Source organism: Micromonospora sonneratiae, from assembly GCF_042679305.1.
Classification (GTDB): domain Bacteria; phylum Actinomycetota; class Actinomycetes; order Mycobacteriales; family Micromonosporaceae; genus Micromonospora_H; species Micromonospora_H sonneratiae.
Map to the genome: position 1 here is coordinate 1 of NZ_JBHTMP010000003.1, position 56977 is coordinate 56977.

Annotated in this window: 52 protein-coding genes and 2 tRNA genes (1 of these 54 cut by a window edge); 36 read left to right on the forward strand and 18 right to left on the reverse strand. The window is 67.9% G+C overall.

Annotated features, from left to right (window positions below; translation table 11 throughout):
• Positions 1–97 precede the first annotated feature (97 nt).
• On the forward strand, positions 98–613 hold the full coding sequence (locus tag ACFQ4H_RS03035; protein WP_377566678.1) for a hypothetical protein: 516 nt from the start codon (positions 98–100) through the stop codon (positions 611–613).
• 188 nt (positions 614–801) lie between these two features.
• On the opposite strand, the gene ACFQ4H_RS03040 is transcribed toward ACFQ4H_RS03035, so the two are convergent.
• Positions 802–1764, reverse strand: a complete 963-nt coding sequence (locus ACFQ4H_RS03040; protein ID WP_377566680.1) for an ArsR/SmtB family transcription factor — start codon at positions 1762–1764, stop codon at positions 802–804.
• A 58-nt stretch (positions 1765–1822) separates the two neighbouring features.
• Here ACFQ4H_RS03040 and ACFQ4H_RS03045 point away from each other — a divergent pair, with 58 nt between their 5' ends.
• The 3 genes from ACFQ4H_RS03045 to ACFQ4H_RS03055 all read left to right on the forward strand — a co-directional run bounded on the left by ACFQ4H_RS03045 (position 1823) and on the right by ACFQ4H_RS03055 (position 5046).
• Complete coding sequence (locus ACFQ4H_RS03045; RefSeq protein WP_377566682.1) at positions 1823–3124, forward strand: MFS transporter; 1302 nt, start codon at positions 1823–1825, stop codon at positions 3122–3124.
• Positions 3125–3274: 150 nt separating this feature from the next.
• Positions 3275–3838 carry a DinB family protein gene (locus tag ACFQ4H_RS03050; protein WP_377566684.1) on the forward strand — a complete coding sequence of 188 codons (564 nt, stop codon included), beginning with the start codon at positions 3275–3277 and terminating at the stop codon, positions 3836–3838.
• Positions 3839–4251: 413 nt separating this feature from the next.
• Positions 4252–5046 (forward strand): inositol monophosphatase family protein, encoded by a 795-nt coding sequence (locus ACFQ4H_RS03055; RefSeq protein WP_377566686.1) that lies wholly within the window; start codon positions 4252–4254, stop codon positions 5044–5046.
• Between the two features lie 70 nt (positions 5047–5116).
• Here ACFQ4H_RS03055 and ACFQ4H_RS03060 read toward each other — a convergent pair whose 3' ends face one another.
• Both ACFQ4H_RS03060 and ACFQ4H_RS03065 read right to left on the reverse strand, forming a co-directional pair.
• Positions 5117–5503: a VOC family protein gene (locus ACFQ4H_RS03060; RefSeq protein WP_377566688.1), complete on the reverse strand. Its 387-nt coding sequence runs from the start codon at positions 5501–5503 to the stop codon at positions 5117–5119.
• Entirely contained in the window at positions 5503–5826 is a 324-nt protein-coding gene (locus ACFQ4H_RS03065; RefSeq protein ID WP_377566690.1) for an ArsR/SmtB family transcription factor, read from the reverse strand. Before ACFQ4H_RS03065 ends, ACFQ4H_RS03060 begins: the two co-directional genes overlap by 1 nt.
• 133 nt (positions 5827–5959) lie before the next feature.
• On the opposite strand from ACFQ4H_RS03065, the gene ACFQ4H_RS03070 reads away from it, so the two are divergent.
• Positions 5960–6148: a hypothetical protein gene (locus tag ACFQ4H_RS03070; protein WP_377566692.1), complete on the forward strand. Its 189-nt coding sequence runs from the start codon at positions 5960–5962 to the stop codon at positions 6146–6148.
• Here the strand turns inward: ACFQ4H_RS03070 and ACFQ4H_RS03075 are convergent.
• The 5 genes from ACFQ4H_RS03075 to ACFQ4H_RS03095 form a co-directional block, all read right to left on the reverse strand.
• Entirely contained in the window at positions 6108–6536 is a 429-nt protein-coding gene (locus tag ACFQ4H_RS03075; RefSeq protein ID WP_377567033.1) for a DUF885 family protein, read from the reverse strand. The genes ACFQ4H_RS03070 and ACFQ4H_RS03075 overlap by 41 nt on opposite strands.
• A 223-nt stretch (positions 6537–6759) precedes the next feature.
• Positions 6760–7287 (reverse strand): hypothetical protein, encoded by a 528-nt coding sequence (locus tag ACFQ4H_RS03080; protein WP_377566694.1) that lies wholly within the window; start codon positions 7285–7287, stop codon positions 6760–6762.
• A 151-nt stretch (positions 7288–7438) separates the two neighbouring features.
• On the reverse strand, positions 7439–7885 hold the full coding sequence (locus tag ACFQ4H_RS03085) for an NUDIX hydrolase (protein ID WP_377566696.1): 447 nt from the start codon (positions 7883–7885) through the stop codon (positions 7439–7441).
• Entirely contained in the window at positions 7882–8712 is an 831-nt protein-coding gene (locus tag ACFQ4H_RS03090) for a hypothetical protein (protein WP_377566698.1), read from the reverse strand. Before ACFQ4H_RS03090 ends, ACFQ4H_RS03085 begins: the two co-directional genes overlap by 4 nt.
• On the reverse strand, positions 8690–9484 hold the full coding sequence (locus ACFQ4H_RS03095; protein WP_377566700.1) for a GntR family transcriptional regulator: 795 nt from the start codon (positions 9482–9484) through the stop codon (positions 8690–8692). The genes ACFQ4H_RS03090 and ACFQ4H_RS03095 overlap by 23 nt, the downstream gene beginning before the upstream one ends.
• A gap of 279 nt (positions 9485–9763) precedes the next feature.
• Here ACFQ4H_RS03095 and ACFQ4H_RS03100 point away from each other — a divergent pair, with 279 nt between their 5' ends.
• A complete protein-coding gene (locus tag ACFQ4H_RS03100; RefSeq protein WP_377566702.1) occupies positions 9764–10384 on the forward strand; it encodes an N-acetyltransferase in 621 nt (206 codons plus the stop codon).
• Entirely contained in the window at positions 10381–10986 is a 606-nt protein-coding gene (locus ACFQ4H_RS03105; protein ID WP_377566704.1) for an N-acetyltransferase, read from the forward strand. Before ACFQ4H_RS03100 ends, ACFQ4H_RS03105 begins: the two co-directional genes overlap by 4 nt.
• Positions 10987–11132: 146 nt before the next feature.
• On the opposite strand, the gene ACFQ4H_RS03110 is transcribed toward ACFQ4H_RS03105, so the two are convergent.
• Both ACFQ4H_RS03110 and ACFQ4H_RS03115 read right to left on the reverse strand, forming a co-directional pair.
• Positions 11133–11747, reverse strand: coding sequence for an FMN reductase (locus ACFQ4H_RS03110; RefSeq protein ID WP_377566706.1), 615 nt, complete (start codon positions 11745–11747; stop codon positions 11133–11135).
• Positions 11744–12856 carry an LLM class flavin-dependent oxidoreductase gene (locus ACFQ4H_RS03115; protein WP_377566708.1) on the reverse strand — a complete coding sequence of 371 codons (1113 nt, stop codon included), beginning with the start codon at positions 12854–12856 and terminating at the stop codon, positions 11744–11746. Before ACFQ4H_RS03115 ends, ACFQ4H_RS03110 begins: the two co-directional genes overlap by 4 nt.
• A gap of 220 nt (positions 12857–13076) precedes the next feature.
• Between ACFQ4H_RS03115 and ACFQ4H_RS03120 the strand changes: the two genes are divergently transcribed.
• The 16 genes from ACFQ4H_RS03120 (at position 13077) to ACFQ4H_RS03195 (ending at position 31240) form a co-directional block, all read left to right on the forward strand.
• On the forward strand, positions 13077–13877 hold the full coding sequence (locus tag ACFQ4H_RS03120) for an ABC transporter permease (RefSeq protein ID WP_377566710.1): 801 nt from the start codon (positions 13077–13079) through the stop codon (positions 13875–13877).
• A gap of 99 nt (positions 13878–13976) precedes the next feature.
• Positions 13977–14786, forward strand: a complete 810-nt coding sequence (locus ACFQ4H_RS03125; protein ID WP_377566713.1) for an ABC transporter permease — start codon at positions 13977–13979, stop codon at positions 14784–14786.
• A 390-nt stretch (positions 14787–15176) separates the two neighbouring features.
• Positions 15177–16142, forward strand: a complete 966-nt coding sequence (locus ACFQ4H_RS03130; protein ID WP_377566715.1) for a hypothetical protein — start codon at positions 15177–15179, stop codon at positions 16140–16142.
• A gap of 246 nt (positions 16143–16388) precedes the next feature.
• Positions 16389–17567, forward strand: coding sequence for an ROK family protein (locus tag ACFQ4H_RS03135; protein ID WP_377566717.1), 1179 nt, complete (start codon positions 16389–16391; stop codon positions 17565–17567).
• A 25-nt stretch (positions 17568–17592) separates the two neighbouring features.
• Complete coding sequence (locus ACFQ4H_RS03140; RefSeq protein ID WP_377567035.1) at positions 17593–19104, forward strand: sugar ABC transporter ATP-binding protein; 1512 nt, start codon at positions 17593–17595, stop codon at positions 19102–19104.
• A 23-nt stretch (positions 19105–19127) separates the two neighbouring features.
• Positions 19128–20168 (forward strand): ABC transporter permease, encoded by a 1041-nt coding sequence (locus tag ACFQ4H_RS03145; RefSeq protein WP_377567037.1) that lies wholly within the window; start codon positions 19128–19130, stop codon positions 20166–20168.
• A gap of 96 nt (positions 20169–20264) precedes the next feature.
• A complete protein-coding gene (locus ACFQ4H_RS03150) occupies positions 20265–21314 on the forward strand; it encodes a substrate-binding domain-containing protein (RefSeq protein WP_377566719.1) in 1050 nt (349 codons plus the stop codon).
• A 20-nt stretch (positions 21315–21334) separates the two neighbouring features.
• On the forward strand, positions 21335–22555 hold the full coding sequence (locus tag ACFQ4H_RS03155; RefSeq protein WP_377566721.1) for a Gfo/Idh/MocA family protein: 1221 nt from the start codon (positions 21335–21337) through the stop codon (positions 22553–22555).
• A gap of 373 nt (positions 22556–22928) precedes the next feature.
• Positions 22929–24104: an inositol-3-phosphate synthase gene (locus ACFQ4H_RS03160; protein WP_377566723.1), complete on the forward strand. Its 1176-nt coding sequence runs from the start codon at positions 22929–22931 to the stop codon at positions 24102–24104.
• Positions 24097–25104: an SCO3242 family prenyltransferase gene (locus tag ACFQ4H_RS03165; RefSeq protein WP_377566725.1), complete on the forward strand. Its 1008-nt coding sequence runs from the start codon at positions 24097–24099 to the stop codon at positions 25102–25104. The genes ACFQ4H_RS03160 and ACFQ4H_RS03165 overlap by 8 nt, the downstream gene beginning before the upstream one ends.
• A 102-nt stretch (positions 25105–25206) precedes the next feature.
• The gene (locus tag ACFQ4H_RS03170) at positions 25207–26103 is read left to right on the forward strand and encodes a sugar phosphate isomerase/epimerase family protein (RefSeq protein ID WP_377566727.1); all 897 of its coding nucleotides are present in this window, start codon (positions 25207–25209) and stop codon (positions 26101–26103) included.
• Complete coding sequence (locus ACFQ4H_RS03175; RefSeq protein ID WP_377566729.1) at positions 26103–26726, forward strand: EboA domain-containing protein; 624 nt, start codon at positions 26103–26105, stop codon at positions 26724–26726. Before ACFQ4H_RS03170 ends, ACFQ4H_RS03175 begins: the two co-directional genes overlap by 1 nt.
• Positions 26726–27592, forward strand: coding sequence for a TatD family hydrolase (locus tag ACFQ4H_RS03180; protein WP_377566731.1), 867 nt, complete (start codon positions 26726–26728; stop codon positions 27590–27592). Before ACFQ4H_RS03175 ends, ACFQ4H_RS03180 begins: the two co-directional genes overlap by 1 nt.
• On the forward strand, positions 27592–28785 hold the full coding sequence (gene eboE / locus ACFQ4H_RS03185; RefSeq protein WP_377566733.1) for a metabolite traffic protein EboE: 1194 nt from the start codon (positions 27592–27594) through the stop codon (positions 28783–28785). The genes ACFQ4H_RS03180 and eboE overlap by 1 nt, the downstream gene beginning before the upstream one ends.
• On the forward strand, positions 28782–30173 hold the full coding sequence (locus tag ACFQ4H_RS03190; RefSeq protein WP_377566735.1) for an alkaline phosphatase family protein: 1392 nt from the start codon (positions 28782–28784) through the stop codon (positions 30171–30173). The genes eboE and ACFQ4H_RS03190 overlap by 4 nt, the downstream gene beginning before the upstream one ends.
• The gene (locus tag ACFQ4H_RS03195; protein WP_377566737.1) at positions 30170–31240 is read left to right on the forward strand and encodes a polyprenyl synthetase family protein; all 1071 of its coding nucleotides are present in this window, start codon (positions 30170–30172) and stop codon (positions 31238–31240) included. The genes ACFQ4H_RS03190 and ACFQ4H_RS03195 overlap by 4 nt, the downstream gene beginning before the upstream one ends.
• A gap of 221 nt (positions 31241–31461) precedes the next feature.
• Here ACFQ4H_RS03195 and ACFQ4H_RS03200 read toward each other — a convergent pair whose 3' ends face one another.
• The gene (locus tag ACFQ4H_RS03200; protein WP_377566739.1) at positions 31462–32127 is read right to left on the reverse strand and encodes a SanA/YdcF family protein; all 666 of its coding nucleotides are present in this window, start codon (positions 32125–32127) and stop codon (positions 31462–31464) included.
• 573 nt (positions 32128–32700) lie between these two features.
• On the opposite strand from ACFQ4H_RS03200, the gene ACFQ4H_RS03205 reads away from it, so the two are divergent.
• From ACFQ4H_RS03205 to ACFQ4H_RS03225, 5 genes are all read left to right on the forward strand, one after another.
• Complete coding sequence (locus ACFQ4H_RS03205; protein WP_377566740.1) at positions 32701–34899, forward strand: glycoside hydrolase domain-containing protein; 2199 nt, start codon at positions 32701–32703, stop codon at positions 34897–34899.
• An 8-nt stretch (positions 34900–34907) separates the two neighbouring features.
• Positions 34908–35570: a hypothetical protein gene (locus ACFQ4H_RS03210; protein ID WP_377566742.1), complete on the forward strand. Its 663-nt coding sequence runs from the start codon at positions 34908–34910 to the stop codon at positions 35568–35570.
• Between the two features lie 520 nt (positions 35571–36090).
• A complete protein-coding gene (locus tag ACFQ4H_RS03215) occupies positions 36091–38928 on the forward strand; it encodes a PQQ-dependent sugar dehydrogenase (RefSeq protein ID WP_377566744.1) in 2838 nt (945 codons plus the stop codon).
• Positions 38929–39006: 78 nt separating this feature from the next.
• Positions 39007–40752 (forward strand): ThuA domain-containing protein, encoded by a 1746-nt coding sequence (locus tag ACFQ4H_RS03220; RefSeq protein ID WP_377566746.1) that lies wholly within the window; start codon positions 39007–39009, stop codon positions 40750–40752.
• A gap of 82 nt (positions 40753–40834) precedes the next feature.
• Positions 40835–41842, forward strand: a complete 1008-nt coding sequence (locus ACFQ4H_RS03225; protein ID WP_377566748.1) for a sugar phosphate isomerase/epimerase family protein — start codon at positions 40835–40837, stop codon at positions 41840–41842.
• Between the two features lie 239 nt (positions 41843–42081).
• Here ACFQ4H_RS03225 and ACFQ4H_RS03230 read toward each other — a convergent pair whose 3' ends face one another.
• A complete protein-coding gene (locus tag ACFQ4H_RS03230; protein ID WP_377566750.1) occupies positions 42082–42402 on the reverse strand; it encodes a hypothetical protein in 321 nt (106 codons plus the stop codon).
• Between the two features lie 261 nt (positions 42403–42663).
• Here ACFQ4H_RS03230 and ACFQ4H_RS03235 point away from each other — a divergent pair.
• The 3 genes from ACFQ4H_RS03235 to ACFQ4H_RS03245 all read left to right on the forward strand — a co-directional run bounded on the left by ACFQ4H_RS03235 (position 42664) and on the right by ACFQ4H_RS03245 (position 45327).
• Positions 42664–42736 (forward strand) — tRNA-Asn (locus tag ACFQ4H_RS03235).
• 308 nt (positions 42737–43044) lie between these two features.
• On the forward strand, positions 43045–45168 hold the full coding sequence (locus tag ACFQ4H_RS03240) for an MMPL family transporter (protein ID WP_377566752.1): 2124 nt from the start codon (positions 43045–43047) through the stop codon (positions 45166–45168).
• Between the two features lie 85 nt (positions 45169–45253).
• Positions 45254–45327 (forward strand) — tRNA-Ile (locus ACFQ4H_RS03245).
• Between the two features lie 130 nt (positions 45328–45457).
• Here ACFQ4H_RS03245 and ACFQ4H_RS03250 read toward each other — a convergent pair.
• Entirely contained in the window at positions 45458–45925 is a 468-nt protein-coding gene (locus ACFQ4H_RS03250) for an SAM-dependent methyltransferase (RefSeq protein WP_377566754.1), read from the reverse strand.
• A 654-nt stretch (positions 45926–46579) separates the two neighbouring features.
• Between ACFQ4H_RS03250 and rox the strand changes: the two genes are divergently transcribed.
• A complete protein-coding gene (gene rox / locus ACFQ4H_RS03255) occupies positions 46580–48022 on the forward strand; it encodes a rifampin monooxygenase (protein WP_377567039.1) in 1443 nt (480 codons plus the stop codon).
• 121 nt (positions 48023–48143) lie between these two features.
• On the opposite strand, the gene ACFQ4H_RS03260 is transcribed toward rox, so the two are convergent.
• A complete protein-coding gene (locus ACFQ4H_RS03260) occupies positions 48144–49247 on the reverse strand; it encodes a GNAT family N-acetyltransferase (RefSeq protein ID WP_377566756.1) in 1104 nt (367 codons plus the stop codon).
• Positions 49248–49303: 56 nt separating this feature from the next.
• Between ACFQ4H_RS03260 and ACFQ4H_RS03265 the strand changes: the two genes are divergently transcribed.
• Positions 49304–49753 carry a MarR family winged helix-turn-helix transcriptional regulator gene (locus ACFQ4H_RS03265; protein ID WP_377566758.1) on the forward strand — a complete coding sequence of 150 codons (450 nt, stop codon included), beginning with the start codon at positions 49304–49306 and terminating at the stop codon, positions 49751–49753.
• Between the two features lie 105 nt (positions 49754–49858).
• Here ACFQ4H_RS03265 and pdxR read toward each other — a convergent pair whose 3' ends face one another.
• A complete protein-coding gene (gene pdxR / locus ACFQ4H_RS03270) occupies positions 49859–51223 on the reverse strand; it encodes a MocR-like pyridoxine biosynthesis transcription factor PdxR (RefSeq protein ID WP_377566760.1) in 1365 nt (454 codons plus the stop codon).
• 55 nt (positions 51224–51278) lie between these two features.
• On the opposite strand from pdxR, the gene ACFQ4H_RS03275 reads away from it, so the two are divergent.
• A complete protein-coding gene (locus tag ACFQ4H_RS03275; protein ID WP_377566762.1) occupies positions 51279–52235 on the forward strand; it encodes a DMT family transporter in 957 nt (318 codons plus the stop codon).
• A gap of 198 nt (positions 52236–52433) precedes the next feature.
• On the opposite strand, the gene ACFQ4H_RS03280 is transcribed toward ACFQ4H_RS03275, so the two are convergent.
• Complete coding sequence (locus ACFQ4H_RS03280) at positions 52434–52997, reverse strand: TetR/AcrR family transcriptional regulator (protein WP_377566764.1); 564 nt, start codon at positions 52995–52997, stop codon at positions 52434–52436.
• Between the two features lie 114 nt (positions 52998–53111).
• Between ACFQ4H_RS03280 and ACFQ4H_RS03285 the strand changes: the two genes are divergently transcribed.
• Complete coding sequence (locus ACFQ4H_RS03285) at positions 53112–53897, forward strand: SDR family NAD(P)-dependent oxidoreductase (protein WP_377566766.1); 786 nt, start codon at positions 53112–53114, stop codon at positions 53895–53897.
• A gap of 506 nt (positions 53898–54403) precedes the next feature.
• Here the strand turns inward: ACFQ4H_RS03285 and ACFQ4H_RS03290 are convergent.
• Both ACFQ4H_RS03290 and ACFQ4H_RS03295 read right to left on the reverse strand, forming a co-directional pair.
• Positions 54404–55804, reverse strand: coding sequence for a hypothetical protein (locus ACFQ4H_RS03290; RefSeq protein WP_377566768.1), 1401 nt, complete (start codon positions 55802–55804; stop codon positions 54404–54406).
• A gap of 557 nt (positions 55805–56361) precedes the next feature.
• Positions 56362–56784 (reverse strand): VOC family protein, encoded by a 423-nt coding sequence (locus ACFQ4H_RS03295; RefSeq protein WP_377566770.1) that lies wholly within the window; start codon positions 56782–56784, stop codon positions 56362–56364.
• A gap of 138 nt (positions 56785–56922) precedes the next feature.
• Here ACFQ4H_RS03295 and ACFQ4H_RS03300 point away from each other — a divergent pair, with 138 nt between their 5' ends.
• Positions 56923–56977 carry the 5' portion of a helix-turn-helix transcriptional regulator gene (locus ACFQ4H_RS03300; protein WP_377566772.1) on the forward strand. 914 nt of this gene lie beyond the right edge of the window, so only the first 55 of its 969 coding nucleotides appear in the window; it begins with the start codon at positions 56923–56925; its stop codon lies off the right edge, out of view.

Sequence of the window (56977 nt, forward strand, 5' to 3'; positions counted from 1 at the left end):
ACCACCTCCCACAGCCTCAAGCGCTGGGAGACAGCCTGCCTTACGGATCCTCAGAACCGACGGATTACACGATCAACGTTCAAAGACGAGGCACTAGATGCAGAGGATAATGCGGGGTGGGCTACTGGCCGCCTTCGCGGCGCTCGTCGTGGTGTTCGGCCTCTCCGTGCCTGTTCAGGCGCACGACACAAAGGGCTGGACAACGATCAAGGAGCAGCCGAGCAACCTAACGATCCAAGCGGGTGAGCGCGCCAATGTTCCCTCGTCGGCTGCAGCCTCTGGCCTCGATGGCAACGCTAGCGGAGACATCTCGCTGAACGGATCGAAGTGCGCCACAGTGTGGACCAGTAACCGTGCAGGGTCGATCTATGTTTGCTGGACTTGGTATCTCAGCTCGGACGGAGTCAATTACTACGGAAGCTTCTGGGGAACGTTCTACGACCATGCCATCGATGACAGGTGGGTAATTCTCCAGGCCAAGTGGTACGGCAGGGATTGGACCCCCCTCCGCACTGCCCAGAACGGGGGCAACTTCAGTGGTGATTACAGCGGTCTCAGGAACCTAACCTTCCGGGCGTGTCTGACTGGTGGGTACTGCGGAGCCGCAGCGTAGGTTGGTTGTAACGGTCGTACGAGCCGGGACGAGGCTGGCCGTCCTGGCTCGTCGACGGGCTTTCGGAATCCGCCAGAGCTGCGCCCCCTGGATTCCGAGGTGCTCCGCATTACCCGCGCTCACCCCGACCACACCATCGATGCCCAGATCCGGGGCGATGTCTGACCGTGCCGGATCCGCTTGGCCCGTCAGCAGGATGAGGCGCTGGCCACGAGTGCCCGGGCCGTATTCGTCCACCAGTAGAGAACTTCCCGGCCCGACCGGCGCTTCTGGAGCAGACCGGCCTCTCTCAGCACACGCAGGTGACCACCGACCGTACCGAGCGGCAGCCCGGTCACAGCGACCAGCGCCACGGTGCTGACCGGCTCGGCCGAATGCACCAGAATCCTGCTTCGCGCGTTCCCGAGCAGGCGGCGTAGCGGATCCGGTGTGCTGATAGCCGCCTCGGTGAAGATCCCTGTCACCGGATAGACAATCCCGAAGCGGTCGGGCAGCCTCCAGGAGACCCAGCCTCCCCGGCAGTGAGCCGCGAAGAACATCAGCTTTCCGCCTCGTACGTCGCACGGTGGATAGGGTTGCTCCTGGACCTGCAACCGGCCGTCGCCGAGCCAGCGCATGCCCGGCCGCATGGCGTTGATGACCCCGGACCATCCGTCCCTGCCCAGGCGGGAGATCCGGGACACCACATCGGCACGCAGCACCGATTGTCGGCGCGGCCAGTCCGCCTCGATCGTGTAGTGCCAGACCCAGCGCAACAGAGCGGCCGTCCGGCTCGCTAACCCCGTACGGCGGAGTAGTTCCGGGGCCAGCGGGGAACGTACGCGGGCCAGATCCTCGCGGATCCGCTCGTCCGGCAGCGACTCCAGCACCGCGAGTTCATCGTCCAGCGTCATGTTCGGACGGGCAGGCGGCACCGTCAGGTAGTCGGCCATCCAGGAGGACGAGATCGCGTGCGCCACGATGGCCGCAGTTACCGGGTCACCGTCGAGATATCCGTGGAAGGCATCGACATGCTGGTCCCGCCAGACCCGGTGCCACGGAAGTGGCTGACCCCGGCGCAGGATATTGAGCGCCCCCAACGTCTCAGTGAGCTGTGAAGTGCCGAAGCGCGCCTGCGCCATCACTTCGGCGTCGACCAGGAGCACAGCCACGTTTCGCCTCCAGTCGAAACTTTGGGGTGGCACCGCAGGATGCCACAAGCTTCTGGCCATGCAGAGCGACACCCAGCCAAGCGCCCGAACGCCCGTGGGCGCGCGGAACTTCACGGCTTTGTGGGCCGGGGCCGCAGCCACCAATCTGGCAGACGGCATCGTCAAGCTGACCCTGCCCCTGGTGGCTGTCTCGGTGACGGATTCCCCTGCACTGATCGCCGGTATCACCCTGGCCAACACCCTGCCCTGGCTGTTGTTCTCGCTGCCAGCTGGCGTACTCGCCGACAGAGTTGACCGCCGGCACCTGATCATGACGATGGTCGCCGCGCGCGCCCTGGTCCTCGCCATGCTTGCGGGGGGCATCCTTGCGGACATGCTGCCGCTGGCCGGCCTGTACGCAGGGGCGCTGCTCCTCGGCACCGCCGAGGTGTTCGCCGACACGACTCGGATGTCGGTCGTGCCGATGGTCGTGCCCCGCAGTCGTATGGAATCCGCGTTCGCGAAGCTGACGGCGACCGAGACGGTGGCCAACGAGTTCATCGGGCCGCCCCTGGGTGGTCTGCTGGCCGCCATCGGACTGGCCGTCGCGCTCGGGGTCGGCGGTGTGGGCTACGCGGGCGCGCTGCTCGCCCTGGCGATCATGACTGGCCACTACCGCAGCAACCGTCACCCCAGACCGGCGACGAGCAAGCCCGGACTCCGTACTGACATTTGGGAGGGCGTTCAGTACGTGTGGCGGGAGCGCGTTCTGCGGACCCTGCTGTTGGTGGCCGGCGCGGCGAGTGGATGCTGGACGGCCTGGATGGCGGTCATCGTCGTCTATGCGGTCGCGCCCGGACCGATGGACCTGAGTCGGTCGGAGTACGGACTGCTGATGGGTGCCCTGGGAGTGGGCGGCGTCGTGGGAGCCTCCACCGCGCCCGCGCTCACCCGCAGGCTGGGACGGCACGTCGTCCTTGCCACGTCGATGGCTTGTTTCGTCGTGCTGCTGGCAGCGCCAGCGATCTTCTCGTCCCCCTGGCTGATCGCGGTCACGGCCTTCCTGGGTGGTGCCGGCACCGGCGCCTGGAACGTCGTATACAGCTCCCTGCGCGCGCTGGTCGTGCCCGACGAGATGATGGGGCGCTACAGCGGGGTCAGCCGCCTGACCAGCTGGGGATCGATGCCGCTGGGAGCCCTGGTCGCCGGCCTCACCGCAGAGCTGATCAGCGTGAGAGCGGTCTTCTGGGGTGGAGCAACGGTTTGCGTTCTGGTGCTCGCGGTGACGTTACGGACAGCTACATCGCCCGAGTTTCGACGGCTGGAGGCGTATGCGACCGCCTCCCACGAACCTGAGCCAGCCCAGCCGCACCAGTCCTGAACTGCCGTGTCACCCGGCGAGGCGACGGCAGAAGAGTTGGCCAGTTCATTGAAGCGTGTCCCGGAACGACGGCCAGTGCCGGGAGCCTCGGCTGGTCATCGCCTGAATACTCGCTTGCATGTGGGGCCACTGCTCAGCATCGTGAGCACAATGAGTGACGTACTACCCGAGCGGTGGAGCCAGGCCAGTGTCTACCCCGACATGTGGGCGGACCCCGACGAGGATCCCCGGAACAGTGACGGAGTCAGCCCGGACGGTGAGCTGGCGACGCTGCACGACTTTCTGGCGAACTATCGACTGACCCTGAAGATGAAGTGTGAGGGATTGGACCCGGAGCAGATGGCTCGTCGGTCGGTACCTCCGTCGACCATGTCGTTACTCGGACTGCTCCGCCACCTGGCCGAGGTGGAACGGGACTGGCGTAACTGGATCCGGCCGGACGGCCCAGCGCCGAAGCTGTACGGAGCGAGGGATGCCGACTTCGCGGGAGCCGTCGCTGAGCAGGCGGTGGTCGACAGCGCATACGCCGATCTCGCTCGCGAGCAGGCTGCCACCGATGAAGCATTGGCCGAGCACCCGGATCTGGGGGAGCGGGTGGGGAAGGACGGCATCGCCGTCCGCGAGCTCTGGGTCCACCGCATCGAGGAGTACGCCCGACACTGCGGGCACGCCGATCTGTTACGCGAATGCATCGACGGCCGGGTCGGGCAGTAGCGCAGTTTGCGTAGCGTCCTGATCGATAGCTCCGTACGCGAAACCTGGGTGCTACCGGCAGAGCCAGAGTCCGTCTCCCTCGTGACGGACGACGTCTCCATCCGGCTGCCGGACGAAAACCGCCGCGCCCTCGATCCATACATGCTCGCCAACGTGCAGGTACAGAGGACGCGGAAGCTCCACCGCCCAGTCGCCAGCCTCAACCATGGTTGCGATTGTCATCCTGACCACCGGTACGGGTTCGGTTCGGATGACTCCTGTTGAGTCATCGCCTCGACCGAGCTGTATCTGCACGAGCCGAGACTACCGAGCCCTGGGACGACTGCCGCCTGCACAAGCTGGCGCGGGCAAGGTGATGGCCCGCCTCGGATCTCGCCGTCTTGGATACCTGCTCGGCGGTTATCGTGTGTGCCATGTCGATCAGTGATCGGGATCTGGTTATCGAAGCGGCCGAAGCCGGGGCTGCTGTCGTGCGCTCCCACTACGGGACGGCACTGACTCGGTTCGACAAGTCCGGAGGGGACTTCGCCACGACGGCCGACATCGAATCCGAGCAGGCCATTCTCGATGTCCTGCGCGCCGCCAGGCCGGACGACGTCGTGATGGGAGAGGAAAGCGGGCGTACGGGAACCGGCGGGAACGGACGCGAGTGGCTGGTCGACCCGTTGTGCGGGACGCTGAACTACGCCGTACGCAACATGCTGGTTGCGGTCAACGTGGCTCTGCGAACCGGAACGCAGGTTGTGGCGGCAGCCTCGGCGGACCCGTTCGCCGATGAGGTGTTCTGGACCGACGGTGCTGGCGCGTACGTGCGTCATGGCGGCGTGGACACGCGACTCACCCCGTCGGCAGAGTCGAGCCTGGTGGACGTCAACCTCGATCCGCCGTTCCCCAACGAGCGAGTTTTCCGGGCCACCCGGCTACTTGCCGACCAAGGGTTCATCGAGCGGTTCCGCCCGCGTGTCGTTTCCACCACCCTGGCGGTGGCCTGGGTCGCCGCCGGCCGGCGGGCCGCGTACCTAACCGATGGCCACCTCCAGGACAGCGTCCATTTCGCGGCCGGCATCGCGCTCTGCCAGGCGGCCGGCTGTGTGGTCACCGGAATCGACGGTCAGCCTCTGCACACCGGTGCGGGCGGCCTTGTCGTAGCCGCCGACGAGCAAACGCACACCGCCCTGCTGACCCTCGTCAGGGACCAGCAGGGCTGACCGATTAACCCTGCTTCGGTGGTGTGTTCCCAGTCCCGTCGCTGACGATCTGCGCCGATGAGTTGGCTGGTCAGGCGGCCTGTGCGATCTGGATCAGGTTGCCGCAGGTGTCGTCGAAGATCGCCGTGGTGACCGTACCCATCTGTAGCGGCTCCTGGGTGAACCGCACGCCCAGGCCGCGCAGTCGTTCGAATTCGGCCTGGACGTCCTCGACGGCGAAGGAGGTGTACGGGATGCCGTCGTTGACCAGTGCCTCCTTGAACGGCTTGGCTGCGGGGTGTCCGTCCGGTTCGAGTACCAACTCGCAGCCGTTCTGATCGTCGGGGGAGACGACCGTGAGCCAGCGTGCCTCGCCGAGCGGAATCTCCGTCTTCTTCACGAAGCCGAGTACCTCGGTGTAGAACCGCAGTGCCTCGTCCTGGTTGTGGACCATGACGCTGGTGACGTTGATGCGCATCAATTCTCCTTCGTTTCGCGGTTGCGCCATCGATCGGTGAGGCGCTCCAGCGGGCTGGTGTCGATGTAGTGGAACTTGTAACGGCCCTCGCGGTGGCTGGTGACCAGGCCCGCCCCGATCAGCACCTCCAGATGCTGGGAGATCGCCTGCCGGGACGAACCGAGCTGGTGCTTCATGGTCAGCCGGGAGCAGATCTCGAACAGCGTCTGGCCGTCGCGTTCCGCCAGTTCGTCGAGGATCTTCCGACGGGTCGGGTCAGCCAGGGCTTTGAACACGTCCCCCTCCCTGACGGTGTCCTGCTCGGCTTCGTCGGTGTCGCCCACCCCCCGATGATAGGCAAGTCGTGACTTGCCTATCAAGGCCGGCGCGCGGCGCGATCGGCAGCAGAAGAGCATGCCGAACTGGCAGCCGCAAAACCGTATGCAGTCGGCTGACGACATTGCTATGTTGCCGCCGATGGCGAGGCGAAGGTACGTAGCGAGGGGCGTTGACGGCGGCTACCGGATCTGGGACAACCGGGCGCGCCGGTGGTGGGGCGACCTCTATGAGCTCTGCCCAGACGAGTTGCTCAATGAGCTGAACGGTGCCCGTGACTATGCCAAGATCACGGCGCTGCTCCGGAAGCACCGAGCTCAGAAGCGGTAACGCCGTGCAGCAGGCTACCGCTGCTCACTGCGGCAGAAGCGGATGCCGGTGGTGGGCGGTCGTTCTGGAGGGTGGCTGTCAACTGATCCAAGCCCAGCGCACCCAGCTCCAGCGCCTGGCGATGGAATGCGCGCCGGTCGCCGGGAGGAAAGGACGATCGGCCTGCCAGCCACACACGCTCACCCACCTTGTAGGCCAGCGCCTGCCCTGGCCGACCCAGGTAACGCGCGAGATCGGCGGACGCGTACGGCCCCTGGCGACAGCGGTCCCGCAGCAGCTCCAGCGCAGCCCCCGTCGTCCACAATGCTCCGTCCCCGAACGGCATCGGCAGTCGCAGGTGCAGGCCGATGTCGAGCACAACCCGGGCCGCCCGCAGGAGCGTACTGATGGCCTGCCTTGATGATTACGGCTATCTCGATCGGTCGCTCCTCATTGGTGTAGACCACCCGTAGTTGCCGTAGCGTGGACATGTTCTCGGGGAGTCGCAAAGCGATGAACTCTTCGACCGTCGCCAAGCGAGTGCTTACTTCGAGTTACCTTCGCTCGCCGGGTGCCGACGCAACGAGAACCGAACAACCGGCGCACGCTACAGAAGAGGAGTTCCGCGCGGTTCAGCCGCGGCTGGCGTGCAGGTACACGATGACCATGTCGGGTGCGTCGAGGTTGAACAGGACCGATCGGTACGTGCCGTCGGCGGTCGGTTGTTCCTCTTTGATGCCGGAGACGGTCTTGGCGGTTTCGGGGTCCCACAGGTTGCCGCCGCCGACGTTGTGGTTCGCGTCGACTGCCCGAAGCCCAGGTACGGGAGCCGCCGTGAACTTCGCCGCAGCGATGAAGGCGTCGAGCGCAGTATTGGGCATGCGAAACTTCGCCGAAAGCAGGGTGTCCAGGCCGTTGCTGTAAGCGGCGCCCAGCAGCACGGTGCCGGGAGGCAGGGTCACGTGAGCGACGGCTTCCACCTCAGCAGCGCTGGCGACCTGCGGACTGGACCACATCGGGAACAAATCGATTTCGTTGGTGCTGGCTGTCAGTGCGACCCCACCGCACGTGATCAGCGACAGCACCAGGCTGATGCACGCAAGTACGAATGCAGCGGTGCCGCGTCGATTGCGGGTTGTTCGGGCAGCGGTCTCGATCATGGCCGACACAATAAGATGCGCACGCTCGTCGGCTAGAAGTGGACGGCAAACGGTCGTTGACTAGCGAGCATCCTTATCGACCGGGTCGGTGTGCGGAAATGTTGCCGCTCTACCGGTCGCATGCTGGTGGACTGATCCGGCCGGGTCCCGATCAACCCGCGAATTTGTCACCTTCCAGGAGACGTACGCCGTCGTGGTGCCGGATGGCCGGCGTCGGGTCGTCCCGTAGGGCGTCAAGGATGCGAGCCGCGAAGGTTTCGTTCATTTCGGCAGTGACACGGTCGGTGGTCCACCAGTCGACGGCGGCCGACTCTTCCGTCGGGTGCGGTGTGCCGGTGACGAGTTGGGCGCGGAAGACCAGGGCAACAACGCCCATCTTCATGTTCTTGTAGACACCGGTGAGCCGGACGGGCTCGACCGTGACCCCGGTTTCTTCCTGGACCTCACGGCAGACCCCGTCTTCGATCGACTCGTCCAGTTCCAAGATCCCGCCCGGTATCTGCCAGGCGCCGTTGTCCCGACGCTGGATGACGAGTACCCGTCCGTGTTCATCTGGGATGACGGCGGCCACGCTGACGGAATGACGGGGTTGACTCACGAGTGCTCCTCAAAGACGCAAAGTGCGGCGGTGGCATCGTCGTGACGCTTGTACCGAGGGTGTTTGGCTCCCACAGGATCGCTGGTTTCGACTTGGCGGAGGTATCGAATCAGCTCGTGGGGTCCTTTCTCGGTCAGTGCGTCCAGTAACTGCCACCATTCCATTAGGCTGTATTTCTCGACTATGCATGAAACACCGTCGGTGAGGAGGGCGGCTCGGCGGATTCGAGCAGGTCCGAGCAGGTCAAGGGTGCCAGTGACGGCTCGATGGGCGGCTTCCGGATTGGCAGCAGCGATCCAGTAACCGTGCGGTTGGTTCGTGAGTTCGTACTTACCGCGTACGGATCGACCGGCTAGTTGCTCGATCCCATGGGTGGCAAGTGCTTCCCGTCTGAGTCCGGCTACAGCTGTTGCGAAGCGTTCATCGGTCAGGGCAGTTACGGCGTTACCGCCCTGGTCAACGACGAGGGTGCAGTCGGCGAGTAGTAGATAGTCCATCTGCCCGGCGTTAGCCCGAATCAGGCAGACGGTGGCGGCCGGTGTGGCCGGGTTGTCAAGATCGCAACGATTTCCGTGATCGCCGCGTACCCGCTCGATTGCTTGGGCCAGCATGTCGGGGAGTTCTGTGTTCGGGCACTCTTCGGCAACCTCGGCGAGGCGTCGGGTCAGCCGTTGGACGTACCAAGCAGGGCTATGGATGCAGCCGCAGTCGATGCCTTCTGGTGCCGTGACGCCGTCAAAAACACCGACCAGGGAGCCGACGTGTAGAGCGGCGTCCTCATTGGCTGGGCGTTCCGGCGCGGGCTCACTGGCGATCTGGACTTGCATTGCGTTCCTTGGGAGCTGGTTGATCGTCCCACCCGTATCGAAGGGTCCACAGGTGGCCAGGCATGACATGGATGCAGACCTCGATGGGCCGGTCCTCGGCGGTGTACGCGACGTGCCAGATCTCGAAGACGGGCTGTGCAGCGTCCAGTTCAAGGATGCGCTGCTCATCGTTGTTCGGCATCCTGACCGTGACATCCTCGGTGAAGCGGACCGGTCCGTGGCCAAGCTCAGCCAGGCGACCGTAGGAACCACCTGTCCCCGCGTTGGGCTCCATCAGGGCTGCGCAACCTTTGGTGATCGACCAGGGAAGGTAGGAGTCTGCTACCTGTGTGGGCTCGTCGTTCGCGTAGAGCACGCGGCTGCGTAGTAGTGACGGCTCGCCTTTGCGTAGGCCGAGGGCTTCGGCGACGGCGGGTGGAGTGCTGGTCTTGCCGATGTGCCGGTACTCGGTGCGTGAGTTGAGGTTGAGCTTCGACGCCTCGACCTCGCCAGCGCCGGTGCCTTCCTGTCGTGCAGCGTAGCGAGCCTGGGCATCGCGGTGGATGCGTGGCAGGGAGCGAACGACCGTTCCGGTTCCGCGACGGACCTTCACGTCGCCAGAGGACCGAAGTAGTCCGATGGCTTTGTTCACGGTGACGCGAGAGACGCCCAACTCCTTCGCAAGCTGGTCTTCGCTGGGCAGCAGGGAGCCCGCCGGATAGGTGCCATCCTTGATCCGGCTGCGAAGAAGGTCGCCGATCTGCACGTACTGCGATCTGGGCGTCTCGATCATTGCGTCTGCCGCTTCCCGTGTTCGTGGGACGTATCTCCGGCAGCGTACCGGTCACCGGCTTCCTGCGACTCAGTTGAGACGGGCGCAACGTGAGACGTATTACGTCTTGCATGTCTGCTGAACAGCTCTTACTCTGACGTAAGACGTATTACGTCTCCTCTTGGAAGGGGTGCTGCAACTGGCTTCCCGCCGATCAGCGGACTGCCATCCGTTGCCCTGCGCCGTACCGCATTGCCTGCTGCCCGTTGTTTCTTGGTCACTCGGAGGACACCGCTTCTGATGTCTGCTTCTACATCCATGGTCGAGTTCCGTACTGCCACGATGGACGACGCTGAGCGGGTCAATGGTCTGCTCACGGATGCGTTTCTGGACGGGCCGGTCGCTGCCTGGTTGGTCGGCTGGGAGCGGGAGCGGCGTGCCGTGTTGTACGGGTATCTGGGTCTTCAGGTCGAGCGTGCGGTGCAGTTCGGGACGGTGTACGTCACCGCTGATCTGTCGGCTGTGGCGTGTTGGCTTCCACATGCGGCTGGTCGTGCCTGTCCGCCGCCGAGTTATCCGGTCCGGTTGATGGGGGTCTGTGACGGGTGGGCGGACCGGTTCTTCACCCTGGAGGACAGTTTCGCCGCGCATCATCTGCCGGTGCCGCACCAGCACCTCACCTACCTTGCGGTCGCACCTGGTCAGGAGACGCAGGGCGGCAAGCTGCTTGACCACTGCCACACGATCTTCGACGACGCCGGTGTGGTCACCTACGTCGAGGCCGTCAACCCGGAGAACCGGAAACTGTACGAGGCCCACGGCTACCAGGCCAGCGACCCGATCCAACTGCCGGAACTCGGCCCACACTGGTGGCCCATGACCCGCACCCCCACCACCTGCACAGACGGCGGGCGGGCGTGAACCGGCAGCGGACCATCCGACGCGCCCGCTACGTCGAGGCCACGATCGTCGCCAAACTCATCGCCGCGACCAGCCACGACCTTCCGATCGCCGCCTGGCTCGTGCCCGACGCCCGGCAGCGGCCGGTCGTCCTGACCGACGTGGCCCGGATCTGGGTCGAACACGCCCTGTTCTACGGCGAGATCGACATCGCCGTCGACGCCAACAGCGGCATCACCGGGGCCGCGGTCTGGTTCCACCGCTACGGGCACGTTCCCGCCCCGACCGCCTACCAGCAACGCCTCACCGCCGCCTGCCGTGAACACACCGACCGGTTCACCCACCTCGGAGCAACCCTGACCGCCGAGCCACCAGACCTGCCCTGCCAACAACTGGCCTTCCTCGCCACCACAGACCAGACCGACGACGAAACCACCGAGCGGCTACTCACCCATCACAATGCCCGGCTCGACGCGCACGAAAGTCCCGCCCACACCTTCGCCTTCGGCGACCGAGACCGGGAACTACTCAGCCGCCACGGCTACCAGCCCGGCCAACCCATCGACCTGCCGGGCCAACACGCCATCGTCCCCATGCGCCGAGCAGCCCAACCCCGAACCTGACCCCGGCACGGCCCGCCATCCACCCGAACGGCAGGCCGCCGAGCAGCCGCACAACCGACGACTTCCCGCAAACACACGTCGGCCGGCTGCACGGTGCGGCGGGGGCGTAGCCTCCACGCCCCCGCCGCACCCCCGAGCGTCGGAACCTACTCGTTGGACAGCAACTCTTCGAAGGTCGCCGACAGCGCGAACGGGTCGGCGGGCGCAACCGGCTCCCGTCGTTCCATCTCCTCGGCGAGCTCCCGGCCCGCCCGGTTGATCCGACCGCGAAGTTCGCCCTCGGCGCTGTCAGCTGCCCAGTCGTCGGTGGCGGCGAACACCGACGTCGGCACGACCACCGACCGGAGATAGGTGAACATCGGACGTACCGCATGTTCGAGGGCCAACGAGTGCCGGGCGGTTCCGCCGGTTGCGCCGAGCAGTACCGGTCGGCCGGTCAGGGCACGGTCCGGCAGGACGTCGAAGAACGACTTGAACAGACCGCTGTACGACGCGTTGAAGATCGGCGTGACGGCGATCAGTCCGGCTGCGCCGGCCACCGCGTCGATCGCCCGCTTCAGCGAGGCCGACGGGAAGCCGGTCAGGGTGTGGTTGACCACGTCATGGGCGTGGTCGCGTAGCTCGATCACCTCGATGTCGAGCCGTACGCCCAGCTTGTCCAACCCGTCACGGGTCGCTGCGGTCAACTGGTCGGCCAGCAGGCGCGTCGACGACGGCTGGCTGAGGCCGGCCGAGACCACGGCCAGGGTGCGCTGCTTCATCGCGCAGCCCCCGCCGGGGAGTCGGTCACGCCCGCTGCGTCCCGGGCCGCCTTCATGGAGGCGTGCGTCGGTGCCTCCGGGACGTGGGCCGGCCGCTTCGCCGCAAATTCCCGGCGCAGCACCGGCATGACCTCTTCGCCGAGGAGATCCAGCTGCTCGAGTACGGTCTTCAGCGGCAGTCCGGCGTGGTCCATCAGGAACAGTTGCCGCTGGTAGTCGCCGACGTATTCGCGGAACGTCAGGGTCCGGTCGATCACCTGCTGCGGGCTGCCCACGGTCAGCGGGGTCTGTTCGGTGAACTCCTCCAGGGACGGGCCGTGCCCGTACACCGGGGCGTTGTCGAAGTACGGCCGGAACTCCCGTACGGCGTCCTGGGAGTTGCGGCGCATGAACACCTGGCCGCCGAGGCCGACGATGGCCTGGTCCTCCGAGCCGTGGCCGTAGTGCGCGAACCGCTGCCGGTAGAGCCCGACCATGCGCTGGGTGTGCTCCTTGGGCCAGAAGATGTGGTTGGCGAAGTACCCGTCGCCGTAGTACGCGGCCTGCTCGGCGATCTCCGGGCTGCGGATCGAGCCGTGCCACACGAACGGCGGGATGCCGTCCAGCGGCTGCGGGGTCGAGGTGAACGACTGCAACGGCGTACGGAACTTGCCCTTCCAGTCGACGACGTCCTCCCGCCACAACCGGCGCAGCAGGTCGTAGTTCTCGATCGCCAGCGGGATGCCGTTGCGGATGTCCTGCCCGAACCACGGATAGACCGGTCCGGTGTTGCCCCGCCCGAGCATCAGGTCGACCCGGCCGTCGGCCAGGTGTTGCAACATCGCGTAGTCCTCGGCGATCTTCACCGGGTCGTTCGTGGTGATCAGAGTCGTGGCGGTCGAGAGCAGCAGTTTCTTCGTCTTCGCCGCGATGAAGCCGAGCATGGTGGTCGGTGACGACGGCACGAACGGCGGGTTGTGGTGCTCGCCGGTGGCGAAGACGTCGAGGCCGACCTCCTCCGCCTTGAGCGCGATGGCGACCATCGCCTTGATCCGATCATGCTCGGTCGGCGTACGGCCGTTGGTCGGATCAGGGGTGACGTCACCAACAGTAAAGATGCCGAACTGCATGACCTGCTCCTCACTAGGGAACGAGGGGCATCCGACCCTCTGAACCACCGGCACAACATATTTGACGAGTCAACTATTCCATAGGTCAACCGCTTTGTTGCTCCTCGCTGCCGCTCTGGACTTCCCATCCGTTCGGGCTTCAAGGGTCAGGAAGGGCGCCTTGCTATACAGAAAGCGATAACAAGGGGCCCTTCCTGACGGATCGCCGTACAGTACGCCGGTGAAGATTGCCGAGCGCCCGCCTGCCGTATCCCCGACCGGCTGGCTGGCCACCCGCGCCGTCTTCGAGTACTACCTCGTCAACTACCGGCGGACCTGGCGGGGCAGCGTCTTCTCGGCGTTCGCGCTGCCACTGCTCACCATGCTCGGCTTCGGGCTGGGTGTCGGGGCGTACATCGACGGTGGGGTGGCGGGAGTGTCCTACCTCGACTACATCGTCCCCGGCCTGATCGCCTCGACGGCGTTGCAGGTGGCCATCGGTGAGTCGACCTGGCCGGTGCTGGCCAACTTCGAGTGGATCAAGGTCTACTTCGCGCAGGCGGCGGCACCGTTGCGGGTGGCCGACATCCTCAACGGTCACCTGGCCTTCGTGCTCTTCCGGGTACTGGCCAGCAGCGTGATCTTCCTGTGCGTGGCGGCGGCCTTCGGGGCGCTACGTTCCCCCTGGGCGCTGGCCGTCGTACCGCTGGTCTTGTTGCTCGGCCTGGCCGTCGCCGCCCCGGTCTTCGCCTACAGTTCGGCGATCTCCAGCGACAGCTACCTTGCGTTGTTGTTCCGGATCGCGGTCATCCCGATGACGCTGTTCGCCGGGGTCTTCTTCCCGGTCGAGTCGCTGCCGGTGGTGCTGCGTTGGCTGGCGTACGTGTCGCCACTGTGGCACGGCGTGGATCTGTGTCGAGCCGCCTCGTTGGGTGTCGCACCACAGTGGTCGGTCGTCGGTCATCTGCTCTACCTGGCGGCCTGGGCGGTCGCCGGTTGGCTGCTGGCATGGCGGAGGTTCCACCGCCGGTTGGCCAGCTGAGCAGAGCCGAACCCGGGTCGGGTGAGCGCGGTTCGAGTCGGGTCTGATTCGAGTCGAGTCTGGATCGGGTCAGCGCGGGAGAGAGGAAACAGGAGAGCCGTGGTCAGTGTCGTCCTGCCCAGACTGATCAGTTTCGAGGGTGCGCCCCGACGCTCGGCCTCGGTCACCGAACGGAACATCGCAGCGTTGCGCTCCGCGTACTGGCTGGTGCTCATCTCCGGCTTCTTCGAGCCACTGCTCTATCTGTTCTCCATCGGCGTCGGGGTGGGGGCGCTGATCGGCGACATCACCCTGCCGACGGGCGAGGTGGTGACGTACGCGGCCTTCGTCGCACCGGCCATGCTGGCCTCCTCGGCGATGACCGGCGCGTTGTCGGAGACGACGTTCAACTTCTTCGGGAAGTTGAAGTACATGAAGCTGTACGACGGCATCCTGAACACCCCCGTGCAGCCGTTCGAGATCGCCCTCGGTGAGTTGGCCTGGGCGATGCTGCGGGGCACGCTCTACTCGGCGGCCTTCCTCGGTGTCATGGTGGCGATGGACCTGACCACTCCGGCCCGGGCGCTGGCCGCCTTTCCGGCCGCCGTGCTGGTGGGCTTCGCCTTCGGGGCGTTGGGTATGGCGCTGTCGACGTACATGCGCAGCTGGCAGGACTTCGACCTGATGGGATCGATCCAGTTCACCCTGTTCCTCTTCTCCGGCACCTTCGTGCCGGCCGAGGCCTATCCGGCGCTGTTGCGTTGGCTGGTGGAGGTGACGCCCCTGTACCGTGCGGTCGACCTGCTCCGGGGCATCAGCGCCAGCGGCACCGGCTGGTTGCAACTGGTCGATGTGCTCTATCTCGTCGCCGCAACCGGCCTGGGGCTGATGGTCGCGGCCCGGCGGATGGGCCGGCTGCTCTACCGGTGAGCCGTCAGGACTGCCGGTGAGCCGTCGGGCCCGCCGGTGAGCCGCTCGGGCGGAGCCTGGTCACATCCGATGAGCGGGCCCGGGGCGGTCCCGACCTGGCGTGGTCGGTTCGTCGCAAACCATCGACGGTCGACGAGTGCGTCACTCACGGTAACTGAACCATGGTTAAGGTGGACGTCTTTGTCTTGTGGTGACAGTCGTCATCTTGGCTGTCCCCGTTTCGGGGGATGTGTTTCCGCACTTCGCGGACGTGTCGCGGATGGGTGGTGCGGAACGTCGAGTGTCTGCTCCGGCCTGTGATCTTCCCGGCCCCTGGTGGCGGGCTTGCGTTCGGTAGTTAAGGTCTTGATGGTTTCTGCACACCCCTGGCCAGGAGAAATAGGAACACTGATGAGCGACCCCTACTCGCCGTACTCGAATCAGCCCGATCCGAACCAGCCGCAACAGCCGCAGTGGGGCGCCCCGCCGCCGCCCGGGCAGCCGGCTGCCTACCCCGACCCGGCCCAGCAGGCCTACCAGCCGCCGCAGTACGGCACCGAAGGGCAGCCGCAGTACGCCGCCCCTGGTCAGCCGCAGTACGGCACCGAGGCTCAGCCGCCGTACGGTGCGCCGGGCCAGGCCCCGTACGGCTCCCCGGTGCAGCCCCCGAAGAAGTCCAACAAGGGTCTGATCATCGGCCTGGTCATCGGTGTCGTGGTGCTGCTGGTGCTGGTTGCCTGCGGGGTCGGCATCGCGATGGTCGTCAACAGCGACGACGACGAGAAGGACCCGAAGCCGTCGCCGACCAGTAGCGCGGGTGTGGATCCGTCGGGTGCCGCGCCCAGCCCCAGCCAGTCGGGCGGCGGGAACAACAACCAGAACAACGGCGTCACCGCCCGGTACTCCAGTGACTTCAAGGAGGTCTGCTCGGGCGGTTCGATCCTGAACGCGGCTGCCTACAGCGGCCCCTCCGGCGCCAAGATGTACGCGTTCTCGAACGACCCGGCCCGGCCGACCTACTGGAGCAGCGAGACGATCAGCTCGCGCGAGCCGTACTACGCGAAGTCGGCCGACTACACCACGGTGAGCGTGGTCGCCTGCCTGACCTACGTCGAGGGCAGCGAGGCCCCGGGCACGAAGTGCAACCTCAAGTCCAGTGACGGTACGGCGGTGACGGTCGACTACATGTCGTCGCGGTACACGCTCACCTTCCACGCCGCGCAGACCGGCGAGAAGGTCGCCGACGGCGGCACCATCAACGCTCCGGCGAACCGGTGCCCGAGCTTCATGACCTACAACAAGACCACGCTCAAGTCGTACGCGAACCCGGACGACGGCGCGCTCGAGGCGGCTTTCGCGAAGTTCATCGGCGGCTGACCTCCTCGGGTAGTTGCATCAGGGTCGCGTTCCATCCGGAACGCGACCCTGATGCGTATCGACGGGTCGCCAACTTTTCTAGATCAACTAATAGCTTTTGTCTTTCTAGACAAAAGTTTGCGTCAGATTGGCGGAACCTCTAGACAGGTGACGTAGCGCACTCCTACTGTGTCGGACACAACACCCTGGTGTCGTGCCGGCGCTACGCCGCGTGGACGCCAGGCTCCACAGCGGAGGTGAGGCACAGTGCGCGTCGCGGAACCATTGCATCTCCGGCTACTGCGACTGCTGCGTGACAACGGTGCGGTGTCCCGCGCCGAACTGGCCGACCGGCTGGAGATCCCCCGACCACGCCTGCTGGCCGAAGTGTCCCGACTGGTGGACCTGGGCTACGTCGCCGAAGCCGGAATGGCGGCCTCCCGGGGCGGGCGACGCTCCACCCTGGTGGAACTCAACCCCGGTCTGCGCTTCGCCGCCGTCGACCTCGGGGCCAGTTCGGTCGACGTCGAGGTGGTCAACGGTCGGCTCGAACCGGTCGCGGCCTACGCCGAGGCCGCCGACATCCGGTCCGGTCCGAAGGCGATCCTGCAACGGGTCAACGAGTTGCTGCACAAGGCGAAGGCCGACGGGGCGTACGAACGGCTGGACGCGGTCGGGGTCGGCGTACCCGGCCCGGTGAGCTTCCGCGACGGTGTCCCGGTCTCGCCGCCCATCATGCCCGGCTGGGACCGGTTCCCGGTGCGCGAGCTGCTCACCCGGGAACACGGCTGCCCGGCGGTGGTCGACAACGACGTCAACATCATGGCGATCGGTGAGCGACACGGCGGCGTGGCCCACTCGGTCGACGACTTCCTGTTCGTCAAGGTGGGCACCGGGATCGGCTGCGGGATCCACCTGAGCGGCGAGGTCTACCGGGGCATCGACGGCTGCGCCGGGGACATCGGCCACATCCAGGTCGACGCGCACGGCCCGATGTGCTCCTGCGGCAACATCGGCTGCCTGGAGGCGCTGTTCAGCGGCACCGCACTGGCCAAGGACGCGACGGTCGCCGCCCGTAACGGCACCTCACCGGCGTTGGCGGAACGGCTGGCCACCAGGGGCGCGGTCACCGCGCTCGACGTCGCCGAGGGAGCCGTCGAGGGCGACGTCGTCTGCATCCAGCTCATCCGCGACGGCGGCCGTCGACTCGGTGGGGTCCTTGCCGGGCTGGTCAGCTTCGCCAATCCGTCGATGATCGTGATCGGTGGTGGGCTCGCCCAACTCGGACACATCCTGCTGGCCGAGATCCGCAGCGTGGTCTACCGGCGTTCGCTGCCGTTGGCCACCGGAAACCTGCCGGTCGTGCTCTCCGAACTCGGCCCACGTGCCGGCGTCGCCGGCGCGGCCGTACTCGCCAGTGACGTGGCCTTCGGGGAGGCGACGTGAACGAGGGGGAGGCGACGTGAGCGAGGTGGTCCTGCGGCTCACCGACGTGGTCAAGACCTTCCCCGGCGTACGGGCCCTCGACGGGGTGGAGTTGGAGGTACGCGCCGGCGAGGTGCACTGCCTGCTCGGGCAGAACGGCGCGGGCAAGTCCACCCTCATCAAGGTGCTCTCCGGCGTACACCGCCCCGACTCCGGTCAGGTGGAGTGGCTCGGCCAGCCGGTCAGCTTCGCCAATCCGCAGGCCGCGATGAAGGCCGGTATCGCCACCATCTACCAGGAACTCGACCTGGTCGACGACCTGTCGGTCGCGGAGAACGCCTTCCTCGGTCACGAGCCCCGCCGGCTCGGCTTCATCCGTCGGGGACACACCGCCCGGCGGACCAGGGAGATCCTCGGCCGGCTCGGGCACGCCGAGATCCCGCCCCGGCGGCTGGTACGGGCACTGCCCGCCGCCGGCAAGCAGATCGTCAGCATGGCCCGGGCGCTCTCCCACCGGGCGCGACTGATCATCATGGACGAGCCCAGCGCGGTGCTGGCCCACGACGAGGTCGGCAACCTGTTCCGGATCATCCGGGAGCTGACCACGCAGGGGATCGCCGTCATCTACATCTCGCACCGGCTTGAGGAGATCCGTGAGATCGGCGACCGGGTCACCGTACTGAAGGACGGCCGGACCACCGCGGCCAACCTCTCCGCCCGGGACACCCCGACCCGCGACCTGGTCAGCCGGATGACCGGCCGCAGCATCGAGTACGTCTTCCCGGACCGCCCCACCGGGCAACCACAGCACCGGGACCTGCTCCAGGTGACCGGACTGGGCCGGGCGGGCGAGTTCGCCGACGTGTCGCTGACCGTACGCAGCGGGGAGATCGTCGGAATCGCCGGCCTGGTCGGCTCCGGCCGCTCCGAGCTGCTGGAGACCATCTACGGTGCCCGCCGGGCACAGACCGGAACGGTACGGATGTCCGGTCGGACGTTGCGGCCGGGCAGCGTACACGCGGCGGTGAAGGCCGGGATCGGGATGGCCCCCGAGGAGCGCAAGAGCCAGGCGCTGCTGCTCGGCGAGCCGATCTACCGCAACGTCACCCTGGCCACGTTCGGCCGATACGCCCGGCTCGGCTTCACCGACGCCGGACGGGAACGGGCCGAAGCCGACCGGATCGCCGAGACGCTGGAACTACGTCCCCGTGACGTACGCCGTCCGGTGCGCACGCTCTCCGGTGGCAACCAGCAGAAGGTAGTCGTCGGTCGGTGGCTGCTCGGCGACACCCGGCTCCTGCTGCTCGACGAGCCGACCCGGGGCGTGGACGTCGGCGCACGGGCGGAGCTGTACCAGGTGATCCGGGCGTTGGCCGCGCGTGGGGTCGGGGTGCTGCTGGTCTCCAGCGAGGTGCCGGAGGTGCTCGGCCTCGCTGACCGGGTGCTCGTGATGCGGGAGGGTCGGATCGTGCGCGAGGCGCCGGCCGGCGAACTCGACGAGGACACCGTGCTCGATCTGGTGATGGCGGGTTCGTTGATGGAAGGAGTGGCAGCATGACCGACAGCACCGCGACCGCCGTGATGAAGACAGCCAAGTCCAGCCCCGAGCCCCGTACGTCCTTCTGGCGTGGGGACGGCAGCGAGACGGTCCGGCGCAACCTCGGCCTGCTCGGGGTCCTGGTCGTGCTGATCGCGATCGGGGTCGTCACCCGCCCGGATCTCTACAGCAGTTCCCAGTGGGTGGGGGACAACATCTTCTCCATCCTCAAGCTGGCCTCCGTGGTCGGCGTGGTCACCGTCGGCATGACCTTCGTGATCATCGGTGGCGGCATCGACCTGTCGGTCGGGGCGATCGTCGCGCTGGCCGGTGTCTGGTCCACCACGTTGGCCACCCAGAGTTTCGGTGCCGGCGGCATGATCTTCACCGCGATCACCGTCGGCGTCGGGGTCGGGCTGGTCAACGGACTGCTGATCTCGTACGGCCGGCTGGTGCCGTTCATCGCGACACTGGCGATGCTGGTCGCCGCCCGGGGACTGGCCGCCGAGATCTCCAACAAGCAGACCCAGGTGTCGGCCAACACCACCATCAACAACATCGCCAGTGCCAAACTGCTGGGGATTCCGCTGCTGGTCTACATCCTCGCCGTGGTGGTCGCCGCCGGCTGGGTGCTGCTCAACCGCACCACGTTCGGCCGCCGTACGGTCGCGGTCGGCGGCAACCCGGAGGCCGCCCGGCTGGCCGGGATCAACGTAAGACTGCACACCATGCTGCTGTACGCGCTGTCCGGGCTGTGCGGCGGCATCGCCGCGATCATGCTGACCGCACAGGCGAACTCCGCGCAGGCGGCCATGGCGAACCTCTACGAACTCGACGCGATCGCCGCCGCCATCATCGGCGGGACGCTGCTCAGCGGCGGTCGGGGCACCATCATCGGCTCCCTGCTCGGCGTGATCATCTTTGCGACGATCACCAACCTGTTCGCCATCAACGACCTTTCGGCAGAGGCACAGAACATGGTCAAGGGCGGCATCATCGTGGTCGCCGTCCTGGTCCAGCAGTTCCGTTTCAAGTCGGTCACCCGGTTCTTCGCCCGGAACAGCAAGATCACTACCACGACCTGACGTATCGCGATCGACCCTGGTGAGGCCCGTGCCGGGCACTCGCCGGGCCCCGTACGCCCTCGTACCCCCACGAAGCTCAGGAACCAGGAGGTCGTCATGACCCAGCACAGTCGCGACCTGTCGCGCCGACGGCTGCTGCTCGGCGGTGCCGCGATCGGTGCCGGCACCCTGCTCACCGCCTGCACCAGCAACGAGGCAGCGCCCACCACGACACAGACCAAGGCCGCCGACACCGGTGGCAACGCCGCCCCGGGCAAGAAGGTCACCATCGGCTTCTCCGCCCCGGCCGGACACGGGTGGGTCGCCGCCATCACCAACAACGCAAAGGCGCAGGCCGCGGCGTACCCGGACGTGGAGCTGAAGTCGGTCGAAGCCGGACCGGACGCCGCCGCCCAGCGGGCCGCGCTGGCCACCCTGCTGTCCCAGAAACCGGACGTGATCGTCCTGCTGCCGCACGACGGCAAGGAGCTGAACGCGTTCGGTCTGGAGGCGATGCAGGCCGGTGTCCCGGTGGTCAACCTGGACCGGGCGTTCCCGGACGCGCTGGCCTACCGCACCCAGATCAAGGGCGACAACTACGGCATGGGTGTCTCCGCCGGCAACTTCATCGCCGCGCAGCTGAAGGCCAAGGGCGTGACCAACCCGATCATCGGGGAGATCGCCGGCATGGACGAGTTGGAACTGACCCAGGAGCGGTCGGCGGGTTTCCGGTCGGCGCTGGCCACGCACGGGCTCAAGGTGGCCAACCGGCGGGCCGCCCGGTTCACCGTGGACACCGGCCAGGCCGAGGCGGCCCAGTTGCTCCAGGCACTGCCCAAGATGGACGCGCTGTGGAACCACGACGACGACCAGGGCGTCGGCGTGCTGGCCGCCATCAAACAGGCCAACCGCTCCGAGTTCATCATGGTCGGCGGTGCCGGCTCCAGGGCCGCGATCGAGGCGATCCAGGCCGACAACACCGTACTGAAGGCGACCGTCACCTACAGTCCCTCGATGGCCTCCTCGGCGATCTCCCTGGCCCGCCTGATCGGTCAGGGCAAGGGCATGTCCGACCTGGTGGAACTCCAGGTGCCGAAGGAGATCACCCTCGCCTCGGAAACGATCACCAAGGAGAACGCGAGCGCCTACGTCAAGCTCGGGTTCTGACGTACGGGGGGAGACCCACCTTGTCCACTGTAGAAACAGAGTTGCGGATCGGGCTGGTCGGCTACGCCTTCATGGGTGCCGCGCACTCGCAGGCGTGGCGGACCGTGAACCGGGTGTACGACCTGCCGGCGCGGGCCCGGATGGCCATGATCTGCGGCCGGGACTCCTCGAAGGTGGCTGACGCCGCCACCCGGCTCGGCTGGGAGGGGCACACCACCGACTGGCGTGACCTTGTCGCCCGGGACGACATCGACGTGATCGACGTCTGCACCCCCGGGGACAGCCATGCCGAGATCGCGGTCGCGGCACTGGCGGCGGGCAAGCACGTGCTGTGCGAGAAGCCGCTGGCCAACTCGGTGCAGGAGGCGCGGGCGATGGCCGCGGCGGCGGCCACGGCGCAGGCGGCCGGGGTACGTTCCATGTGCGGGTTCAACTACCGTCGGGTGCCCGCGGTCACCATGATGCGCGACCTGGTCGCCTCCGGTCGGCTCGGCACGGTCCGGCACGTACGGGCGGCCTACCTACAGGACTGGATCGTCGACCCGCAGTATCCGCTGGTCTGGCGACTACAGAAGGACCGGGCGGGTTCCGGTGCGCTGGGTGACATCGGCGCACACATCATCGACCTGACCCAGTACGTGACCGGGCAGCGGATCACCGGCGTCAGCGCCATCACCGAGACCTTCGTCAAGGAACGTCCGCTGCCGGTCGAGTCGACCGGTCTGACCGCCGCCAGCGGGGGCGACGGGACCGCAGTCGGGGTCCGCACCGGGCCGGTGACGGTGGACGACGCCGCCGTCTTCGTGGCCCGACTCGACGGTGGAGCGCTGGCCACGTACGAGGCCAGCCGCTTCGCGACCGGTCGGAAGAACGCCCTCCGGGTCGAGATCAACGGGTCGCTCGGTTCCCTGGTCTTCGACCTGGAACGCCTCAACGAACTGGAGTTCTACGACGCCACGGAACCCACCGCCGAGCAGGGGTTCACCCGGATCCTGGTCACCGAGGCCGACCATCCGTACCTGTCGGCGTGGTGGCCACCCGGGCACATCATCGGCTACGAGCACTCGTTCACCCACCAGATGCGTGACTTCCTGGAGGCGGTCGCCACCGGTGTGGACCCGGTTCCCTCGTTCGCCGACGCGTTGCAGGTCCAGTTGGTGCTCGACGCCGTGGTCCGCTCGGCGGCGTTGGGCTCGTCCTGGGCGGAGGTGGAGGCCGTCCTCGCACCGGTCGCCGCCTGACACGCCACAACTGAAGACCGACTCCGGCTGGACCGGTGGCATGGTCTTCGCCGCTGGTTCGGCCGGGTAGATGCGGGGGAGGTGGGCTGGACCGGTGGCATGGTCTTCGCCGCTGGTCCAGCCGGGTAGACGCGGGGGAGGCGGGGCCGGGACGCCGACCGGCCCCGCCTGCCAGCCCCGTCCGTTCGTACCGGCATGGGGTCGGGCCGGTGCCGGTGCCGCCGACACCGGCACCGCTCCCGGAAACACCGCAGGACGCTCGAACGGACGGGGCGCTATTTCCACCGGGACGCCGTTATCTTTCCGACATACATGTGTTTCTTTGGCTCAGCGTCGCGGCGGCACCCGCCGCCCGGGTGAGGAGAGAGCACCGATGCGTACGGGTATCTGGCTGGTGGGGGCACGCGGCTCGGTCGCCACCACCAGCATCGTTGGGGCGCTCGCACTGCGGGCCGGGTTGGCCGAGCCGACCGGCTGTGTCACCGAACTTCCCGAGCTGCGGTCCCCGAGCCTGCCGACCTTCGCCGACCTTCGCTTCGGCGGACATGACGTGGTGACGATTCCCCTGGTCAAGAAGGCCGAGGCGCTGGCCGCCGCCGGGGTGTTGCCGGCCCGGCTGGTCGCGGCGATCCCCGACCAGTTGGCCACGGTCGAGTCGGAGATCCGGCCCGCGCCGGCCGACCTGCCACCGACCGAGATGATCGCTGCTGTCGTCGCCGACCTGACCCGGTTCCGGGATCGGTACCGGCTCGATCGGGTGGTGGTGGTGAACGTGTCCACCACCGAACCGGCTCCGCCGTCCCATCCGGCGCATGCCGGCCTGTCGGCCCTGGACGCCGCACTGCTGGCCGGGGAGACCGTGCTGCCGGTCAGCTCGACGTACGCCTACGCCGCCTTCACCGCCGGCTGCCCCTATGTGGACTTCACTCCGTCCACCGGTGCCCGGTTACCTGCCCTGGCCGAACTGGCCCGGCAGCGCCGACTGCCGTACGCCGGGCACGACGGCAAGACCGGCGAGACGCTGGTTAAGTCGGTGCTGGCCCCGATGTTCGCCATGCGGCACCTGCGGGTGCGTACCTGGTCCGGGGTGAACCTGCTCGGCGGCGGCGACGGTGCCAACCTGGCCGAACCGGCGGCCAACGCGGCCAAGTCGGCCAGCAAACAGCGGGTGCTCGGGGAGACCCTGGGGTACGTCCCACAGGGCCGGACCAGGATCGACTACGTCGACGACATCGGTGACTTCAAGACCGCCTGGGACCTGGTCACCTTCTCCGGCTTCCTCGGCACCGGAATGCGAATGGAGTTCACCTGGCACGGCTGCGACTCTGCCCTGGCCGCACCGCTGGTGCTCGACCTCGCCCGGCTCACCGCAGCGGCACATGCCGCCGGACGGGTCGGACCGCTCACCGAGTTGGCGTTCTTCTTCAAGGATCCGTTCGGCACCGGGAGCCACTCGCTGGCCGAACAGTGGGGTGCGCTGCGGGGGCTGGTCCGGCAACTCGACACCGGAACCGGTCAGGACGGGGGTAGCCGTGCCGTCGATGCGTGACTTCGTGGAGCTGGTCCGGGCACCGGCTGCGCTGTCCGTACCGGGCGACGTGCTGGCCGGTGCCGTCGCGGCCGGCGGGAGAGGTCCCGCCTGGAGTAGGCCCGGCGGGGGAGGGCCGGCGGGTTCGGCCGGGCGGGTCGGCCGTGCGGTACGCCTCGGCGGCCTGGCCGGATCCTCGGTGCTGCTCTACTGGGCGGGCATGGCCGCCAACGACTGGGCCGACCGCCGGGTCGATGCCGTCGAACGGCCGCAGCGACCGATCCCCAGTGGCCGGGTCCCACCGGCCGCCGCGTTCGGGCTGTCGGTCGGGCTGACCTCGGCCGGGCTGGTCACGGCCGGTCTGGCCGGTGGTCGACGGGCGCTGGCCGTGGCGGTCCCGCTGGCCGGTGTGGTGTGGGCGTACGACCTGTGGGCCAAGGACACCGTCGCCGGTCCGGCGACGATGGCCGCCTGTCGGGGGCTGGACGTGCTGCTCGGTGCCAGTACCGGTCGGCCACTGCGGGCCGTGCCGGCGGCGTTGACGGTGGCCGCGCACACCTACACCGTCACCGCGCTGTCCCGCCGTGAGGTCGAAGGTGCGGACCGGCGGCTGCCGGCGGCGACCCTGGCCGGCACCGCCGTGGTGGCCGCCGCTGCGGCCGGGGGCGGGATCGGGTGGCGGGGTGGACCGGGTACCGCTGGGGCTGGTGGCGGAAACCGGCGTCGGGGTGGACCGGGTACCGCTGGAGCCGGTGGCGGAAACCGGCGTCGGGTCTGGCGGGCGCTGGTGCCGGCCGTGTTGGCCGGCGGCTACACCGCCCGGTACGGCGTTGCACAGGCCCGGGTTGTCGCCGATCCAGCCGCCGAGCGGGTCCGGGCGGCGGTCGGGGCGGGGATCACCGGTCTGCCGGCGTTGCAGGGTGCGCTGATCGCCCGCGCGGGTGCGACCCTGCTGGGGGTGGCCGTGGCGGCTGCCGCGCCACTGGGCCGCCGACTGGCCCGAAAGGTGTCACCTACCTGAGGCTGATAAATCGAGGTCTACCGTATTGATCAAGAACATGGCAGCGTAGAGGGGCGAGCAGAACACAGAACGTGTCGCTGGTGGACGGCGGGAGGCGTGGTGATGGCGGAGAGTCCCCGGTTCGGTTACGGAACGAACGGATTCGCCAACCACCGGCTCGACGACGCACTGGCAGTGCTGGCCGACCTCGGCTACCAGGGGGTGGCACTGACCCTCGACCACGATCATCTCGACCCGTATGCGCCCGGTCTCGCCGCCCGGGTGGCTACCGTGGGCCACCGGCTGGCCGAACTCGACCTCGGTGTCGTGATCGAGACCGGTGCCCGCTATCTGCTCGACCCGTGGCACAAGCACGCGCCCACCCTGCTCGACGACGATCCGGCACCCCGGATCGACTTCCTGTGCCGGGCCGTCGCGATCGGGGCCGACCTCGGCGCGGAGGCCGTCTCCTGGTGGGCCGGCGTACGACCGGCGCACGTCGACGAGGCCACCGCCTGGGAACGGCTGGTCGCCGGCTGCGCCGAGGTGGTGGCGGTGGCCGACAGCGTCGACGTCACCGTCGGCTTCGAACCGGAGCCCGGCATGCTGGTGCCCGACATCGCCGGCTGGTGGCGGCTGCGCGGGGCCCTCGGCGCGCCGCCCGGTTTCGGCATCACGCTCGACATCGGTCACTGCCGGTGCCTGGAGCCGCTGCCGGTGCCCGACTGTGTCCACGAGGTCGGCGCGCACCTGGTCAACGTGCAGATCGAGGACATGCGCCGGGGGGTGCACGAGCATCTGGAGTTCGGCGACGGTGAGATCGACTTCCCGCCGGTGCTGCGCGCCCTGGCCGACGTCGGCTACCGGGGTCTGATCGCCGTCGAGCTGCCCAGACACTCCCACGCCGCGCCGGCCGTCGCGAAACGGTCACTCGACTTCCTACGCGCTGCCGCCGCCGAACCGGCCGGCACGGACCTGACCGTGGCCACCACCGTGGCCACCGCCGGAGGGAGGAGCTGATGGGACCGGATCGACTACGGGCGGCGCTGGAGGGCGTACCCGATTCCGACTGGCTGAGTCGGGCGCTGCGGGATGTCGTGACGGAGCCGGCCATGATCAGCCGCTACTTCGCTGCCGCCGGCCGGCGCTGCGGCCGGGCCGAACTGGCGGACGCCCCGGGCTGGACCGCCGACGAAGCCGTACGGGTGCTGCTGCTGACCGTCCTGCCACCCGAGGAGGTGTCCGGCCAGGTCGAAGCCCTCTACCGGTACGGCGACGCGGCGGAGAAGCGGGCGGTGCTGCGCGCCCTGCCGATGCTGCCGATCGACGCGCAGGCCGTGCCGCTGCTGCACGACGCGATCCGTACCAACGACACCCGGCTGTTGGCCGCGGCGCTGGGGCCCTACGCCCGCCACCTCGACGACGCGGCGTGGCGGCAGGCGGTGCTCAAGTGCGTCTTCACCGGCGTACCCCTGGCCGTCGTGGACCGCCTCGACCAGCGGGCCGACGCCGAACTGGCCGTCATGCTGGCCGGGCTGGCCGACGAACGCCAGGCGGCCGGCCGGACGATGCCCGCCGACGCGACCGAACTACTCGGCCGGCTCACGAACGATTCCCCCCAGTTCAGTGCGAAGGAGGCATGATGCGCATCTTCGACCCGCACATCCACATGACCTCGCGGACCACCGACGACTACGAACGGATGGCCGCCGCGGGAATCCGGGCGCTGGTCGAGCCGGCGTTCTGGCTGGGCCAACCGCGTACCAGCGCCGCCTCCTTCGCCGACTACTTCGACTCGTTGGTCGGCTGGGAGCCGTTCCGGGCCGGCCAGTTCGGCATCCGGCACCACGCCACCATCGCGCTCAACCCCAAGGAGGCCAACGATCCACGCTGCCGGGAGGTGCTCGGCCTGCTGCCGCGCTACCTCGACAAGAACGGCGTGGTGGCGGTCGGAGAGATCGGGTACGACTCGATGACCCCCGAGGAGGACGAGGTCTTCGCCGCCCAGCTCGCCCTGGCCGTAGCGCACGAACTGCCGGCGCTGGTGCACACCCCGCACCGGGACAAGGCCCGGGGCACGTCGCGCAGCCTGGCGGTGGTGGCCGAGTCCGGAATCGACCCCGGGCGGGTGTTGATCGACCACCTCAACGAGGTGACCGTCGAACTGGTCCGGGACAGCGGCTGCTGGCTGGGCTTCTCCATCTACCCGGACACCAAGATGTCCCCGCCGCGCATGGTCGAGATACTGCGCCGGTACGGCACCGAGCGGATGCTGGTCAACTCGGCGGCCGACTGGGGGCGCTCCGATCCGCTGCTGACCCGGGCCACCGCCGAGGCGATGCTGCTGTCCGGGTTCAGCGACGACGACGTCGACCGGGTGCTGTGGCGCAACCCGATCGAGTTCTACGGCCAGTCCGGCCGGCTCGACACGTCCGATCTCGAACTGGCCGGACTCGACCTGGCCGGGCCGACCTTCGAGGGGAACTCCATCCTGCGCGGAGGCAGCTGATGCGGCTGCGCCACCGCGACGGGCAGACCATCCACCTGGGCTACTGCACCAACGTGCATCCGGCCGAGGACCTGGCCGGCATCATCGGCCAGCTCGACGCGTACGCGCTGCCGATCCGGAAGCGACTCGACTCCGACGTACTCGGGTTGGGTCTGTGGCTGGCCGCACCGGTCGCCGCCGTGCTGGCCGCCAATCCGCCGGCCCGGCGACGACTGCGGGCCGAGCTGGACGCCCGTGGGCTGGAGGTGGTGACCCTTAACGGCTTCCCCTACCGGTCGTTCCAAGCACCGGTGGTCAAGCACGCCGTCTACCGACCGGACTGGACCACCCGGGAACGACTGGACTACACCCTCGACCTGGCCCGGGTGCTGGTCGACCTGCTGCCCGACGACGCGGTACGGGGATCCATCTCGACCCTGCCGCTGGCCTGGCGCGAGCCCTGGGACAGCGACCGGGCCGGCTCCGCCCGGCAGCGACTGGACGAGTTGGCCGCCGGCCTGGCCGAGCTGCACCGGCAGACCGGGCGGGCGGTCCGGGTCGGGTTCGAACCCGAGCCGGGTTGCGTGGTGGAGACCACGACCCAGGCCACCACGTGGCTGTCCGGGGTGGACACCGACCGGCTGGGCATCTGCCTGGACCTGGCCCATCTGGCCTGCGCCTGGGAGGAACCCGCCGCCGCGCTGGCCCGGCTGCGCTCGGCCGGGCTGCCGGTGGTCAAGGTGCAGGTCTCCGCCGCGCTCCAGGCCGTCGATCCGGCCGCCGCCGTCGAGCAGCTCCGGGCGTACGTCGAGCCCCGGTTCCTGCACCAGACCCGGGCCGCCACCTGCGCCGACCTCGTCGATCCGACCGACCCGGCGCACGCCGCCGACGACCTGGACGCCGCACTGACCAACGGGCTGCCCGGTGCCTGGCGGGTGCACTACCACGTGCCACTGCACGCCGAGCCCGAACCGCCGCTGACCTCGACCGGGCCGGTGCTGCAAGCCGCGCTCCGGGAACTGTTCGCCGGTCCGACGGCGGGCTGCGACCACCTCGACGTCGAGACGTACACCTGGGGGGTGTTGCCGGAGTCGCGCCGGCCCCGCTCCGACACGGAACTCGCCGCCGGCATCGCGGCCGAGTTGGCGTACGCCCGTGACGAGCTGGCCGTCCTCGGACTGTCCCCGGTGTCGACCGGCGGGGTGCGGGCATGACCCCGCTGGTGGTGATCGACGTGGTGGGCCTGACGCCCCGGCTGCTGGCCCACATGCCCCGGCTGCGGGCGGTCGCGGAGGCCGGGTTCCAGGCCGAGCTGGGTACGGTGCTGCCGGCGGTCACCTGTTCGGCCCAGTCCACCTTCCTGACCGGGGAACTGCCGGCCGGACACGGCATCGTAGGCAACGGCTGGTACTTCCGTGACGTGGGTGACGTGCTGTTCTGGCGGCAGCACAACGCCCTGGTTGATGGCGAGAAGGTGTGGCAGGCCGCCCGGCGGGTGCGGCCGGACTACACGGTGGCCAACGTCTGCTGGTGGTACGCGATGGGCGCGGACGTGGACTGGACCGTCACGCCCCGCCCGATCTACTACGCCGACGGGCGCAAGGAGCCCGACTGCTACACCGATCCACCCGAACTGCACGACCGGCTGATCGGAAAACTGGGTGGGTTTCCGCTGTTCACGTACTGGGGGCCGGGGGCGGGCCTGCCCTCGTCGGAGTGGATCTGTCGGGCGGCGGTCGAGATCATGGCGGCCCACCGACCGGACCTGACCCTGGTCTACGTGCCGCACCTGGACTACGACCTGCAACGCTTCGGCCCGTCCTCGCCGCAGGCGGCAGCCGCCGCGACCGCGCTGGACGGGGTGCTGGGCCCGGTGCTCGACGCGGCCTCGGCCCGGGGCGCGACCGTCGTGGCCCTGTCGGAGTACGGCATCACCGACGTGTCCCGGCCGGTCGACATCAACCGACTGCTGCGCGCCCAGGGGTGGCTACGGGTATACACCCAGGACGGCATGGAGTACCTCGACCCGTGGACCTCGCGGGCCTTCGCCGTGGCCGACCACCAGGTGGCCCACGTCTACGTCCGCGACCCGGCGGACGTGCCGGCGGTGGCGAAGCTCTGTGCAGGCCTGGCCGGGGTGGCCGAGGTACTCGACCCGGCCGGCCAGGCCGAATACGGGCTGGACCATCCCCGTTCCGGTGAGCTGGTGCTGGTTGCCGAGCCGGATGCCTGGTTCACCTACTACTACTGGCTTGACGACTCGGCCGCGCCCGACTTCGCCCGGCTGGTGGAGATCCACCGCAAGCCCGGGTACGACCCAGCGGAGCTGTTCTTCGACCCGGCAGCGCCGGGGGCGGCCAGACGGCGGGCGGCGGTGGCCCTGGTCCGCAAGAAGCTCGGCATGCGTTACCTGATGAACGTGGTGGGCCTGGACGCCGGAGCCCGCGCGGTGCGCGGCTCACACGGGCGGCTGCCGGCCGATGCGGCGGACGGACCGGTGCTGCTCTGCTCCGAGCGGAGCGCGGCCCGGGACCGCATCGCTGCCGTCGATGTGAAGGGGTTGCTACTCAACCTTGCCGGACTGTCGCGGAGGGACTCATGACGGTGGAGACGATGCCCAGGGCCGATGCCGGGGAGCTGCGGGCCCGGTTCGACGCCCAACTAGCCGCGTTCCTGGATCGCCAGGACCCGGATTGGCCGGACGGTACGCCCCGAGGCGTGTTCACCACCCTGCGCCGTTTCGTGTTGACCGGTGGCAAGCGGCTGCGGCCGTTGTTCTGCTACTGGGGATGGCGCAGCACCGGAGCACCGGACGGCACGCCGATCGTGATCGCCGCCTCGGCGCTGGAACTCTTCCACGCCTTCGCGCTGATCCACGACGACATCATGGACGGCAGTGACCGGCGACGGGGCGAGCCCTCCGTACACCGGCTCTTCACCGACCTGCACGTCCAGTCCGCCTGGCGCGGCGACCCGGCCGCGTACGGGCGGAGCACCGCCCTGCTCTGCGGTGACCTCTGCGCGGCCTGGGCGGACCAGATGTTCCACGAGTGCGGGCTGGCCACCGCGCAGGTGTACCAGGGCTACCGGGAGTTCGCGGCGATGCGTACCGAGGTGATCGCCGGGCAGTACCTCGATCTGGTCTCCGGGGTCGGCGACGGGTCGGTGGCCAGTGCGCTGACGGTGATCCGGCTGAAGTCGGCCCGATATACCGTCACCCGGCCGTTGCAGATCGGTGCGGCACTGGCCGGTGCCGGCCCGGAGCTGATGGCGGGTCTGGCCGCCTTCGGTGATCCGCTGGGGGACGCCTTCCAGTTGCGTGACGACGTGCTGGGGGTGTTCGGCGACCCGGGGGTGACCGGCAAGTCGACCCTGGACGACCTGCGGGAGGGCAAACCGACGGTGATGATGGGACTGGTCCGGGACGCCGCCGACCGGGCACAGACGCGACGGCTGAAGGAACTGTTCGGAAATCCGGACCTGGACGCGGAGGGAGCGGCGGAGCTGCGCGAGATCATTGTGACCACCGGCGCGCTGGACCGGATCGAGCAGATGATCCGGGTACGCATCGAGGCGGCCCTGACCGCGTTGGCCGAAGCGCCGGTCGCCGACGATGCCCGGGCGGTGCTGACCGCCCTGGTGGTCGACGCGACCGATCGGCAGGGCTGAACGGAGCGGGAGCTGTTCGGGGCCGGTCCTCCTGAACCGGCCCCGGTACGACGACAGGTCGAGCGACAGCGCATCGCAACGCTTCTCCTCGTGATCCCTGGGGCCGAGTGTATGGATCGGCAGGGTCAGCAGGATCACCACCACGGTCGCCCCGAGCGACGCGACCACGGACGCGGTGACCCAGGCGACGAACTCCGGCCTCTCCAGTGGGACCCTGGACGTCACCGAATCGACGACAGTGCGTCTTCGATCTCCTGGTTCCGGGGCGATTCGACCGCCGGGGATCGGTGCCGTACTGCATCCCACGCGGCCTTGCCGCTGGCGAAGTAGTCGCGTACGGACTTTTCGACCAGCAGCGTGGAGGGGCAACCGGTACAGCGGGCGGTCACCCCGTCGGCGTCGACGCCCACCTGCCGACACAGCGTCACCGCCCGGGACAGGTGGTAGGCCTGGGTCACAACCAGCGCCCGGGTGAGGCCGTACACGTCACGTGCCCGGACACAGCTGTCGTAGGTGTCCAGCCCGAACGGGTCGGAAACGATCCGCTGCGGGTCGACACCGAGCTTCCCGGTCAGGTACGAGGTCATCGCTGCCGGCTCGTCGCCAGATGCGCCCTGGCCGTCCCCCGACAGTAGGATCACCCGGGCCCGCCCGCCGTGTACCAGTGCTGCGGCGGTCTCCAGGCGGCCGGCGAGCCGTACCGAAGGTTGCCGGTCCGGGGCCACCTCGGTGCCCAGGACGATGACGACGTCTGCACTCGGCGCATCGGCTTCGTCGTGCAGATGGCCGTACGCGGAGAGCTCCGTCCATAGCCAGGGGGTGCTGGCAAGGAGCAGGGTGACGACGCCGGCAGGGACCAGGCGACGCAGGCGCGGTCTGCGTCGCATCAAGCTGCGAGCCCGGTCGACTAGCCCGCCCAGCGGCGTCCGGCGAGAACCCTCGGTGCTCACTGCGTCGTCTTCCTCTCCCGACCAACAACGTCGGTCAACGTAGTAACGGCAGGTAGGGCCGTTGATCAGCGTGGTGGTGGCCAGATCCTGGGCAGCTCCGGTCACCCGACATCACGGGGGTGTGTACCTGGTGCGTGGCCAACGAGGTGGATCGGCTCGCTATCCACCTACGCGTCCTGACTGAACTGGATCGACGTCGGGTTCGCCGCTGTCCATGTTTCCGCAGGCAAGGATAGCGACCACCGCGACCACCCGACGCAGGATACGTCGTCGGGCGTGCGTGGCGTGGTGCCGCCCTGCCCAACAAATTGGCTATCGACTATTTGGTTGTGGGGTCCTATGATCTCCATATAGGACCGATGTGCGGCCGGTGTCAAAAACCGTGGGTTATGTTGCCCATTGGATAGGGCTACCGGGCCTTTATTGTTGGTCGATTCCGGTGGCGACCGCCTGAATCGGCTGTGACTGTACCGGGGTGCGACGGGTCATCCGTCTCGGCCGAGGCGTGCAGTGGACGAGAAATCCGAGCTGTCGGCGGAACGAGGAGTCATGTACGTTACGATTAACAGGCGGGCGACCTGGGCTCAATATGTGACCGAGGAACCGACGCCAGGGCACGCTGCTGCGGACCCGGAAGTGAGTGACAATCCCGACTGGAATCCGATCGGCGGGGTGTTCATCCACCACCGCGGCCCGACCGATCCCTTTGGCGGCGAGTACCCTACGGAAGAGGACTGTCGAAGGGATATCGCCTCCGTTTATGAGACCCACTGGCAGAGTCCTGACTTCGACGGTGACATTGGATACAACTTTTTGATCTGCCAACACGGTAACGTCTACGAGGGGCGTGGCTATCAACGCGGCGAAGCGAACTATCAAGGTTACATTGATGGCATCGGCCGCAACGCTGGTTTCTACTCCATCTGCGCCCTCATGCGTTCGAATCACACCGCCAATGAAGCCTTGCTGCGTGCCTATAGATCGCTTATTCAGCATCTACGCGAAGAAGCGCCCCTGAGGGCTGGGACAAGGATTGTTCCGCACTCCTTCGGATACGACACCGAGTGCCCTGGAAACCTTACGATGTACGCGCAGCCAGGTTCGACGATCGACCCGGCCGCACCGTGGCGTGGGATTGCGGACATCTACATCGCCGCAGCCCAGCGATTCGTCAACACCGCCTACCAGGACGCACCGGGCTATATCCGATGTCCCGAATACGGGTACACCGGTTGGTCGACGGTGCTGTCGCTCACCCAGGGCCTCCAACACGAACACGGGATATCTCCCACCGTCCAGAACTTCGGCCCCGGCACATTCAACGCGGTCAGGCAGCGGGAGACGCTGCCGAGCAGCGAGATCAATGCAAACCTGGTTCGCATCTACAATGGTGCTCTGTGGTGCAAGGGGTACTGGACTGCGACCACGCAGACGCTTTGGACCAGCGATTCGCAGGCTGCCCTGGAGCGACTCTACTCCGACGCCGGATTTGCGTATTCGAACTCGACCTTGCGTTACAAGGTGTGGCCGTACATCGTCAAGGGGCTGTTGCGGATGGACCAGTTCCGTCTGGTGCCCGGCGGTGACATCAACATCCAGAACTTCCAGAAGTGGCTCAACGCTCGCTATGTTGGCGACATCGGCATTCCTGCCATGAACCTGGTGCCCTGCGACGGCATCTACTCCCGTGATGTCCAGCAGGGGCTGATGATGGCCCTCCAGTACGAACTCGGCATCGCACCAGATGCCATCACCGGAAACTTCGGCCCCGGTACCCAGGCCGGGTTGAGGGGAGTAGGCTCCGGCTCACTCACCGGCAACCTGCGCCACATATTCCGCGCGGCGTGCTACTTCAACTCTCCCACCATGCTGCCGGGAAACCCCCAGGTGCCGTTGATGTACAACCCGAACGACATCGGTACCGACGCCCAGACCAGCACCCACCTGGAGTGGCTGCGGGCCTTCCAGCGTTTCTCGCAGATACCTGTGACGGGCACCAACGACTACACGACGTGGGCCCAACTGCTCGTTTCCTCTGGTGACACGTCCCGGCCCGCGACCGGCTGCGACTGCATCACCGAGATCACCGCCGCCCGTGCTGTTGCACTCAGGGACGCCGGCTACCAGATCGTCGGGCGCTACCTCGACGAGCACCTGCCCCCGACCGATCCGTACTTCCTCAACAAGGCCCTCAAGCCTGGCGAACCGCAGACCATCCTGGATGCCGGGCTCAAGTTCTTTCCGATTTTCCAGTACAACGGCACCCAACTGTTCAACTTCACCTACCAGAAGGGATTCGACCAGGCGCAGATAGCCCACCAGAAGTCCATCGAGTTCCGTATCCCGCCGGGCACCTGCATCTACTTCGCGGTCGACTACGACGCCACCGACGACGACATCGACGACAGCATCAAGCCCTACTTCCAGGGCGTCAAGGACGGTCTCGCCGCACTTGGGAACCGCTACACCTTTGGTGTGTACGGGTCCCGCAACGTGTGCAGTCGCGTCTCGCATGAGGTCGGTGCCAAGTGGTCGCTGGTCTCCGGCATGTCCTGGGGCTACTCCGGAAACCTCGGATTTCCGCTGCCGGAGAACTGGTCCTTCAACCAGATCAGAGAGTACGAATTCCAGCCGGGTTGGGGGCTGGACCATGACGTCTGGCGCCAGGGAGGCGACCCCGGCGTGTCCGCCCTCGTTACCGGTGAGTGAGGAATCCGATGATTACCAGACGCAGTCTTCTCGGCGCCACTGCCGGTGCCGGCGTGCTCGCCCTTGCACCGAGCACCGCAGCCTATGCAGCCGACAAGGGGACGGGCAGGTGGACCCGTGCCGTATCCGCCAACGGCTGGCGGATCGACCCCACCGCCATCGCCACGTACCGCGTCGCAGGGTCTGGGGCGTCCGTGGCCCTACGGCGGGGCCGCGCCGCTGCGGTGTTGCTGCACATCGCGCGTCGGTGGCACTACGAGATCGCCCCGCTCGACACCGGTGAGGGCGGCGGAATCACCGCGTACACCAGTCGGCGCACCGTCCGGGCGGACTTCGAGTCCAACTACCTGTCCGGCGCCGCCCTCGCCCTGCACCCCGCCGCCTATCCGCTCGGGGGCAGTGAGGGACTGTGGCCCCAGCAGGAGGTGATCGTGCGGGACATCCTCCTCGACTGCGAGGGCACGGTTGTCTGGGGCGGCGACCTCACCCCGACGAAGGTCTCGCACTTCCACCTCGTCGCTGGCCCCGGTAGCCGGGCCCTGGCCCGGGTTGCCGGTCGGTTGGACACCAGCCAGCACACCGAGTTCCGGACGCAGACCGCTGGCATGGTCGCGGACCCAATGACACCCGCACGGCGCGACAAGGCGCGCAGGCTCCCCCGACCGCGCTGACCCTGGTCACGCGGCCACCCGGAGGTGGTGGCCGGGGCCCGTCCCGGTGCTGGACGACGGTGGCGGACGTCCTGGGATACCCAGGACGTCCGCCACCGTTTGCTTTCCGCCACCGATGCTGCCGAGGAGGTACAGCGGCTGAAACCGGCGGAAGATGCGGCGACTGGAACGGGCAAGGGACACGGTGGCGGGGCTGGACTGTGGAGGCCGAAACCGCCTTCTTGCTGATTCGACGAAAGTTAATGTCGATCGTTCGAAAGGTATGGACACGTCGGCGGCAACCTCCTAGTGTCGTGCCCAACACGAACCTGTTTCGTCGATGTAACCGGCGGCGCGGTTAGCCCATCGACTGGTGACCTCCGAGCCCGGTGACCGCCCTACCCGGCGGTCGACGTCGCCTCGGCGGTCACGGCCGGCTGGCGAAAGGAGTTCCCAGCGGCCGGCACCCACCGTTACGGCATCCGGCGCGACGGCGCGCGCCCTGCCTGGCAACCCCCGGTCAGGAAGGGATGGCTCCACTGTGTCCACCACGACAATCCGAGCCGGTCGACGATGGCAGGCCAGCAGCGCAGCCCTGCTGCTGGTCACGGCCGCCGTCAGCACCGCGATCGGCACACCGGCCCCCGTCCAGGCGCATCCGATCAACGCGACCGACTTCCAGCAGGTCGAGCTGGCCCGAGGCGAGCCCGAGATGGGCGAGCCGATGTCGCTGGCCGTACTGCCCGATCGATCGGTCGTGCACACCGCCCGCAACGGCACGGTCCGGCGTACCGACGCGGCCGGCAACACGACCGTGATCGGCACCCTGCCGGTCTACACCCACGACGAGGAAGGGTTGCAGGGCGTCGGGGTCGACCCCAACTTCGCCACCAACCGGCACATCTACCTCTACTACGCGCCACCGCTGAACACCCCGGCCGGTGACGCCCCGGCCACCGGCACCGACTGGTCGGCCTGGCAGGGAGTGAACCGGCTGTCCCGGTTCACCCTCAACGCCGACCACACGATCAACATGGCCAGCCAGGTCAACGTGCTCGACGTACCGGCCGACCGGGGCATGTGCTGCCACGTCGGCGGGGACATCGACTTCGACGCCGCCGGCAACCTCTACCTCTCCACCGGCGACGACACCAACCCGTTCGACTCCGCCGGCTACGCGCCGATCGACGAGCGCACCAACCGCAACCCGGCGTACGACGCCCAACGCAGCTCCGGCAACACCAACGACCTGCGCGGCAAGATCCTTCGGATCAGGGTGAACGCCAACGGGACGTACTCGGTCCCGGCGGGCAACCTGTTCGCGCCCGGCACCGCCAACACCCGGCCGGAGATCTACGCGATGGGGTTCCGCAACCCGTTCCGGATGAGCGTGGACAGGGCCACCGGCATCGTCTACGTCGGCGACTACGGTCCGGACGCCGGCTCGACCGCCGCCGACCGGGGCCCCAGCGGACAGGTCGAGTTCAACCGGGTCACCTCACCGGGCAACTACGGCTGGCCGTACTGCACCGGTACGAACACCAGCGCCGAGACGTACAACGAGTGGACCTTCCCGAGTGGACCGTCGGGGGCCAAGTACAACTGCACCGGCGGACCGACCAACAACTCGTTCCGTAACACCGGGCAGACCGTCCTTCCCGCCGCCCGGCCCTCCTGGATCCGCTACGCCGGTGACGCCGGCTCACCGCCGGAGTTCGGTGGGGGATCCGAATCACCGATGGGCGGCCCGGTCTACCGCTACGACCCGGCGCTCAACTCGCCGACCAAGTTCCCGCAGTCCTTCGACGGGCAGTTCTTCGCCACGGAGTTCGGCCGGGGCTGGATCAAGCCGATCCACGTCAACGCCGACGGGACACCGGGCACGATCGACAGCTTCCCGTGGGTCGGCAAGCAGGTGATGGACTCGGCGTTCGGGCCGGACGGGGCGTACTACGTGCTCGACTACGGCACCGGCTACTTCAACGGCGACGAGAACTCGGCGCTCTACCGGTTCGACTACGTCGGTGGCGGCAACCGCGCACCGACCGCCGCCGCCTCGGCGAACCGGACCTCCGGTCCGGCCCCGCTGACCGTCACCTTCTCCTCGGCCGGCTCGTCCGACCCGGAGGGCGGGGCGTTGACGTACGCCTGGAACTTCGGCGACGGGACCGGTTCGACGGCGGCCAACCCGACGAAGACGTACAACGCAAACGGGAACTACACGGCGACGTTGACGGTGACCGACCCGCAGGGCGCCACCGGCAGCTCCAGCGTCACCATCACGGTCGGCAACACCGCCCCGACGGTCACGGTCGGCGCCCCCGGCAACGGACAGCTTTTCTCCTTCGGTGACACGGTGCCGTACCAGATCACCGTGACCGACCCGGAGGACGGTGTCATCGACTGTGCCAGGGTCAAGATGACCTACGTGCTGGGCCACGACAGTCACGGCCACCAGATCACCTCGAAGACCGGCTGCTCCGGCTCGATCACCATTCCGGTCGACGGTGAGCACGACGACGCGGCGAACATCTTCGCCATTTTCGACGCGGAGTACACCGACGGCGGTGGGCTGACCACCCACACCCAGCAGACCCTGCAACCCCGGCACCGGCAGGCCGAGCACTTCAGGACCTCGTCGGGCATCAACGTCTTCGACAAGACCCCGGCCGAGGGCGGCAAGACCGTCGGTGACATCCACAACGGCGACTGGATCGCGTTCGAGCCGTACCGGCTGGGCAACGCGACCTCGTTCACCGCGCGGGTGTCGTCGGCCGGAGTCGGCGGCACCCTACAGGTCCGGGCCGGATCGGCGACCGGTGCCGTGCTCGGCTCGGCCACCGTACCGGTGACCGGCGGCTGGGACGTCTTCACCGACGTCACCGGCTCGATCACGGGCGCGCCGGCCGGCACCACCACGCTCTACCTGACCTTCGCCGGCGGTGCCGGGGCCCTGTACGACGTGGACGCGTTCACCCTGCACACCGGCACCGGTCCGCGTACCGGTCCGGTCGTTGGCTTGGCCGGTAAGTGTCTGGATGTGGCGGGTGCGGCCACGGCGGACGGTACGAAGGTGCAGCTCTACACGTGTAACGGTACGAATGCGCAGCAGTGGACGGTGACGCCGGGTAGCACGGTCAAGGCGTTGGGGAAGTGTCTTGACGTGTCGGCCGGTGGTACCGCCGATGGCACGAGGGTGCAGTTGTGGACGTGTAACGGTAGCGGGGCGCAGAACTGGATGCCGCAGGCCAACGGCACGGTGGTCAATCCGCAGTCCGGTAGGTGTCTGGACGTCTCCGGTAACAACTCCGCCGACGGCACCCAGGTCCACATCTGGACCTGCCACACCGGCGCCAACCAGAAGTGGACTCTGCCCTGATGTAGGGAAGGGCCCCTTCCCGTCGCTTTCCGACCTCTGGAAGGGGCCCTTCCCAACCACCACCATAGGAGAGCACCCATGCGTAGACTCCTCCTCCGCCCGGTCCTCGCCGCAGCCACCACGACCCTGGCCGCGCTCGCCTGCACCACGCCCGCCGGCCCGGCCACCGCTGGCCCGGCTACCGATGGCAGCCACCCGGCCATCGCCGCTGACGTTCCGTACGACGTGCTGGTCTTCTCCAAGACCGCCGGATTCCGGCACGATTCGATCGCTGTCGGTACCCAGGCCATCCGGGACCTCGGTGCGGCGAACAGTTTCACCGTCACCGCCACCGAGGACGCCGCCGCGTTCACCACCGGCAACATCGCCCAGTACGAGGCGGTCGTCTTCCTCAACACCACCGGCGACGTGCTCAACGCCAGCCAGCAGAGCGCGTTCGAGTCGTACGTCCGGGGCGGTGGCGGGTACGTCGGCATCCACGCCGCCGCCGACACCGAGTACGACTGGCCGTTCTACGGCAACCTGGTCGGGGCGTACTTCGCCTCGCATCCGGCCATCCAGCAGGCCAACGTCAAGGCAGTCGACCGGGGGCATGCGGCCACCGCCCACCTGCCGCAGACCTGGACCCGCACCGACGAGTGGTACAACTACCGCACGAACGCCCGGTCCACGGCACGCGTGTTGACCACGCTCGACGAGTCGTCGTACTCGGGTGGCGGAATGGGGGCGGACCACCCACACACCTGGTGCAAGCCGTACGAGGGTGGCCGGTCGTTCTACACCGGCGGCGGTCACACCCAGCAGTCGTACGCCGAGCCGGCCTTCCGGGCGCACCTGCTCGGCGGCATCCGGTACGCGGCCGGCCGGACGAAGGCCGACTGCCGGCCCGAGTCCGGCTACACCACCCTCTACAACGGTTCGACGAGTGGCTGGTCCCAGGCCGGGCCGGGCAGCTTCACCAACTCGGACGCCACGCTGACGTCGGTCGGCGGGATGGGCCTCTACTGGTACAGCGCGCGGGAGTTCACGTCGTACTCGCTGAAGTTGGACTGGAAGCTGGCCGGCGACGACAACACCGGGGTCTTCATCGGCTTCCCGCCGTCGACCGACCCGTGGTCGGCGGTGAACAACGGCTACGAGGTCCAGATCGACGCCACCGACGCGCCGGACCGGACCACCGGCGCGGTCTATACCTTCAAGTCGGCGGACATCGCCGCCCGGGACGCGGTACTGAACCCGCCGGGGGAGTGGAACACCTACGAGCTGCTCGTCGAGGGGGAGCGGCTCCAGGTCCTCCTCAACGGGGTGAAGATCAACGACTTCACCAACACCGACCCGGCGCGGTCGCTGGCGGGTCACATCGGCATCCAGAACCACGGCGACGGCGACGACGCGTCGTTCCGCAACATCCGGATCAAGGACCTGACCACCCCGCCCGGTCCGCGTACCGGTCCGGTCGTCGGGTTGGCCGGTAAGTGTCTGGATGTGGCGGGTGCGGCCACGGCGGACGGTACGAAGGTGCAGCTCTACACGTGTAACGGTACGAATGCGCAGCAGTGGACGGTGACGCCGGGTAGCACGGTCAAGGCGTTGGGGAAGTGTCTTGACGTGTCGGCCGGTGGTACCGCCGATGGTACGAAGGTGCAGTTGTGGACGTGTAACGGTAGCGGGGCGCAGAACTGGATGCCGCAGGCCAACGGCACGGTGGTCAATCCGCAGTCCGGTAGGTGTCTGGACGTCTCCGGTAACAACTCCGCCGACGGCACCCAGGTCCACATCTGGACCTGCCACACCGGCGCCAACCAGAAGTGGACGCTGCCGTAGGACGGCGCGGTTGGGAAGGGCCCTTTTCCAGGCAGAAAGCGATGAGAAGGGGCCCTTCCTTTCAGTAGGGAGGGAGAGGAACATGGCGCGACCCGTCACGCTGTTCACCGGCCAGTGGGCCGACCTACCGTTCGAGGAGGTGTGTCGGCTGGCCTCCGAGTGGGGCTACGACGGTCTGGAGATCGCCTGCTGGGGCGACCACTTCGAGGTCGACAGGGCACTCGCCGACGAGTCGTACGTCGACCGCAAGCGGGAGACCCTGGCGAAGTACAACCTCCAGGTCTTCGCGATCTCCAATCACCTGGTCGGCCAGGCGGTCTGCGACCACCCCATCGACGAACGGCACCAGGGCATCCTGCCGGCCCGGATCTGGGGTGACGGGGAACCCGAGGGGGTACGCCAGCGGGCGGCTGCGGAGATCAGGGACACCGCCCGGGCGGCGGCGAAGCTCGGCGTACGGACCGTCGTCGGCTTCACCGGCTCGTCGATCTGGCACACCCTGGCCATGTTCCCACCGGTCCCGCCCTCCATGATCGAAAAGGGGTACCAGGACTTCGCCGACCGGTGGAACCCGATCCTCGACGTCTTCGACGAGGTGGGCGTACGGTTCGCCCACGAGGTGCACCCCAGCGAGATCGCGTACGACTACTGGACCACCAAGCGGACCCTGGAGGCGATCGGCCACCGGCCGGCGTTCGGGCTGAACTGGGATCCGTCGCACTTCGTCTGGCAGGAACTCGACCCGGTCAACTTCATCCTGGAGTTCGCCGACCGGATCTACCACGTCGACTGCAAGGACGCGAAGGTGCGTACGGGGGATGGGCGGCGGGGCCGGTTGGCCTCCCACCTGCCCTGGGCCGACCTGCGGCGCGGCTGGGACTTCGTCTCCACCGGGCACGGTGACGTGCCGTGGGAGGACTGCTTCCGGGCGCTCAACGCCATCGGGTACGACGGACCGGTCTCCATCGAGTGGGAGGACGCCGGCATGGACCGTCTGGTCGGCGCACCCGAGGCGCTGCAGTTCGTCCGTCGGCTGGCCTTCGATGCGCCGGCGGCGGCCTTCGACGCCGCCTTCGCCAGCGGCGACTGACGCAACCCGACATCCGGATCGCCCGCAACCCGACATCCGGGTCGCCCGCAGCCCGACATCCGGATCGCCCGCAGCCCGGCATCCGGGTGACCCGTAGTCGGGCATCCGGGTCGCCGGCACGAGGGCGGACCGGTCAGGTGATGACCGGTCCGCCCTCAGCGTCTTGACCACGCCTCAGCCACGGCCGGGGCGTCTTGACCATGCCTCAGCCACGGCCGGGGCGGGGCCGGTAACTCCGGTCAGTGGCGGGTGTCCACCGACGTCAGCTCCGCCGGGCTGCTGCCGTTGGCGGCGGTGCCGGCAGTGCCGGCGGTACTCGCGGTGCTGTTGCCGTTGACGTGTAGCTTCTCGCCCAGCCGGGTCTGGCTCAGCTTGTCCCTGCCCTCGGTGTAGAGCCGGGTGGCCTGGGCCTGGGCGACCCCGGCCGCCTCCTGCACCGTCGGGTGGTCGAGGACCTGCCGGCCCTTGACCAGCAGCTTGTCGTACGTCTCGCGGCCCGCGCGGGCGCCCAGGACGAAGCCCGCGGCCAGCCCGCCGATGAACCACAGCTTTCCGCGCATGGCGGCTCCTTTCGTGCCTGACGCGCTGTCGCCCACCGGAGGTCCCGGTGTGCCACCGTGTCGCGCCTACGTCGTTTGTCCCCGGATACATACCCATCCTCCTCGAAGGGCACGCCTGGGAGGAGCGGCATCGCATTTTGCCCCGATATCTGACTGGGCGATTTTGCGGACGGAACCCGGTAGCGAACTACCCCCCGGAGTCCTGTACTCTTGTCCCGTCGCCAGGTGCGGGAGAGATCCAACGCCTGGTGATGAGCGCGATCCCCCGTAGCTCAATTGGCAGAGCAGCCGGCTGTTAACCGGCAGGTTTTTGGTTCGAGTCCAAACGGGGGAGCTCCTCTTCGAGATCTTCAAGCCCGCCAGATTGACCGGCGGGCTTTTTGCGGCACCGATCATCGGCACCCGGGACAGGGCGAGCCGAACTGGCGCCTGCCGACTGACGCTGAGTCTTCAGCCCGCTACTCCATGCCTCCATCCTGGTCGGCGCAGCCCTCTTTCGAGGTCGGCACTCATCCGACCTGTCGGCTACCGGTAGATTCTGCACGCCCAGCTCAGCCCGTCCCACGGTCCGACCGGGCCGTCGGAGTGTCCACCCGGACACCCCGCCCCCTGTGCAGCCTCGATCCCGGAACGGGTGGGTGAATGGCCGTGACACGCAGCCGGATTGCCGTGCTGACCGCTGTCGTCGTGGTGCTCGGTTGGCTGGGCATCAGCGCGATCGCCGGTCCGTACGCCGGCAAACTCAGCCAGGTCGCCACCAACGACAACGTGGCGTTCCTGCCCGCCGACGCGGAAGCCACCCGGGCCCAGGAACTCGCCGCCGGGTTCGTCGACCGGGAGTCCGTACCCGCATTGGTGGTCTACGAGCGGACCAGCGGCATCACCGAGCCCGACCGGCAGCGGGTGGCCGCCAACGCCGCCGAATTCGCCCGACTGCCCGGGGTCGTCGCGCCGCTGCCACCGGTCATTCCCAGCGACGACGGACAGGCACTCCAGGTGATCGTGCCGGTCGACAGCGGGGAGAGCCAGGAGGTCCGGGCCGTGATCGGGGAGTTGCGCCGCATCGCCGGGACCGGGAGCGACGGCCTCACCGTCCACGTCAGCGGCCCGGCCGGACTGCTGGCCGACCTGATTGAGGTGTTCTCCTCGATCGACGGGCCACTGCTACTGGTCACGCTGGTCGTGGTGCTGGTCATCCTGCTGGTGGTCTACCGCAGCCCGGTGCTGTGGATTATCCCGCTGCTGGCCGCTGCCACGTCGTACGCCGTCTCCGCCTTCGCCGTCTACCACCTCGCGGATGCGGGGGTCGTCAAGCTCAACGGGCAGGCCCAGGGCATCCTCACCGTACTGGTCTTCGGTGCCGGCACCGACTACGCGCTGCTGCTCATCGCCCGCTACCGGGAGGAACTACGCCGCCACGAGCGAACGGTGGACGCGATGAAGGTCGCCTGGCGGGGCGCCGCGCCGGCCATCATCGCCTCCGGTGGCACAGTGATCGTGAGCCTGCTCTGCCTCCTGCTGTCCAGCCTCAACTCCAACCGGTCACTCGGCCCGGTCTCCGCGATCGGCATCGCCGCCACGCTGCTGGTGATGCTCACCTTCCTACCGGCGATGCTGCTGCTCGGTGGCCGGCGGGTGTTCTGGCCGCGTACCCCGCATCACGACGTGGCGGAGGCAGCCGATCCGGCCGAGACCGCCAGCCGTGGCTGGCACCGCATCGCCGGTTTCGTCGCCCGGCGGTCCCGGATGGTCTGGCTGGCCACCGCTGGTGGGCTGGCCGTACTCGCCCTCGGACTGACCCAGCTCGGCGTCACCGATCTTGGCCAGTCGGACCAGTTCACCAAGCAGACCGACTCGGCGGCCGGGCAGGAGGTGATCACCCGGCACTATCCGGGTGGGCTGGGCAGCCCGGTGACCGTCTTCGCCTCGGCTGACAAGATCGCCCCGGTGACCGAGGTGGTGCGTGGCGTCCCGGGGATCGCCCAGGTCAGCCCGGTGTCGGCGAACGGGGCCCCGACCGGACGGCCCGGCACCGACGCCACGCCGCGCGTCGTCGACGGCCGGATCCAGCTACAGGCGACCCTGTCCGCCGCCCCGGACAGCGAGGCCGCCGAGCGGACCGTACGGCAACTGCGCCAAGCGGTGCACGCCGTACCCGGGGCGAACGCCGTCGTGGGTGGCTTCACCGCGACCAACGTGGATACCAGCGACGCCTCCACCCGGGACCGGAACGTGATCATTCCGACCGTGCTCGTGGTGATCGCGATCATCCTGGCCCTCCTGCTGCGCTCGCTGCTGGCCCCGGTACTGCTGATCGCCACCGTCGTGCTGTCCTTCTTCGCCACGCTGGGCCTCTGCGCCATCCTGTTCCGGTACGTCTTCGGATTCGCCGGGATGGACACGTCCTTCCCGCTCTTCGCCTTCGTGTTCCTCGTGGCGCTCGGCATCGACTACAACATCTTCCTGATGAGCCGGGTACGCGAGGAAGCCGTCAAACGCGGCACCCGGGCCGGGGTACTGCGCGGACTGGTGGTCACCGGTGGTGTGATCACCTCGGCTGGCGTGGTGCTGGCCGCGACGTTCTCGGCGTTGGCCGTACTCCCGCTGGTGGTGCTGGTCGAACTCGGCGTCGCGGTTGCGGTGGGCGTGCTGCTGGACACCATCGTCGTACGCTCGCTGCTGGTGCCCGCCCTGTCGTACGACATCGGCCCGCCGCTGTGGTGGCCGAGCCGGCTGTCCCGCAACAGCCACGCCGACCCGGGGTGAGTGCGGTCCCAAGATCCGGGCACGCCGGGCTGGCCCAACGGAGGCGACGCGGAAGCGGTACGTGCGTTAGGCTTTCGCCCGGCGAGGGGCGGTAGCTCAGCAGGTTAGAGCAGTCGACTCATAATCGATCGGTCACGGGTTCGAGTCCCGTCCGCCCCACCGACAGCGTATGAGTTGGGAAAACGTGAAACCGCATGGGCGGTACGCGAACAGCTTTAGTGAGATGCGCTGTGACCTGGGGAAACGTGGGTTTCCGGGTGGTGTGGCTGGCACCCGCCAGGACCTCGCCTTACGGCTGGAAGTACTCCGACATCAGGCGACTGACCCATTCCGGCTGCTTGACGTTCTCCGGTAGGAACTCCGCCATCGCTGGCTTCAGGTCGATGACCGGGGTGCCCGAGACCGCGTCGAGGCCGACCACCGTCAGTTCGCGGCCGTGGACGGATTCGATGGCGCAGCACGTCACCCCGATGCGGTTCGGTCTGCGAGGGCCGCGGCCAGCGAACACGCCAACGGGCGGGAGGTCGGGACGGCCGCGGTAGGGACGGGGCTCGCGGTAATCGCCGCGTTCCGGGAACTGGTCGAAAATGAAGAGGATCTCCACGTGGGAGAAGTCCTCCAGACCCTGGAGGCACGCATCGCCGAAGCGCTCGTCAATGGTGATCGTGCTGAGGACGGCACCCCAGTTGTCCGTATTCTGAACATCCGTCCTGTCGTTCCGGACGGTACCTATCGGGGTGATCTCGAAGCTGAGCATGATTCCTTCCACGTCCGTACGAGTGTCGGGCCGTCGGCACCGTCCTTGATCATGCCGTGACGAGCCGGGAGGCCACATCCGGAGGATCGGCAGTACTGCTGTGTGGCAACCGGTTACCCGACGAACAAAAGCACGCTGATTGTCAGCATCACCACGGCGTCTCCACCGCCCCTATTGCTACCAGGCCCGAATTGCCCTGTACGCCCACCCGGAACCCGAGCTCATCGCACACATCCGGAACCTCGCCGTCCGACTCACCGACGCCGTCCACTGACCCCCTCCAACGCAGCGCGTGTGCCGAGGACTTTCACGAGGACCGTGACTGTCCGACCGGGCTGGCCTGGTGTGTTGGTTGGCGGCAGGCTGTGCAGTGTTACAGCCAGCCGTGCGGTGAAAGTGCTGACTTGCGCGTCGACGCACACGACGTTCGTCAGGCGTCGTTCGTCCGCATCGGAGACGAGAGGTGCGAAGAACGCAACTCCCTCCACTCTCAACATATATCGCAATGGGGGCCTTGCGGCAAGACCCGGGTTATGTCGCAGAATTCTCCGGCCAAGGCCAGGACCTGCGGGAAAAGGGATTCGAGAGGTGTGCCTGCGCGTGGATACGCCGCTGAACCGTACGAAGCAGGTGGCCCAGAACAATGGGGGATTCATGCTCGACGTGATCGTTGCCGGGGGCGGACCGACCGGCTTGATGCTGGCCAGTGAGTTACGGCTGCACGGTGTGTCCGTGCTCGTGCTGGAGCGGGAGACCGCGCCGACCGGGCACGTCCGCGCGCTCGGCCTGCACGTGCGCAGCATCGAGCTGATGGACCAGCGGGGCCTGCTGGAGCGGTTCCTCGCAAACGGCCAGCAGTACGCGGTCGCCGGTTTCTTCGCCGGTATCGAAAAGCCGTGGCCGGACCGGCTGGACACCGCACACTCGTACGTTCTCGGCATCCCGCAGCCGGTCACCGAGCGCCTGCTGGCCGAGCGGGCCGCCGAACTCGGCGTCGAGATCCGGCGTGGCTGCGAACTGGTCGGGCTGAGCCAGGACGACCAGGGGGTGACGGTCGAGCTGGCCGACGGCACACCACTGCGCTCGCGTTACCTGGTCGGCTGCGACGGCGGCCGTAGCACCGTTCGCAAGCTGCTCGGTGTCGGCTTCCCTGGTGAGCCCAGCAGGGTGGAGACGCTGCTGGGTGAGATGGAGGTGGCGGTCCCGCCGGAGACGGTGGCGGCCGTGGTGGCCGAAGTCCGTAGGACCCAGAAGCGGTTCGGTGTCGGGCCCTTCGGGGACGGGGTGTACCGGGTTGTCGTGCCCGCCGAAGGGGTAGCTGAGGATCGCGCGGTCCCGCCGACCCTGGAGGAGTTCAAACAGCAGTTGCGAGCGTACGCCGGCACCGACTTCGGCGTGCACTCACCGCGCTGGCTGTCCCGCTTCGGCGATGCCACCCGGTTGGCCGAGCGTTACCGTACGAGGCGGGTGCTGCTGGCCGGCGATGCGGCGCACATCCACCCGCCGACCGGTGGGCAGGGGCTCAACCTCGGCATCCAGGACGCGGTCAACCTCGGCTGGAAACTGGCCGCCGAGGTCGCCGGCTGGGCACCGGAGGGGCTGCTCGACAGCTATCACGCCGAGCGGCATCCGGTGGCCGCCGCCGTACTGGACAACACCCGGGCGCAGATCGAGCTGCTGTCCGTCGAGCCGGGGCCGCAGGCGGTACGCCGGTTGCTGTCGGAACTGATGGACTTCGAGGAGGTGAACCGGTACCTGATCGAGAAGATCACCGCAATCGGGGTCCGCTACGACTTCGGCGAGGGGCATGAACTGCTCGGCCGGCGGCTGCGGGACGTGCGGCTCAAGCGGGGGCGGCTCTACGAGCTGACCCACGGCGGTCGGGGACTGCTGCTCGACCAGACCGGCCAGCTTTCGGTGGCGGGCTGGGCGGATCGGATCGACCACGTCGTCGACGTCAGTGAGGAACTGGACGTGCCCGCCGTACTGCTGCGACCGGACGGGCACGTCGCGTGGGCCGGTGACGACCAGCAGGATCTGCTCCACCAGCTGCCCCGGTGGTTCGGTGTCGCCGACAAGGAAGCTGTCAAAGGCTGATCGTCAGTTCTTGGATCAGGGGGCCGGTCGGAGTGAACCGGTAACGCAGGTCGACCGTTCCGCCGGGAGCCCGCAGCCCCTGCTGATAGAGCCCGCAGCCCTTTCTGACAGCGGAGTTGGGTCACCTGACGGAGGCGGCCGGTTGCCGCTGTTTGGTGAGGTGGACGGTGCCAGCCGGGGTGCCTTCACCGTGGTTGAGGGTGTAGCCGGCGCGTTCGTACAACTTGATGTTGCGCGTGCTGCGGTGGCCGGTGAACAGTTCGTAGCGCGCGGTCTTCTGGGGGGCCTGCTGTTCGACGTATGAGAGGAGCCAGGAACCGATGCCGTTCCCGGCCTGGTCGGGAGCCACCATGAGGCGACCGATCAGCCACGCACCCTCATTTGCCCGGGCTCGGACCGCTGCGACGAGGCGTCCGTGTCGGCGTACGCACCACAGCTGCCAGGTCGACATTGATTCGCGTAGCTCGTCGAGGGTTTCCCGGAGCGGCGGCAGGTCGAGGGTGTCGTTCGCGAGGGCCTCCTGCACCCAGCAGCACCGCTGAAGCACGAGCAGTTCGGCGAGGTCGTCAGGCTGGGCTACGGTCAGCCTGAGTCCGTCGACCGGCCCGGTAATGCCGGTGACTTCGCTGTCGGGTTCGGTGCGTAGGGACCGCATCGCTGAGGCTACCCGGGTCAGCTCCAGCAGCATTCGGCGAGCGCCTTCATCGAGTCCTGCGGATTGAAGTACCTGCCCGTCGTGGATGCTGTCGGCGATGCGTAGGGCGACGGTGGCGCCGATGGGCATCATCTTCAGGGTGGTGACGACCTGCTTGGCCATCTGTACCGAGCGGGTGCCGGCCGAGGTGTTGCCGTAGCTGACGAACGCTACCGGCTTCCACGCCCACTCGTGGTAGAGGAAGTCGAAGGCGTTCTTCAATGCCGCCGGCATGCCGTAGTTGTACTCGGGTGTCACCACGACGAATGCGTCAGCTGCGGCAACCCGTCGGCTCCACGCGCGGGTGTGCTCGTGTGCGTAGATGCCGCTGGAGGGATGCTCGGGCTCGTCGAGCAGCGGCAGTCCGATGTCGGCCAGGTCCGCGATGTCGAGAGTGACCCCGCCGGCCGTGGCTGCCGGAAGGGCTGCCTGGACGAACCAGTCGGCGATTGCCGGTCCCAGCCGTCCGGGGCGGGTGCTTGCGACGATGACCAGCACGTGCAGTGGAGAACTCGATGCGTTTGATGACATGTCACAGACTTTAGCGGACGCTTCTGTGACGTGTCAACGAGGTGTAGTGTGACCGGGTGGACACTGCCTGGCTGAGTGAGGATGAGGAACACGCGTGGCGCGCTTTCCGGCGCCTGCTGATAGCGCTGCCGGCACGGTTCAGCCGGGACCTGGCCCGCGACTCAGGGCTGTCACCGGCTGACTACGAGGTGCTGAGCACGCTGTCGGAGAAGCCGAACCGGCGGTGGGCGCTCAAGGACCTCGCCGCCAAGATGGAGTGGTCGCGCAGTCGACTGTCCCACCACGCGGCCCGCATGCAGGCCCGGGGACTCGTCGACAAGGAGCCCGATCCGCAGGACGCGCGAGGCTGCATCCTGCACCTGACCGACGACGGCTTCAGGGTGCTGGATGAAGCCGCCCCGCACCATGTCGTTTCCGTACGAGCGCGCTTCCTCGATCATCTGAGTCCCGACGAGCTCGCGGTGCTGGCCAAAATCTCGACCCGGATCGCCGACCTACCTGACTGATGCTGCGTCGAGACCCGGCATCCGCCGCGCCGGGCGCTGCAGGAGCCGGGCGAGCGGGTTGAGCCGACAGATCGTTCGCCACGATCCGGGTGTAGGTGCGTTGGGTCAGACGAACGTCGCGAGCGTGGCGGTGGCCGTGGTGAGTTCGTCGGGCGTGTGTGCCGCGTAGCCGAGGACGAGGCCGGGCGGACCGTCGGTCAGTCGGCACGCCGACAGTGCGAGCGGTCCCAGGCCCGCTCGGCTCGCGGCAGCCGTGACAGCGGCGTCATCGGTCCCGGCTGGCAGTTCGAGCACCAGGTGCAGCCCGGCAGCTACGCCATGGACGGGCATTCCAGGTAGATGCGTGGCCAATGCCGCGACCAGGGCGTCCCGCCGGGTTCGGTACGCCCGCCGGGCTCGTCGCAGGTGCCGGTCGTATCCGCCGCTGCCCAGCAGGTTGGCGAAGGCATGCTGTTCGAGCACCGGACCACCGAGGTCGATGGTCTGCTTCTGTGCGCGTACTGCCGCCAGATGTGTCCCCGGCGCGGACAGCCAGCCGAGGCGAAGAGCGGGAGCCAGCGCCTTACTCGCTGATCCGATGGAGATGGTGACGTCCGGGGCGACGCCCTGCAGGCAACCGACCGGGTCGCGGTCGTAGCGGAACTCGGCGTCGTAGTCGTCCTCGATGATGATGCCGCCGCTGTGGCGGGCCCAGGCGATCAGCTCGGCGCGGCGGGTGGGTGAGAGGACGACGCCGGTCGGGAACTGGTGGGCGGGTGTGACCACGACGGCGCGGGCGGCGGTGCGGGCGAGCGCGGCGACGTCGAGGCCCTCCGCGTCGACCGGGACAGGCAGCACCGTGAGGGCGTTTGCCAGCTGCTCACGGATACCTCGGCTTCCCGGGTCCTCGATCGCGACCGCACGGTGGCCGGCAGCGTGCAGAGTTCGGCCGAGCAGGGCGAAGGCCTGCGCAGCGCCGGCGGTCAGTAGCAGGTCCGCGGCGGTGAGCCGGGCCGCGCGTACCCGGCGCAGATAGGCTGCGAGTTGCTCGCGGACATTTGCCGGGCCTGCCGGATCGCCGTAGTCCAGGTCCGCGTCGCGCATTGTCGCCAATACCTGCTCGTACGCGCGGCGCCACGTGACCCGCGGAAACAGCCCGAGGTCGGGGACGCCCGGCCGCAACGGCCGCAATCCCACCGGGACGAACGAATCTTGCGGTGTGGCGCTTCGCGGATGGCCTGCCAACGTGACGGTCGTGCCTGACCCGCGCCGCCCGGTCAGCCATCCCTCGGCGATCAGCTGCTCGTAGGCCTCCACGACGACGCCGCGCGACACGCCGAGCTCGGTGGCGAGGTCGCGGCTCGATGGCAGGCGTGTGCCGGCCGTCAGCCGCTCCTGCTCGATCGCCGTACGCAATGCTGCTGTCAGCCGGCCGGCAACGCCGCGGCCGGTTCGATCGAACGGGATGAGCGCCTCCAAGTGGTCCTCCAACTCGTCACTTGATTGGCCCTGATTCGCAGACCAATCGCAGTCTACGGTCGAGATCATGAAGTTCTCCAACCGTGCGGCGTACGCGCTGTGCATCCTCGGCATGGTCATCGTGGGCAGTTCGGTGGCGGTGAGCCGGCTCGTCACCGACTATCCGATGTTGACCGGACAGGCCCTGCGGTACGCCGTCGCCGCCGTCCTGCTGTTCGGCGTTGCCCGATTCTTCCCTGCACCAGCACGTACCCGGCCCACCCGGCGAGACCTGGTGATGCTGGTGGCGCTCGGCGTGATCGGGCTGGCCACGTTCAACGCCTGTGTGCTCATCGGACTGCGGCACGCCGAACCAGCCGTCATCGGCACCGCAATCGGAGCCGCCCCGCTGATCCTCGCCCTGCTCGGACCGCTGCTGGCGAGACGTCGACCCGCGACCCGCCTGGTCGCCGCGTCCGCCGTGGTCGTCGCAGGCACCGCCCTGGTCGAAGGTTTCGGCCGGACCGACGCCATTGGCTTGGCGGCTGCACTGGGAGCGCTTGCCTGCGAGGCGGCGTTCTCCATGCTCGCCGCGCCCCTGCTGCCCGGTCTCGGCGCAGTACGCGTTTCGGCCTACAGTTGCCTGCTCGCGGTCCCGCTGCTGGTGATCGGCGCGGTCATCGTAGGTGAACCCGCTGCGTGGCGGTTGCCCACGGGGGTCGAAACGCTGGGGCTGGCATACCTGGCCGTCTTCGTGACGGTGGTGGCGTTCGTCGCCTGGTTCCTGGGACTGCAGCAGTTGGGCGTGGAACGAGCGGGTGTCCTCGTCGGCGTCCTACCCCTGGCCACGCTGAGCACCACGTCTGTCATGGACGGACAACTCCCCGGGCTGGGCGCGACGCTGGGCATCCTCGTGGTGGCGGCCGGACTGGCCCTGCCCCATTTCCGCGTGACCCGGAAGCCTCGCCGGCGCGTTGGTCAAGAACTGAAGGTCTCGGTCGGCGGCCGTAGCGTCTACCGGTCCGTGCATGGCGGTACGGCTTGATCAGCGGCCCACCGGTCGTTGCGGACGATCCTCCGTGCTTGATCATGTAGCCCGATGTGGTCGGAACGGGCCATCGGAACAGGCCATCGGAACAGGCCATCGGATCAGGCCATCGGATCAGGCCATCGGAACCGCCCTTTCTCGCCGAGCAGCACCCGAAGCTCGTCGGGTCGTTCGTGATCAAGTGCGAGTTGGCAGTCAGCCGATGCCATGGAAGAGGGTGTCGAGGATTCGGGCGGCCGACACGTCCGGATCCCCACCGCCCGCTGGGCCATGCACCGTCTCGTTGATCAGCGCAAGGTAGACCTGCCGGGCCCAGGTCAGGTCGACGCCCTCCCGGATGTCGCTGGCCTGTTGCGCCCGCCGGAGTACCTGATCGCAGGCGGTGAAGACGGCGTCCTGTAGGCGCGCGATCTCGTCGTTGCTGGCGGGCTGCCCCAGTGCGAACGTCCAGCCCGACTTGATGGCGAGGATGGTGGCCGTCGCCTGGTGCAGGGCCACTCGCGGCGGCGCGGTGGCCGGCCGGGCGCTCTCGACCGCCTCGGCGATCTGCCGCCACGCGGACTCCGCCAAAGCGGCCAGCAGCGCGTCGCGGCTGGCAAAGCGCCGGTGGATCGTCGTTCGCGCCACCCCGGCAGCCTCGGCGATCTGTTCCAGGGTTGCCGACGGATTCTCCTTGAGCACCCGCTCGGCAGCCTCCAGGATGGTCCGCACGCTGCGTTCGGCGTCCGCGCGAAGCCGACGCCCACTTGCCATCTTCATGGCAAAGATGCTACATCGCGACACCGCTGATCGGCATATCTGCAACACCGAGTTGCGGTTAACCGTAGTAATGGCTACATTCAGTCGCAGTAAATCTTCCCGATGGGAGTTCTCATGGCACGCCCCACCGCCCTCATCACCGGCGCCTCCTCCGGCATCGGCGCCGCATTCGCCCGCCGGCTTGCCGCCGACGGCCACGACCTGGTCCTCATCGCCCGATCCGTGGCTCCCATGGAGGAACTCGCCGCACAGCTCCGGCAGGCCCACGGCGTACGCGTGGAGGTGCTCAGCAAGGACCTGACCCAACCCGCAGCCACCACTCAGATCGTGCGAGAACTCGCCGACCGCAACGTGACGATCGATCTACTGGTCAACAACGCGGGCTTCGGCACCTGCGGCCGGTTCGAGGAGATCGACGGCGACCGCGACCACGACCAGTTGATGGTCAACGTGGTGGCGCTGACCGACCTCACACACGCGCTCGTACCGCACATGCTGCACCGCGGCGGCGGAGCGGTCATCAACGTCGCCTCGACCGCCGCATTCCAGCCCGCTGCCTACTTCGCGGTCTACAGCGCGGCCAAGGCGTACGTGCTCAACTTCAGCCTCGCGCTGTGGAGCGAGTACCGCGACCGCGGGGTCAAAGTGCTCGCGCTGTGCCCCGGGCCGGTCGAAACGCCCTTCTTCGACGTCATCGGCACCCGCAACGCCGCCATCAACGGTCGGATGGTGACTCCGGAAGTGGTCGTGAACAGGGCGGTCAAGGCGCTGGAACGCAACCGCGGCTACGTCGTGCCCGACATGAGCAACTTCGTCAGCGCCCATCTGCAGCCGCGCCGCCCCCGCAAACTGCTGGCGAGTGTCAGCAAGCTGTTCACTCGCCGGGTTCTGGCCGCCTGAACGGCCCGACACAGCGGTGGAGCCGGCCGGAAAATCCGGCAGCGAGCCACGGCTGACGACCGATCAGATTGCGCCCCTGGGAACTGCGGACACCACCAGGTGCGGGGTGGGGTGCCAATGTGCGGGCCCGAGAGCGCTGAACTGCCGGGCGTGATCCGGTTGAAGTCGGGAATGCAGCCCTCGGCGGGCTGACGCACATAGCTGAACTGGGGCCGGGGTCAGCGCACGCGCTCAACTCTTCTCGAGGCGGTTGCCGAGTTCGGCGGCCCCTGTGTCTCATCGTCGGATCCGAGGATGAGACACAGGGGCGTGCGTGCGCCAGGGCCCGGTCCAGGTCGGCGGCGAACTTCTCAGCCTCGAAGTTGTCGCGAACTGACCGAGCAGGTCCTTCTCGCTCGCTGGCCCGGAGAGATCCGCGGATGTCGGACAGCGCCATCGGCGAGCCGACGCGTTGGATCCATGCAGTGCGATCGGTCATGTCCGATGAGGCCGAAAGTGAGGGCCTGTCAGCCGGCGTAGCCTGGACTCGTCAGCCGACGTCGGAACTCTGCGTGCGCCGACTGGACGACACCGTTGAGGCGCTCGAGCTCGTCCTCGGTCGGCTCGCGGCGCAGCTCGACCCTGATCTGGAAGTCGCCGTCCTCGATCGTCACGGCCAGGTCGGCGAGAAGGTCCGCAGGTAGTCTGCTGATGACGAACTGCCGGAACGCATCCGTGATCGTGGTCTTCAGGTCGCCGCACCCGCACGTGCTACCAGCCATGACCGCGCCGAGGTGGCTGCGGCCGACGATCGCGTCCGGGTGTACGGGATCCAGGGCGGACAGGCCTTCCTCCAGGACCGCTCGGGCGTCCTCCAACCGTCCCTCGTGTTGGAGGAAGAGGCCGAGGGCGATGTCCGCCCGGCCGAGCGTCTCGTGATCGGCACCCCGGCGAGCCTGTGTCACCGCCTCGGTCAGACGCTGTTCCGCCAGGTGCACCTGGCCGGCTTCCCGCAGGGCGAGGCCCCAGTTTCGCAGCACCTGGCTCGTCAGCTCCGGGCGACCGATGCGCTCCGCCCTGGCGTGTGCCGACTCGTACGTTCGTAGCGCCTTCTCCTCATTACCCACGTCGCTCTGCGCCATCGCCAGTCCGAGAGCCGCCATCAGCGCCTCCTCCGCCCTGCCCTGACGGTCGTAGGAGGCGAGGACTCGCTGAATCGCGTCGATACGACCGGACTGGTCGCTGTGGTCGTGTCCGACGTTTGCCAGTGTCGAAAGCACATTGAGCGTTGCCTGATGGTCCACGCCAAGTCGCGCCTCCAGGATGGCGACCAGATCGGTGAGAACGATCTGGTACGTCTTCGGATCGCACCGACCGAGCCGGCTCATGACGGACAGCGCGATCTGCTCGACGATTTCGTCCGGTAGCTGGTCCATGCCGGGGAACAGCGGCTCCTCGGCGTCTTCGGCCGCCACGATCTCAGCCCGCAACGCCAGTGTGGTTGCGATCCGCTCATGCCCGTTGCGCCAGAAGTTGACCATCGTCTCCTCGATGACCTGCCGGGCCTGCCGTACGTCGCCACGCTGGAGCAGCACGTCGGCCAGCGGCTCGAGGCCGAAGGCGTACCCGGCGTGTTCGCGGCCGTAGAAGGCAAGGCGGTCCTGGGCCCCCTGACGGAGTTCGGACTCGGCCTCGTCGAGTCGTCCGGCCATCTGCAGGGCCATGCCCAGATTCAGCCGGTAGGTGAGGTGGTCCCTGCGAATCTGCGGGTCCTCATGGACGGATGCGGAGGTCGCGTCGCGATAGCACTCGATCGCGCGGTCTACCTGGTCGGCATGCACCAGCAGGTTTCCGAGATCGCACTGGGTCGATGCCCAGGCTGGGCTGCCGCGCCCGTGCCTCGCCGTGACCGCCTGCAACTCTCGCATCATGAGCTCTTCGGCTTCGACCAAGCGGCCCTCTTGCGCGAGCTCGAAGGCCACTTCGGTCGGTGTGGGGGGTGACGTCACGTCTCGGGAGTCTAGCTATTGAAAAGGGGCGCTTCGTCCGCTCTGCGAGGGGCCCTGCTCCGACGCAACGAACAACTGGCGTGCTCCGCATCAGCTCGGCACGCCCAACCAGCAGATCCTGGAAGGGCTCAGCCGGGCGCACACCGTCAAGGCCCGGGTCTGCCCGGAGATCGGACAGACCCGGGTGTAGCGGCCGAAGCTGCTGCTGCTGCTTACCCACTACGCCGGCCCGGAACTCGGTCGCCGAGCCAGCTACCTGTGGTGGGCGTTGTCCCACGCCGGCCACCACCACCCGTACGAACTCGGCGTCACCGCAGCCGAGCTGGTGCGACTCCGCACCGAACGCCTCGACATCGTCGCCCTCCTCGACCCTTCGGAGGCATCCACATGCCGAAGCGGGATCACGCCCTGCTGATCCTCGGCGTTGAGGCGCTGGCCATCGTCGGCGTCGTCTACCACCTCGTCACGTTCGACCCTCAGGTGGAGGGGTATTCCACGGCGATGTCCAGGACCCAGGTGACGCCGAAGCGGTCGGTGAGCTGCCCGTAGAGCGGCGCCCACGGCGAGGGGCCGATGGGCTGCCTGACGGTGGCACCGTCGGCGAGCCTCTCCCAGTAGCCTTGGAGTTCTTCGGGGTCGGTGCCGCGGACGGAGACGAAGAACGGGTTCTGCCCCCTGTCCCAGGGCAGGTTGGGGTAGACGTCGTAGGCCATGATGCGGAAGCCGTTGTCGGCGGCGACCTGGCCCCACGTGACGTGGTCGGCGGTCGCGGGGTCGGTGTTGCCCATGTCGGCGTAGCTGGCGATGACCAACTCTCCTCCGAAGACGGTCTGGTAGAACTCCAGCGCTTCGCGGGCGTTGCCGCGGAAGTTCAGGTGGGGCGTTACGTTGATGGCCATGGATGAAATTCCTTGTCCTTGTTTTCGTGATGGGCCGGCTCGTTGCTCCGGCGTCAGGACAAGCCTCACAGCAGTACCGGTCATATCACGTCCGCTTCTCAGCGGAGAATGGATGACATGGCCGGATCACCCGCACGGATGCTGAAGCTGCTGTCGTTGTTGCAGACCCGGCGGGACTGGCCCGGCCGCGTTC

Excerpts from the sequence above, each read along its gene's own strand:
- ACFQ4H_RS03095 (WP_377566700.1), bottom strand. The coding sequence starts at position 9,484 with ATGATCGAGACGCCCAGATCGCAGTACGTGCAGATCGGCGACCTTCTT.
- ACFQ4H_RS03240 (WP_377566752.1), top strand. The coding sequence starts at position 43,045 with ATGGCCGTGACACGCAGCCGGATTGCCGTGCTGACCGCTGTCGTCGTG.
- ACFQ4H_RS03035 (WP_377566678.1), top strand. The coding sequence starts at position 98 with ATGCAGAGGATAATGCGGGGTGGGCTACTGGCCGCCTTCGCGGCGCTC.
- ACFQ4H_RS03165 (WP_377566725.1), top strand. The coding sequence starts at position 24,097 with ATGCGTGACTTCGTGGAGCTGGTCCGGGCACCGGCTGCGCTGTCCGTA.
- ACFQ4H_RS03230 (WP_377566750.1), bottom strand. The coding sequence starts at position 42,402 with ATGCGCGGAAAGCTGTGGTTCATCGGCGGGCTGGCCGCGGGCTTCGTC.
- ACFQ4H_RS03290 (WP_377566768.1), bottom strand. The coding sequence starts at position 55,804 with ATGCGAGAGTTGCAGGCGGTCACGGCGAGGCACGGGCGCGGCAGCCCA.
- ACFQ4H_RS03090 (WP_377566698.1), bottom strand. The coding sequence starts at position 8,712 with ATGCAAGTCCAGATCGCCAGTGAGCCCGCGCCGGAACGCCCAGCCAAT.
- ACFQ4H_RS03260 (WP_377566756.1), bottom strand. The coding sequence starts at position 49,247 with ATGTCATCAAACGCATCGAGTTCTCCACTGCACGTGCTGGTCATCGTC.
- ACFQ4H_RS03220 (WP_377566746.1), top strand. The coding sequence starts at position 39,007 with ATGCGTAGACTCCTCCTCCGCCCGGTCCTCGCCGCAGCCACCACGACC.
- ACFQ4H_RS03195 (WP_377566737.1), top strand. The coding sequence starts at position 30,170 with ATGACGGTGGAGACGATGCCCAGGGCCGATGCCGGGGAGCTGCGGGCC.
- ACFQ4H_RS03150 (WP_377566719.1), top strand. The coding sequence starts at position 20,265 with ATGACCCAGCACAGTCGCGACCTGTCGCGCCGACGGCTGCTGCTCGGC.
- rox (WP_377567039.1), top strand. The coding sequence starts at position 46,580 with ATGCTCGACGTGATCGTTGCCGGGGGCGGACCGACCGGCTTGATGCTG.
- ACFQ4H_RS03175 (WP_377566729.1), top strand. The coding sequence starts at position 26,103 with ATGGGACCGGATCGACTACGGGCGGCGCTGGAGGGCGTACCCGATTCC.
- ACFQ4H_RS03110 (WP_377566706.1), bottom strand. The coding sequence starts at position 11,747 with ATGAAGCAGCGCACCCTGGCCGTGGTCTCGGCCGGCCTCAGCCAGCCG.
- ACFQ4H_RS03210 (WP_377566742.1), top strand. The coding sequence starts at position 34,908 with ATGATTACCAGACGCAGTCTTCTCGGCGCCACTGCCGGTGCCGGCGTG.
- ACFQ4H_RS03080 (WP_377566694.1), bottom strand. The coding sequence starts at position 7,287 with ATGATCGAGACCGCTGCCCGAACAACCCGCAATCGACGCGGCACCGCT.
- ACFQ4H_RS03055 (WP_377566686.1), top strand. The coding sequence starts at position 4,252 with ATGTCGATCAGTGATCGGGATCTGGTTATCGAAGCGGCCGAAGCCGGG.
- ACFQ4H_RS03275 (WP_377566762.1), top strand. The coding sequence starts at position 51,279 with ATGAAGTTCTCCAACCGTGCGGCGTACGCGCTGTGCATCCTCGGCATG.
- ACFQ4H_RS03060 (WP_377566688.1), bottom strand. The coding sequence starts at position 5,503 with ATGCGCATCAACGTCACCAGCGTCATGGTCCACAACCAGGACGAGGCA.
- ACFQ4H_RS03200 (WP_377566739.1), bottom strand. The coding sequence starts at position 32,127 with ATGCGACGCAGACCGCGCCTGCGTCGCCTGGTCCCTGCCGGCGTCGTC.
- ACFQ4H_RS03170 (WP_377566727.1), top strand. The coding sequence starts at position 25,207 with ATGGCGGAGAGTCCCCGGTTCGGTTACGGAACGAACGGATTCGCCAAC.
- ACFQ4H_RS03225 (WP_377566748.1), top strand. The coding sequence starts at position 40,835 with ATGGCGCGACCCGTCACGCTGTTCACCGGCCAGTGGGCCGACCTACCG.
- ACFQ4H_RS03180 (WP_377566731.1), top strand. The coding sequence starts at position 26,726 with ATGCGCATCTTCGACCCGCACATCCACATGACCTCGCGGACCACCGAC.
- ACFQ4H_RS03045 (WP_377566682.1), top strand. The coding sequence starts at position 1,823 with ATGCAGAGCGACACCCAGCCAAGCGCCCGAACGCCCGTGGGCGCGCGG.
- ACFQ4H_RS03100 (WP_377566702.1), top strand. The coding sequence starts at position 9,764 with ATGTCTGCTTCTACATCCATGGTCGAGTTCCGTACTGCCACGATGGAC.
- ACFQ4H_RS03285 (WP_377566766.1), top strand. The coding sequence starts at position 53,112 with ATGGCACGCCCCACCGCCCTCATCACCGGCGCCTCCTCCGGCATCGGC.
- ACFQ4H_RS03295 (WP_377566770.1), bottom strand. The coding sequence starts at position 56,784 with ATGGCCATCAACGTAACGCCCCACCTGAACTTCCGCGGCAACGCCCGC.
- ACFQ4H_RS03070 (WP_377566692.1), top strand. The coding sequence starts at position 5,960 with ATGGCGAGGCGAAGGTACGTAGCGAGGGGCGTTGACGGCGGCTACCGG.
- ACFQ4H_RS03280 (WP_377566764.1), bottom strand. The coding sequence starts at position 52,997 with ATGAAGATGGCAAGTGGGCGTCGGCTTCGCGCGGACGCCGAACGCAGC.
- ACFQ4H_RS03130 (WP_377566715.1), top strand. The coding sequence starts at position 15,177 with ATGAGCGACCCCTACTCGCCGTACTCGAATCAGCCCGATCCGAACCAG.
- ACFQ4H_RS03050 (WP_377566684.1), top strand. The coding sequence starts at position 3,275 with ATGAGTGACGTACTACCCGAGCGGTGGAGCCAGGCCAGTGTCTACCCC.
- ACFQ4H_RS03115 (WP_377566708.1), bottom strand. The coding sequence starts at position 12,856 with ATGCAGTTCGGCATCTTTACTGTTGGTGACGTCACCCCTGATCCGACC.
- ACFQ4H_RS03145 (WP_377567037.1), top strand. The coding sequence starts at position 19,128 with ATGAAGACAGCCAAGTCCAGCCCCGAGCCCCGTACGTCCTTCTGGCGT.
- ACFQ4H_RS03250 (WP_377566754.1), bottom strand. The coding sequence starts at position 45,925 with ATGCTCAGCTTCGAGATCACCCCGATAGGTACCGTCCGGAACGACAGG.
- ACFQ4H_RS03160 (WP_377566723.1), top strand. The coding sequence starts at position 22,929 with ATGCGTACGGGTATCTGGCTGGTGGGGGCACGCGGCTCGGTCGCCACC.
- ACFQ4H_RS03190 (WP_377566735.1), top strand. The coding sequence starts at position 28,782 with ATGACCCCGCTGGTGGTGATCGACGTGGTGGGCCTGACGCCCCGGCTG.
- eboE (WP_377566733.1), top strand. The coding sequence starts at position 27,592 with ATGCGGCTGCGCCACCGCGACGGGCAGACCATCCACCTGGGCTACTGC.